This is a genomic window from Amycolatopsis sp. NPDC059235 (assembly GCF_042754125.1).
GTDB lineage: Bacteria > Actinomycetota > Actinomycetes > Mycobacteriales > Pseudonocardiaceae > Amycolatopsis > Amycolatopsis albidoflava.
The window spans coordinates 1-56,678 of the sequence record NZ_JBHZAG010000049.1; the positions used below are offsets into that span (position 1 = coordinate 1).

At 69.7% G+C, this 56,678-nt stretch carries 52 protein-coding genes (1 of these 52 running past the window's edge); 28 read left to right on the plus strand and 24 right to left on the minus strand.

What is annotated here, in order from left to right; genetic code table 11:
- Positions 1-1,425: 1,425 nt before the first annotated feature.
- Positions 1,426-2,913, plus strand: a complete 1,488-nt coding sequence (locus tag ACFXI3_RS27685; protein ID WP_378403334.1) for a hypothetical protein — start codon at positions 1,426-1,428, stop codon at positions 2,911-2,913.
- Positions 2,847-4,208, plus strand: a complete 1,362-nt coding sequence (locus ACFXI3_RS27690; RefSeq protein ID WP_378403336.1) for a hypothetical protein — start codon at positions 2,847-2,849, stop codon at positions 4,206-4,208. Before ACFXI3_RS27685 ends, ACFXI3_RS27690 begins: the two co-directional genes overlap by 67 nt.
- A gap of 49 nt (positions 4,209-4,257) precedes the next feature.
- Here ACFXI3_RS27690 and ACFXI3_RS27695 read toward each other — a convergent pair whose 3' ends face one another.
- Both ACFXI3_RS27695 and ACFXI3_RS27700 read right to left on the minus strand, forming a co-directional pair.
- Complete coding sequence (locus ACFXI3_RS27695) at positions 4,258-5,337, minus strand: YeiH family protein (RefSeq protein ID WP_378403338.1); 1,080 nt, start codon at positions 5,335-5,337, stop codon at positions 4,258-4,260.
- On the minus strand, positions 5,334-5,465 hold the full coding sequence (locus tag ACFXI3_RS27700; RefSeq protein WP_378403341.1) for a hypothetical protein: 132 nt from the start codon (positions 5,463-5,465) through the stop codon (positions 5,334-5,336). Before ACFXI3_RS27700 ends, ACFXI3_RS27695 begins: the two co-directional genes overlap by 4 nt.
- 179 nt (positions 5,466-5,644) lie before the next feature.
- On the opposite strand from ACFXI3_RS27700, the gene ACFXI3_RS27705 reads away from it, so the two are divergent.
- Genes ACFXI3_RS27705 through ACFXI3_RS27715 form a run of 3 tightly spaced genes read left to right on the plus strand, consistent with a single transcriptional unit; the run spans position 5,645 to position 8,903 of the window.
- On the plus strand, positions 5,645-6,598 hold the full coding sequence (locus ACFXI3_RS27705; protein WP_378403343.1) for an LLM class flavin-dependent oxidoreductase: 954 nt from the start codon (positions 5,645-5,647) through the stop codon (positions 6,596-6,598).
- Positions 6,595-7,860: an LLM class flavin-dependent oxidoreductase gene (locus ACFXI3_RS27710; protein ID WP_378403345.1), complete on the plus strand. Its 1,266-nt coding sequence runs from the start codon at positions 6,595-6,597 to the stop codon at positions 7,858-7,860. Before ACFXI3_RS27705 ends, ACFXI3_RS27710 begins: the two co-directional genes overlap by 4 nt.
- Positions 7,857-8,903, plus strand: a complete 1,047-nt coding sequence (locus ACFXI3_RS27715; protein WP_378403347.1) for an LLM class flavin-dependent oxidoreductase — start codon at positions 7,857-7,859, stop codon at positions 8,901-8,903. The genes ACFXI3_RS27710 and ACFXI3_RS27715 overlap by 4 nt, the downstream gene beginning before the upstream one ends.
- Here ACFXI3_RS27715 and ACFXI3_RS27720 read toward each other — a convergent pair.
- On the minus strand, positions 8,900-9,685 hold the full coding sequence (locus ACFXI3_RS27720; RefSeq protein WP_378403349.1) for an IclR family transcriptional regulator: 786 nt from the start codon (positions 9,683-9,685) through the stop codon (positions 8,900-8,902). The genes ACFXI3_RS27715 and ACFXI3_RS27720 overlap by 4 nt on opposite strands.
- 139 nt (positions 9,686-9,824) lie before the next feature.
- Between ACFXI3_RS27720 and ACFXI3_RS27725 the strand changes: the two genes are divergently transcribed.
- Genes ACFXI3_RS27725 through ACFXI3_RS27760 form a run of 8 tightly spaced genes read left to right on the plus strand, consistent with a single transcriptional unit; the run spans position 9,825 to position 17,037 of the window.
- A complete protein-coding gene (locus ACFXI3_RS27725; RefSeq protein WP_378403351.1) occupies positions 9,825-10,847 on the plus strand; it encodes an ABC transporter substrate-binding protein in 1,023 nt (340 codons plus the stop codon).
- Positions 10,844-11,839: an NrtA/SsuA/CpmA family ABC transporter substrate-binding protein gene (locus tag ACFXI3_RS27730; RefSeq protein WP_378403353.1), complete on the plus strand. Its 996-nt coding sequence runs from the start codon at positions 10,844-10,846 to the stop codon at positions 11,837-11,839. The genes ACFXI3_RS27725 and ACFXI3_RS27730 overlap by 4 nt, the downstream gene beginning before the upstream one ends.
- The gene (locus ACFXI3_RS27735; RefSeq protein ID WP_378403355.1) at positions 11,836-12,681 is read left to right on the plus strand and encodes an ABC transporter permease; all 846 of its coding nucleotides are present in this window, start codon (positions 11,836-11,838) and stop codon (positions 12,679-12,681) included. Before ACFXI3_RS27730 ends, ACFXI3_RS27735 begins: the two co-directional genes overlap by 4 nt.
- Positions 12,678-13,397 carry an ABC transporter ATP-binding protein gene (locus ACFXI3_RS27740; protein ID WP_370936115.1) on the plus strand — a complete coding sequence of 240 codons (720 nt, stop codon included), beginning with the start codon at positions 12,678-12,680 and terminating at the stop codon, positions 13,395-13,397. The genes ACFXI3_RS27735 and ACFXI3_RS27740 overlap by 4 nt, the downstream gene beginning before the upstream one ends.
- On the plus strand, positions 13,394-14,281 hold the full coding sequence (locus tag ACFXI3_RS27745; protein WP_378403357.1) for an ABC transporter substrate-binding protein: 888 nt from the start codon (positions 13,394-13,396) through the stop codon (positions 14,279-14,281). Before ACFXI3_RS27740 ends, ACFXI3_RS27745 begins: the two co-directional genes overlap by 4 nt.
- A gap of 4 nt (positions 14,282-14,285) precedes the next feature.
- Positions 14,286-15,353, plus strand: a complete 1,068-nt coding sequence (locus ACFXI3_RS27750) for an LLM class flavin-dependent oxidoreductase (RefSeq protein WP_344286327.1) — start codon at positions 14,286-14,288, stop codon at positions 15,351-15,353.
- On the plus strand, positions 15,350-16,543 hold the full coding sequence (locus ACFXI3_RS27755) for a M20 family metallopeptidase (RefSeq protein WP_378403359.1): 1,194 nt from the start codon (positions 15,350-15,352) through the stop codon (positions 16,541-16,543). The genes ACFXI3_RS27750 and ACFXI3_RS27755 overlap by 4 nt, the downstream gene beginning before the upstream one ends.
- Positions 16,540-17,037: a GNAT family N-acetyltransferase gene (locus ACFXI3_RS27760; RefSeq protein WP_378403361.1), complete on the plus strand. Its 498-nt coding sequence runs from the start codon at positions 16,540-16,542 to the stop codon at positions 17,035-17,037. Before ACFXI3_RS27755 ends, ACFXI3_RS27760 begins: the two co-directional genes overlap by 4 nt.
- Before the next feature lie 257 nt (positions 17,038-17,294).
- Here the strand turns inward: ACFXI3_RS27760 and ACFXI3_RS27765 are convergent, their stop codons facing one another.
- Positions 17,295-18,467: an MFS transporter gene (locus ACFXI3_RS27765; protein WP_378403363.1), complete on the minus strand. Its 1,173-nt coding sequence runs from the start codon at positions 18,465-18,467 to the stop codon at positions 17,295-17,297.
- A gap of 61 nt (positions 18,468-18,528) precedes the next feature.
- Between ACFXI3_RS27765 and ACFXI3_RS27770 the strand changes: the two genes are divergently transcribed.
- Positions 18,529-21,528 carry an ATP-binding protein gene (locus tag ACFXI3_RS27770; RefSeq protein ID WP_378403365.1) on the plus strand — a complete coding sequence of 1,000 codons (3,000 nt, stop codon included), beginning with the start codon at positions 18,529-18,531 and terminating at the stop codon, positions 21,526-21,528.
- A gap of 66 nt (positions 21,529-21,594) precedes the next feature.
- Here ACFXI3_RS27770 and ACFXI3_RS27775 read toward each other — a convergent pair whose 3' ends face one another.
- From ACFXI3_RS27775 to ACFXI3_RS27805, 7 genes are all read right to left on the minus strand, one after another.
- Positions 21,595-22,569: an NADPH:quinone oxidoreductase family protein gene (locus tag ACFXI3_RS27775; protein ID WP_378403366.1), complete on the minus strand. Its 975-nt coding sequence runs from the start codon at positions 22,567-22,569 to the stop codon at positions 21,595-21,597.
- A 48-nt stretch (positions 22,570-22,617) separates the two neighbouring features.
- Positions 22,618-23,523, minus strand: coding sequence for a LysR family transcriptional regulator (locus ACFXI3_RS27780; RefSeq protein WP_344286321.1), 906 nt, complete (start codon positions 23,521-23,523; stop codon positions 22,618-22,620).
- An 82-nt stretch (positions 23,524-23,605) separates the two neighbouring features.
- Entirely contained in the window at positions 23,606-24,418 is an 813-nt protein-coding gene (locus tag ACFXI3_RS27785; protein WP_378403368.1) for an SDR family NAD(P)-dependent oxidoreductase, read from the minus strand.
- Between the two features lie 4 nt (positions 24,419-24,422).
- Complete coding sequence (locus ACFXI3_RS27790) at positions 24,423-25,250, minus strand: alpha/beta fold hydrolase (protein WP_378403370.1); 828 nt, start codon at positions 25,248-25,250, stop codon at positions 24,423-24,425.
- Between the two features lie 35 nt (positions 25,251-25,285).
- Positions 25,286-27,193, minus strand: coding sequence for an NAD(P)-binding protein (locus ACFXI3_RS27795; protein ID WP_378403372.1), 1,908 nt, complete (start codon positions 27,191-27,193; stop codon positions 25,286-25,288).
- Positions 27,177-27,947, minus strand: coding sequence for an alpha/beta fold hydrolase (locus ACFXI3_RS27800; RefSeq protein WP_378403374.1), 771 nt, complete (start codon positions 27,945-27,947; stop codon positions 27,177-27,179). Before ACFXI3_RS27800 ends, ACFXI3_RS27795 begins: the two co-directional genes overlap by 17 nt.
- A complete protein-coding gene (locus tag ACFXI3_RS27805) occupies positions 27,944-28,819 on the minus strand; it encodes an ABC transporter ATP-binding protein (protein ID WP_344286316.1) in 876 nt (291 codons plus the stop codon). Before ACFXI3_RS27805 ends, ACFXI3_RS27800 begins: the two co-directional genes overlap by 4 nt.
- Positions 28,820-28,985: 166 nt before the next feature.
- Here ACFXI3_RS27805 and ACFXI3_RS27810 point away from each other — a divergent pair, with 166 nt between their 5' ends.
- From ACFXI3_RS27810 to ACFXI3_RS27820, 3 genes are read left to right on the plus strand one after another with little or no spacing between them, the layout of a single operon-like run.
- A complete protein-coding gene (locus ACFXI3_RS27810) occupies positions 28,986-29,828 on the plus strand; it encodes an SDR family NAD(P)-dependent oxidoreductase (RefSeq protein WP_378403376.1) in 843 nt (280 codons plus the stop codon).
- Positions 29,825-30,652: an ABC transporter permease gene (locus ACFXI3_RS27815; protein ID WP_344286314.1), complete on the plus strand. Its 828-nt coding sequence runs from the start codon at positions 29,825-29,827 to the stop codon at positions 30,650-30,652. The genes ACFXI3_RS27810 and ACFXI3_RS27815 overlap by 4 nt, the downstream gene beginning before the upstream one ends.
- Positions 30,649-31,323, plus strand: a complete 675-nt coding sequence (locus ACFXI3_RS27820) for an SDR family NAD(P)-dependent oxidoreductase (RefSeq protein WP_378403379.1) — start codon at positions 30,649-30,651, stop codon at positions 31,321-31,323. Before ACFXI3_RS27815 ends, ACFXI3_RS27820 begins: the two co-directional genes overlap by 4 nt.
- Positions 31,324-31,377: 54 nt before the next feature.
- On the opposite strand, the gene ACFXI3_RS27825 is transcribed toward ACFXI3_RS27820, so the two are convergent.
- Complete coding sequence (locus ACFXI3_RS27825; protein ID WP_378403381.1) at positions 31,378-32,622, minus strand: cytochrome P450; 1,245 nt, start codon at positions 32,620-32,622, stop codon at positions 31,378-31,380.
- 251 nt (positions 32,623-32,873) lie between these two features.
- Here ACFXI3_RS27825 and ACFXI3_RS27830 point away from each other — a divergent pair, with 251 nt between their 5' ends.
- The 7 genes from ACFXI3_RS27830 to ACFXI3_RS27860 all read left to right on the plus strand — a co-directional run bounded on the left by ACFXI3_RS27830 (position 32,874) and on the right by ACFXI3_RS27860 (position 40,713).
- A complete protein-coding gene (locus ACFXI3_RS27830; RefSeq protein WP_378403383.1) occupies positions 32,874-35,036 on the plus strand; it encodes an acetate--CoA ligase family protein in 2,163 nt (720 codons plus the stop codon).
- On the plus strand, positions 35,033-36,562 hold the full coding sequence (locus ACFXI3_RS27835; RefSeq protein WP_378403385.1) for an acyl-CoA carboxylase subunit beta: 1,530 nt from the start codon (positions 35,033-35,035) through the stop codon (positions 36,560-36,562). Before ACFXI3_RS27830 ends, ACFXI3_RS27835 begins: the two co-directional genes overlap by 4 nt.
- Before the next feature lie 9 nt (positions 36,563-36,571).
- Entirely contained in the window at positions 36,572-37,945 is a 1,374-nt protein-coding gene (locus ACFXI3_RS27840; RefSeq protein WP_378403386.1) for an acetyl/propionyl/methylcrotonyl-CoA carboxylase subunit alpha, read from the plus strand.
- Between the two features lie 4 nt (positions 37,946-37,949).
- Complete coding sequence (locus ACFXI3_RS27845; RefSeq protein WP_370936095.1) at positions 37,950-38,171, plus strand: biotin/lipoyl-binding carrier protein; 222 nt, start codon at positions 37,950-37,952, stop codon at positions 38,169-38,171.
- Positions 38,172-38,205: 34 nt separating this feature from the next.
- A complete protein-coding gene (locus ACFXI3_RS27850; protein WP_344286307.1) occupies positions 38,206-38,400 on the plus strand; it encodes a ferredoxin in 195 nt (64 codons plus the stop codon).
- A 4-nt stretch (positions 38,401-38,404) separates the two neighbouring features.
- The gene (locus ACFXI3_RS27855) at positions 38,405-39,562 is read left to right on the plus strand and encodes an NAD(P)/FAD-dependent oxidoreductase (RefSeq protein ID WP_378403389.1); all 1,158 of its coding nucleotides are present in this window, start codon (positions 38,405-38,407) and stop codon (positions 39,560-39,562) included.
- Positions 39,563-39,657: 95 nt separating this feature from the next.
- Positions 39,658-40,713, plus strand: coding sequence for an ABC transporter substrate-binding protein (locus tag ACFXI3_RS27860; RefSeq protein WP_378403391.1), 1,056 nt, complete (start codon positions 39,658-39,660; stop codon positions 40,711-40,713).
- A 54-nt stretch (positions 40,714-40,767) separates the two neighbouring features.
- Here the strand turns inward: ACFXI3_RS27860 and pntB are convergent, their stop codons facing one another.
- The 4 genes from pntB to ACFXI3_RS27880 all read right to left on the minus strand — a co-directional run bounded on the left by pntB (position 40,768) and on the right by ACFXI3_RS27880 (position 46,806).
- The gene (gene pntB / locus ACFXI3_RS27865) at positions 40,768-42,186 is read right to left on the minus strand and encodes a Re/Si-specific NAD(P)(+) transhydrogenase subunit beta (protein WP_344286304.1); all 1,419 of its coding nucleotides are present in this window, start codon (positions 42,184-42,186) and stop codon (positions 40,768-40,770) included.
- Positions 42,187-42,205: 19 nt separating this feature from the next.
- Entirely contained in the window at positions 42,206-43,732 is a 1,527-nt protein-coding gene (locus ACFXI3_RS27870) for a Re/Si-specific NAD(P)(+) transhydrogenase subunit alpha (RefSeq protein ID WP_378403393.1), read from the minus strand.
- Between the two features lie 431 nt (positions 43,733-44,163).
- Positions 44,164-44,802, minus strand: coding sequence for a TetR/AcrR family transcriptional regulator (locus tag ACFXI3_RS27875; protein ID WP_378403395.1), 639 nt, complete (start codon positions 44,800-44,802; stop codon positions 44,164-44,166).
- A gap of 420 nt (positions 44,803-45,222) precedes the next feature.
- Complete coding sequence (locus ACFXI3_RS27880; protein ID WP_378403440.1) at positions 45,223-46,806, minus strand: alkaline phosphatase family protein; 1,584 nt, start codon at positions 46,804-46,806, stop codon at positions 45,223-45,225.
- 323 nt (positions 46,807-47,129) lie between these two features.
- Between ACFXI3_RS27880 and ACFXI3_RS27885 the strand changes: the two genes are divergently transcribed.
- Both ACFXI3_RS27885 and ACFXI3_RS27890 read left to right on the plus strand, forming a co-directional pair.
- Complete coding sequence (locus ACFXI3_RS27885) at positions 47,130-47,462, plus strand: VOC family protein (protein ID WP_378403397.1); 333 nt, start codon at positions 47,130-47,132, stop codon at positions 47,460-47,462.
- A gap of 458 nt (positions 47,463-47,920) precedes the next feature.
- The gene (locus ACFXI3_RS27890; protein WP_378403399.1) at positions 47,921-48,781 is read left to right on the plus strand and encodes an alpha/beta fold hydrolase; all 861 of its coding nucleotides are present in this window, start codon (positions 47,921-47,923) and stop codon (positions 48,779-48,781) included.
- A 178-nt stretch (positions 48,782-48,959) separates the two neighbouring features.
- Here ACFXI3_RS27890 and ACFXI3_RS27895 read toward each other — a convergent pair whose 3' ends face one another.
- A complete protein-coding gene (locus ACFXI3_RS27895) occupies positions 48,960-49,835 on the minus strand; it encodes an oxidoreductase (protein ID WP_378403400.1) in 876 nt (291 codons plus the stop codon).
- Positions 49,836-49,896: 61 nt separating this feature from the next.
- Here ACFXI3_RS27895 and ACFXI3_RS27900 point away from each other — a divergent pair, with 61 nt between their 5' ends.
- Both ACFXI3_RS27900 and ACFXI3_RS27905 read left to right on the plus strand, forming a co-directional pair.
- Positions 49,897-50,493 carry a TetR/AcrR family transcriptional regulator gene (locus ACFXI3_RS27900; RefSeq protein ID WP_378403402.1) on the plus strand — a complete coding sequence of 199 codons (597 nt, stop codon included), beginning with the start codon at positions 49,897-49,899 and terminating at the stop codon, positions 50,491-50,493.
- 52 nt (positions 50,494-50,545) lie between these two features.
- Entirely contained in the window at positions 50,546-51,151 is a 606-nt protein-coding gene (locus ACFXI3_RS27905; RefSeq protein WP_378403404.1) for a TetR/AcrR family transcriptional regulator, read from the plus strand.
- On the opposite strand, the gene ACFXI3_RS27910 is transcribed toward ACFXI3_RS27905, so the two are convergent.
- From ACFXI3_RS27910 to ACFXI3_RS27940, 7 genes are all read right to left on the minus strand, one after another.
- Positions 51,152-52,822, minus strand: coding sequence for an AMP-binding protein (locus ACFXI3_RS27910; RefSeq protein ID WP_378403406.1), 1,671 nt, complete (start codon positions 52,820-52,822; stop codon positions 51,152-51,154).
- A complete protein-coding gene (locus tag ACFXI3_RS27915; protein WP_378403408.1) occupies positions 52,822-53,997 on the minus strand; it encodes a lipid-transfer protein in 1,176 nt (391 codons plus the stop codon). Before ACFXI3_RS27915 ends, ACFXI3_RS27910 begins: the two co-directional genes overlap by 1 nt.
- The gene (locus ACFXI3_RS27920; protein WP_378403410.1) at positions 53,994-54,377 is read right to left on the minus strand and encodes a MaoC/PaaZ C-terminal domain-containing protein; all 384 of its coding nucleotides are present in this window, start codon (positions 54,375-54,377) and stop codon (positions 53,994-53,996) included. Before ACFXI3_RS27920 ends, ACFXI3_RS27915 begins: the two co-directional genes overlap by 4 nt.
- Entirely contained in the window at positions 54,374-54,799 is a 426-nt protein-coding gene (locus ACFXI3_RS27925) for a Zn-ribbon domain-containing OB-fold protein (protein ID WP_378403412.1), read from the minus strand. Before ACFXI3_RS27925 ends, ACFXI3_RS27920 begins: the two co-directional genes overlap by 4 nt.
- Positions 54,799-55,347 carry a MaoC family dehydratase N-terminal domain-containing protein gene (locus ACFXI3_RS27930; protein WP_378403413.1) on the minus strand — a complete coding sequence of 183 codons (549 nt, stop codon included), beginning with the start codon at positions 55,345-55,347 and terminating at the stop codon, positions 54,799-54,801. The genes ACFXI3_RS27925 and ACFXI3_RS27930 overlap by 1 nt, the downstream gene beginning before the upstream one ends.
- 149 nt (positions 55,348-55,496) lie before the next feature.
- On the minus strand, positions 55,497-56,231 hold the full coding sequence (locus tag ACFXI3_RS27935; RefSeq protein ID WP_378403415.1) for a hypothetical protein: 735 nt from the start codon (positions 56,229-56,231) through the stop codon (positions 55,497-55,499).
- Between the two features lie 124 nt (positions 56,232-56,355).
- Positions 56,356-56,678, minus strand: partial view of an acyl-CoA carboxylase subunit beta gene (locus ACFXI3_RS27940; protein ID WP_378403417.1) — the final stretch only. It continues 1,108 nt past the right edge of the window; only the last 323 of its 1,431 coding nucleotides appear in the window; the start codon falls outside the window, past its right edge — the gene reads right to left on this strand; its stop codon occupies positions 56,356-56,358.

The following is a 56,678-nucleotide window of genomic DNA, read 5'->3' on the forward strand; positions in this document are numbered from 1 at the left end:
CCGCCGCTAACCGCCCCGCGTCTAGTAGTGCCCCCCGCCCCCGGGAGCTTGGTGGCCGGTCTCCACACCCGGACCCGGGGGTCGCGATAACCCGCGGGCCGCCCCCCCCCCGTGGTGCGGGGGGGGGCGCGGCCGCCGTCAGTTCTACTGTTAGTACGGGTTTCCGGCGAGCGCCGGCCAAAGACGTCTTCTGAGTAGGTTTTCGATCACCGGACCGCCTGAGCCGCCCGGAATTCCCTTCGGCCGGACGCTCGCCAATACTACGGAAAGTAGCTCCGCAATTCGCACTGCGCGGGACGGGAAATGCGACTTCTTCCGCAGTGTGCGCAGAGTAACCTCCCCCAGCAAGGGGAGCCGGTGATCTTGCCGTTCCCGCCCGGAGAATGCGGTGCCCACCAGCGCACCGGCACCCGGGTCGAGCGGCGAAGATCACCGGCTGTCATTCACTCGAACGGGGCGTAGGGAAATCATGATCTAGTGCTCCTTGTCACCTTTTGCCAGACTGGGAACAACGCACCGTTTCGCCGGTGATTAATCGCCGATCGCGAACGTACGCACCGTTTCCAGGAGGCCTCGTCATGAGGTGTGACGGCACGACCCGAAAACACGCGAGCCGGACGGCTTGCTGGGTCGTGCGTGTCCTGTTCCTGGCGGGGACGGTCGCGGGCGGACTCCTTCTGACGTGGCTGATCTCGACCTCCTCCGCCGCGGCGGAGCCGATGCCGCCGACGCCGGACGTGCCTTCCCTGCTCTCGGACACCGGCGTCCAGCACATCGCGGACGGTGTCCCGCGTCCTGACGTAGCGGCGGTCGGCAAGAAAATCGTTGGCACGGTGGAGAAAACCGTCTCCCGTCTAGTTCGGACCGCGACCCCGCAGCCCACACCGGTCACTGCCCAGCCACCCCGATCCGTCGTGCAGCCGACGAAATCCGCCATCGCCGAACGACCAGCGAAATCAGCGGCGCGCCCGGCGGAAAAGGCCAAAGCACCGACGACCGCCGTCCAACGGCAGGTTCCCGTAACGAACGCCGCCCCGTCAGTCGCTCCGCCGGCCGCTCCGGTCAAATCGTCGGTTCGACACACGATCCACCGGGCATCCGTACCCGAACACCGCACCCCCGCGCCGAAAACAAAGCACGCACACACCCCGACGATTCCGGCGTCGCCTGGCGTATTTGTCTGGCAAAGCGGTTCGGCACCGGGCGGAGTGCAGCAGCCGACGCGGTTGTCCGAGCCGGCACCGGTGGCAATTCCGGCTCGTCCTGGCGACACGTCCTGCCCGGCGAATACGAACGCCCGTCCCGGATACGACCCGGACTAGCCCGGCCCGCTCCCCTGTTTCCGGTAACAAGCCCCTTCTTCTTCACGGGCTCTGAAGTCGTGCCCGAAATCTCCGTCCATCACAGAGAACAAAGGAATTCGTCATGCACATTTGGGTCAAGCGCGGCATGCAGACGGCACTCGTCTCGGGCGGCCTGTTCGTCCTCGGCACCGGGGTCGCCTCCGCCGCCGAAAGTCCGGACGCTCCGGCCAATCCGATCGACGCCGGCGTCACCGTGCCGATCGACATCGGCGACAACGTCCTCGGCACCCCGGCCGGGCAAACGAAACTGCCCGGATACCAGGGCGAAGTCTCCACGAAAACGCTCACCAACCCGCTCCAGCAGGCCTTGAAGCCGAAGACGAGCAGCGCGGCGAAACCAGCGACCTCAGCAGCCCCGGCCACCGCGAAGCCAACGCAAAAGACGGCGGCCAAGGCCGCGCCGAGCAAGGCCGCTCCCCCGAGCGATCCCTTGCGCGGCAGCCGCGCGAACGCGGAACTGGCGGTCCCGGTCCAAATCGCGGGCAACGCCTTCGCGGCGGGCGGACCCGCCGAGGTCGACGGCTCGAATCATCACCAGACCTACCGCAACGACCACGACATCACCACCAGCGGCGCGGGCACCCCGCTGGGCGGAAACGTCGTCGACGCACGCTGGGCGGTCCCGGTGCAATTCGCGAACAACGCGATCTCCTGGGCCGGCGCCGCGCGCACGAAGGGCGGCCGCGCCGAGCAAACCACCTCGACGACCGGGAGCGACACCACCGACGGCCGCGGCGGCACCGGGTCCGGCAACGTCCTGGCCGGGCAGTGGGCGACGCCGCTGCAGGTCACCGGCAACGCGGCGTCCTGGGGAGGTTCGGCCCAGACCACCGACTCGCAGGCGCACAACACCACCAGCTCCGGCGGTCCGATCTCCAGCGCCGGGAAGGACGGCACGCTCGCGGGCAACGTCGGCGCGGCACCGCTGGCGTTCCCCTGGGAATTCAACGGAAACGCCCCGACCTGGGGCGGTGTATCCACAGTGGATTCCTCGAACACGACCGACACGGTGACCGCGGGCGGCACCAAGGAAGGGATCAACCACATCCCGTCCTACGTGCAGACCAACGGCGACCGCGGGACCGGCTCCGGCAACATCGTGCAACCGCAAGGCGCGGGCATCGCGAACGTAGCCAGCGTCGCGGCCGCCTGGGCGGGGAAATCCAGCACCGGCGGCGTGCACGGCAGCCCGCTGGCGGACCCGGTTCCGCTGCCCGGTTACCCGTTCCCGACCGGCAACCCGCTCACCGGCGGAATCAACCCCGCCGCGCCGGCGCCGACCGGCCAGCCGACCCGTCCGGACGGCTCGCCGCTCTGGCCGGTCCCGATCCCGAGCCCGCAGCCGGTTCGCCGGCGCACGCGCCGAAGTCGGCGTCCAGCTCGAAATCGACCGTCACGTCCGGCGGGTTCTCCTCCACCTCCGCGAAGGACGGCACGGGTTCGGGCAACATCGCCGACGCGCCGCTGGCGGTCCCGGCCGAGGTGTTCGGCGTCGCCGGGAACTGGGGCCTGGAGTCGTACGCCGGGCACGACAACACGTCCGACGTGAAGTCCGGCAGCGGCACCTACTCGAACGGCAACGGCGGGAAGCTGTCCGGCAACCTCGTCTCGGAGCCGGTCGCGGCCAGCCCGGACGTCTTCGGGTCGGGCGCCTCGTGGATCGGCAACAGCTACGGCCAGGCCACCAACACCAAGAACGTCCAGGCCGGCGGCTACGACGGCACCCAGGGCAACAACTCCGAGGGCTCCGGCAACATCGTCACCGCCCCGGCCGCGCTGCCCGCCGAGGTGTTCGGCGTCGGCGGGTTCTGGATCGGCCAGGGCGTCGGAGTCGCCGACGAGCACAAGAAGGTCACCGCCGGCGGCGACGGAAATACCAATGACGACAACGGAAAACTGTCCTCGAACGTCATCGCCGCCCCGCTTTCCGCGCCGACGCAGGTCTTCGGCGTCGGGGCCGCGTGGATCGGCCGAGGCATCGGCGAAGCGAGCAACCACACCGATTCCAAGGCGGGCGGCGACTACCACGGAACCGGCGCGCTCGGCACCGTGGCCGGAAACATCGCGCAGACCCCGATTTCGCAGGTCACCCAGGTCGACGGAGACGGAGCGGCGTGGGGCGGCTACGGACAGGGCGTGTCCGACAACACCACCAACTCCCGTGCGGGCGGCAAGAACCTCGCCGACGGCCGCGGCGGTACCCTGGCTGGCAACGTCGTCAACGCACCGTCCGCCGGAACCGCGGGCGTCTTCGGCGTGGCCCCGGCCTGGATCGGCCGAGTGACCGGCGACGCGACGAACAACACCACCTCCACCGCGGGCGGCGACACCCACACCGCGGGCGGCCGCGGCCAGCTCGCCGGTGACGTCGTGTCGGCCGAGGCTCTCCCGATCGCCCAGGTCTTCGGCGATTCGGCGGCCTGGGCCGGGATGGTCGACGGCAGCGCGGTGAACCACACCCGCAACACCTCCGGCGGCGACATCACCAGCTCCGGCACCGGCACGTCCGGCGTCGTGCAGGACGTGCCGACCTCCGAGGTGGCGCAGGTGTTCGGCGACTCGGCGGTGTGGGGCGGAGTCGCGAACGCCTACGGCGACAACGTCACGCACGGCAATTCTGGCGGCCACGTCGTCACGACGGGCCGGCACAACCAGACGCCGGTCGGCGCGGTCGGGCAGATCTACGGCGTCCACCCGGCGCTGCTCGGGCAGGCGACGTCGATCGTCCCGGAGAACGTCACGCAGGTGGTGGACGGGGACACTCCGGCGCAGCTGGACCTGCCGCTGAACCCGTCGGCATTGCCTGCCAACGGGATTCCGACCTTCCCGGGTCTGCCTGGCTGAGCCAAGCGGGGTGCCCGGGTCGCGCCGCCCGGGCACCCCGCCTACCCGGTCAGAAACTGAACCATTGCGAGGACACCAGCACCAGTCCCAGCGAGCACACGGCGACCACCACTAGTCCGAGCGCGGCCACGACCAGCGGCCGCAGCCCGCTGCGAGCCATCTGCCGCAGGTCGAAGTTCAGCCCGACCCCGGCGAAGCACAACAGGAACGCCCACTTGGACAGATTCCCCAGGTTCGCGACCTCCGCCTTGGTGAACACGTGCGCGGTCGCCAGCGCGGAAACCGCGATGAACCCCAGCACGAACTTCGGGAAGGTGCGCCACACAAAGCCCGCACGGCCCTTCACCCCACCAGCGACCGCCTTGCCACCGCGAGTCGACCAGTACGCCGCGTACCCGAGCACCACAAGACCGATCAACGCGTTCCGGGTGCTCTTCACCGCCACCGCGACGTCCTGCGCATGCGGCGAGTAAGCCGCCCCAGTCGCGGTCGTCTCCGCGGTGTTGTCCACCGCGAGTCCGGCCCACAGGCCGAATTCGGTGTCAGTCAGGTTCAGCGCGTGCCCGATCGCCGGGAAGGTGAACAGCGCGACCGCACCCAGCGCGAGGATCGCCGCGATGGCGTAGCCGGAATCCTCGTCGTCGGCGTCGATCGACCCGCGCCCGGCGATGATGGCTGACACACCACAGATCGACGTGCCGATCGCCAGCAGTGAAGACAGCTTCCCGCCGAGGCCGAAAGCCTTGCCCACCAACAGGATCACCGTCGTCGCAACGGCCATGTCGACCAGGATGAGCCCCAGGCTGAACCCGCCGAGCTTGGCCAGGTCGCCCAGCACGAAGCGGGCGCCGAGCAGGACGATGCCGGTCTTCAGCCAGAACTCGTAGGTCCCGACGCCGGGCCGGAACAGCGCGGGGATGCCGATCGTGTTGCGGATGACCAGTCCGAGGACGATCGCCCACAGCACGTATTCGATGTCCGGCAGCGCGGTCCCGGTCGCGTGGCCGAGGCTGCGCACGCCGTTCTGCGCCAGTGTTCCGACCACGCCGACCGCTGCCAGCAACAGCAGCCCCGGCACATACCTCACGACCGCGGGCACCGTGCGGCGGCCTTCCAGCGCGGCCGTCATTTGACGAGGAACGGGATCGTCGGCAGCACGCCGAACGCGGCCAGCGCCACCAGGACGGCCGCGACCAGCACCGCCGCCCAGTCGGCGCTGATCCGCGCGGTGCCTCGCGGCTTCGAATCGGAACTCATGACCGCAGGACTGTAGGCGGGCCGGCCGCGCCAGTCCGCCCCGTCCACCAGCTGAGAAACCTCCTTTGTGGACACCGGCGGAACAACACCGGCCGGCCGCCCACATCCTGAGCAGCAGTGCGGCGCACCCCGGATTCCGGCTACCTCTGGCACAAACGAATCGAGGGGGCCGTGCCCGCATGAGTTCACCGAAAACCTTGCACCTCGCCGTCGAACTCGACAGCGCTGGAGCACCTCCAGGAGCCGATCCGCACGCGCTGGCGGACGTCGTCGCCGACGCCGAGCGGGCCGGGTTCACGTTCGCCACCTTCGACGACGCGCCCGCCGGCGGCTTCCGGGTCGAGGCCACAGTCCGCGCGGCCTACTCCGCCACCTCGACGTCCCGGATCGGACTGGCTCCGACGTCGCACGTGCTGACCGCCGAACCGTTCCACCTGGCCGCTCAGCTGGCGAGCCTCGACCACGCCACGCACGGCCGCGCCGCCTGGATCGTCGGCACCGCCGCCACGCCCGAAGCGCTCGCGACGATCGGCCGCGCGCACCCGGACGACCTCCGGCAAGAGGTGGCCGACGTCGTCGAAACGATCCGGCGACTGTGGGACTCGTGGGAGGACGACGCGGTCATCAAAGACCTCGCCACCGGCCGCTATCTGGACCCGGACAAGGTCCACCACGTGGACTTCGAAGGGGAAACGTTCTCCGTCAAAGGCCCGCTGATCACGCCGCGACCGCCGCAGGGCAGCCTCGTCGTGCTGGCCGCCGAGGAGTTCGCCGACGTCGTCCGGCCGGACATCGTGCTCACCGACGATCTCCGCCACCGCGACCGAACCGCGCCCCTGGTGTTCGGCGAGCTAGAAGTCCGTTTCGACTCGACCGAGCCGTCGCCGAATGGCCGCACCCGCTACACCGGTTCCCCCACCGGGCTGGTCACGTTGCTGGAGCAGCTCGATCTCGACGGCGTGCGCCTGCACCCCGGCCCGAACGACCTGCCAGTCCTGAGCCAAGAGGTACTCCCGGAACTGCGCCGGCGAGGCCTGCTCGCCCCGCAGGAACCGGGCACGACCCTCCGCACGACGCTGGGCCTCCCGCGTCCCGAGAACCGATTCGCCGTGTCGTCGAAGGGAATCGCATGACCGCGCAGCTGCACCTCGGGGTCTTCTACACCGGCGTCGGACCGCAGTTCCTGTGGGACGACCCGTCGAACGCCGATCACACCGCGATCGAGACGTACGTGTCGGTGGCCCGGACCCTGGAACGCGGGCTGTTCGATGCGTTCTTCCTCGGCGAAGGCTTGCGGGTCCGGGAGAATCGCGGCCAGGTGCACGCCTTGGACGTCGCGGGTCGCCCCGACGCGATCACCCAGCTCAGCGCGCTGGCCGGGGCGACGGCGAAGATCGGGCTGGTCGCCACGCAGAACACCACCTACAACTACCCCGCCGACCTCGCCCGTCGCCTCGCCTCGCTCGATTACGTCTCGGGCGGGCGGGCCGGGTGGAACATCGTCACCACCGACAATGCCTGGACTGGAGCCAACTTCCGCCACGGCGGCTGGCTTGCGCACGAGCGCCGCTACGAACGCGCGACCCAGTTCGTCGAAGCGGCGAAAGCCTTGTGGACCGGACCGGTCGAGGCGGACACCGATCTGGTGCGGCTGCGCGCCGAACCGACAGTGCCGCCGAGCCCGCAGGGTCGTCCGGTTGTGTTCCAGGCCGGCGACTCCCCCGGCGGCCGGGAATTGGCCGCGCGGCACGCCGACGTCGTCTTCTCCGCGAACACCGCCTACGACAAAGCGGCGGCTTACGCGGCAGACCTGCGGGACCGATTGGCCCGCCACGGCAGGCCCGCTGACGCGGTACGCATTCTGCCTGGTGCGTCGGTCGTCCTCGGTGACACGCCGACCGACGCCGCTGAACGCGCGGAGGAAATCCGCCGCCGCCAGATCAACCCGCAGCGCGCCATCGCGTTCCTCGAACAGTATTGGGGCCAGGACCTGTCGGCGTTCGATCCGCACGGGCCGCTGCCCGACATCGAACCGGCCGAGGGCGAACTCGACCCGTCGCGCGGCACGATCTCGATCGAGCACCGCACCGGAAAGCTCGAACGCATCCAGCAGTGGCGCGAACTCGCCGAGGCGAAGAACCTGTCGATCCACCAGCTGGTGCAGGAGGTCGAACCGCGGCACCACTCGTTCGTCGGGACGCCCGCGCAGGTCGCCGACGAATGGGCCCGGTACGCGGCCGACCGCGTGGTCGACGGGTTCAACCTCACCCCGCACCTCGTCCCCGGGACGATCGACGAGGTGGTCGACCGGCTCGTGCCGGAGCTGCAGGACCGCGGCGTCTACCGCACCGAGTACACCGGCACGACCCTGCGCGAACACCTGGAGCTGCCGTGAGGTTCCTGCTGATCACCCTGATCACGCACACCCCCGACCCGGTCACCGGGGAACTGGCCGCGCCGGACGCCCGGCTGCGCGAGGTCGTCGAAAACGCCGAACTCGCCGAGGAACTGGGCTTCGACGGCGACGGCGTCGGCGAACGGCACGAGCGGCCGTTCCTGTCGTCGTCCCCGCCGGTGGTGCTCAGCCACATCGCCGCCCGGACCCGCCGGATCCGGCTGTTCACCGCGGTCACGACGCTCAGCCTGCTCGACCCGGTGCGCGCGTTCGAGGACTATTCGATGCTGGACAACCTGTCCGGCGGCCGGCTCGAACTCATCATCGGCAAGGGCAACGGCTCGGCCCAGCGCGAACTATTCGACGTCACGCCCGAGGACCAGTGGGACCGCAACGCCGAGGGCTACGAGCTGTTCCGCAAGCTGTGGCAGGCGGACCGGGTCACGTGGTCCGGGCGGTTCCGGCCGCCGCTCACCGCCGCGGAAGTGTGGCCGCGGCCGCTGCAGCAGCCGATCCGGATCTGGCACGGGAGCGCGACCAGCCGCGAATCCGTCGAGCTGGCGGCGAAACACGGGGATCCGCTGTTCTCGGCGAACGTCACCAACCCGATCGGCCCGTACGCCGAGCTGATCCGGCATTACCGGGAACGCTGGGCCTTCCACGGCCGCGACCCGGTTCAGGCGGTGGTCGGCGCGGGCACGGCCGGATTCCATCTGGCGAGCCGATCGCAGGACGCGCTGGAGGCGTACCGGCCCATCTTCGAGGCGCGGCTGGCGCTCCAGCGCAAGCTCGGCCAGGAGGTGGTTTTCCCGACGCTGGAAGACTTCGCCGAGCGCAGCTCCGCGCTGATCGGCAGCCCTGCCCAGGTCACCGAGAAGGTGTTGCGGTACCACGAGCAGTTCGGGCACGGCGTGACCCATCTGTCCGCCGACCGCGACGGCCGGACACCGCAAGCGCATCGTGCGGCGCTGGAGCTTTTCCAGGCAGAGGTGGCGCCGGCGTTGCGGCGGGCGATAGCTGGACCGGCTTGGCCGTCGAGCTAGTACCGCTGGCCCGGCTCCAGCAATAACACCGCCAATGCGTCCGCACATCGTTGCGCTCGAAAGAGGAACCACGGCAACCGGTCATCCGTCAGCGTGTCCGAAGTGGACCGAAGCGCCAACGCCGCGTGCACGTGCCCGGAAGCACGCAGCACCGGCACCGCGATCGTCCGGACGCCGAACGCCGACTCCCCGTCGTTCAGCGCGTAACCCGCCTCCCTCACGCGGTCCAGTTCCGCGCGCAGGTCGGCTTTGTGCGTGATGGTGCGCGCGGTGTAGGCCGTCAGCGGCGGCAGTGCGTCCAGGTCGTCCTCGCCCGGCGGGGCCCACGCGAGCAGGACCTTGCCCAGCGCCGTCGAGTGCAGCGGGCGGCGCAAGCCGAGCCCGGCGGTGAGGGCGACGCTCGTGCCGGCCAGGATCACCGCGTCGGTGCCGCTGCGGATGGCCAGGTCGGCGGCGGTGCCGGTGGCCTTGGCGACCTCGGCGAGTTCGTCCGCGGCAAGGTGGATTCCGCGCTGGTACAGCGAAAGCTGGCCGAGTTCGGCGACCGCGGGCCCGAGCCGGTAGCGCAGGCTGCCCTCCGCCAGCGCGAGGAATCCCGTCGCCGCCAGGGTGCGGGCGATCCGGTGCGCGGTCGAGACCGAAAGGTTCATCCGCCGCGCCAGTTCGGAGACGCCGAGATCGCCGGGGTTGTCCCGGAAGCACTGCAGCATGCCCAAGGCCCGGGTGACCGCCTGCGATCCGGCGGGCACGGCTTCGGCGGCGTTACCGGCTTTGCTCACCATGTGGCAAGTGTCGCACAGGTTCTCCGCACTAGTACCAGTAGTCGTCCGCGGATCTCTCATGATGTGGAAATAATTGTCGGCCCGGCACGGCTCGTGCGACGGTTCCGGCCGTCTCCCCTCCTCACCCGCTGGAGCAACTGTGCCCGCCCTGCCGGAAATCTGGTTCACCCGCTGTCCCGTGCCCACCGCGACCGGGATCGCCGCCGACCGCGGCGAACTGGCCCGCGAATTCGCACCGGACGGCATCCGCGTGCGCGCGCTGCAAGATCTGCCCGCCGACCAGCGGGACGCGCATTTCACCCACGAGCTGCCCGGCCTGTTCCGCGAGGGCGGCAACGTACCGGCGCTGTGGGCCCGTTCGCGCGGCGTCGAAACCCGGCTGATCGCGTTGACGTGGATCGAAGAACGCCAGAACATCCTGGTGCGCGCGGACAGCCCGGTCGCCGAACCCGCGCAGCTGCGCGGACTCCGGCTCGCCGTGCCCCGCCACGAAATCGCGATCGACTTCTGGCGGGCGATGGCGTTGCACGGACACGCCGGGGCGCTGTCGCTCGCCGGGCTCACCCTCGCCGACGCCGACCTGGTCGACGTGCCCGGGTCCCCGATCGGCCAGTGGGAAGGCGAGCTGGCGGCGTTGCGGGACGGCCTCGTGGACGCCGTTTACGTCAAGGGCGCGGTCGCCGTCGAAACCGCGCGCCGGTTCGGGGCCAAGGTCGCGATCGACCTCGACGCCGCGCCCGATCGCCGCGCGCGGGTCAACAACGGCACGCCGCGGCCGGTGACCGTCCACCAGCGGCTGCTCGACGAGCACCCGGACGTGGTGACTCGATTCCTGGCGCTGCTGCTGGAATCCGCCGCGTGGGCCGCTGACCGGCCAGAGGACGTCGCTCGGATACTGCGCGCCGAAACCGGCGCGGGCGTCGAAGGCGTCACCGGCGCCTACCGTCCCGAAACCGCCGCGAACCTCGGGCTTTCGCTGTCCGACGAGCGGCTGTCCTTGCTCGAACGCCAAGAGCTTTTCCTGAGGCAGCAAGGGTTTCTCGAAAGCCCGGTGGACGTGTCCGACTGGGCCGCTCCCGAACCGCTGCTCGCCGCCCGCGCGCTCGTCGACCAGCGCGCGACCCCGCTCGTATCCCCGATCTCCCCCGGAGCCCGACCATGAGAATCCGTTCCCTCGCCCTGGCCGCCGCCGCGGTACTCGCCTTCGCCGGAGTCGCAGCCTGCTCGTCCAGCTCGGCCGACGCGGGCACCGTGAAGGTCCGCATCCCCGACGACAGCAATTCCGGACTGCTCGCCGTGGGCCGCAAAGACGGCTCGCTCGCCGCCGCGCTCGCGAAAGTGCACGCCTCGGTCGAATGGACCGGCACCGCCGGAGCGTTCGCTCCCGCCGCACAGCAGCTCGACGCGAACGCACTCGACTTCGCGTCCGGTTCGATCACTTCGGCGACCGCGGCGCTCGCGCAGAATCCCGGCTTCAAACTGTTTTCCGCCACCCAGCCGGACAAACTCGGCGAAGGCATTCTCGTCAAGAACAGCTCGCCGATCACGAATGTGCGAGACCTCGTCGGCAAGAAGGTCGCGGTCTGGCACGGTGGGACGAGCGAATACCTGTTGCTGCAGGCGTTGCGGCAGGCCAATGTGCCGATCGATTCGGTTCAGCGGGTGTATCTGCAGCCCGGACAGGTCGCGCCGCTGTTCGCGTCCGGCCAGGTCGACGCGTGGTCGACGTGGGCCCAGTTCTCGGTTCCGCGCCTGGCCGACGGGGGTTCCCGCTTCCTCGTGCCCGGCGGCCAAGTCGGTTCGGAGAATTACGCGGTCTGGGCAGTGCGCACCGGATTCGCCGATCAGCACCCCGAAGTCGTGCGCGCACTGTACGACTATCTGCGCGCCGCCGGACAGCGTCAGCAGCAGGATCCGGGCGCGTTCCTGAACGTCAAAACCACTTCGGGACCGGAAGCGCTTTCCCCGGCGCAGAAAACCGTCGCGGAGTCGATCAACAAAGCGCTTTCGCCGACCGCCCCGATCGGCGCGGCCGAACTCGACCGCTTCCACAACGTCGCCCGATTCTTCGCCGATCAGCACATCACCAACGGTTTCTTCGACGTCAAGCCGTACGTCATCGACGTGACCTCCTTGCCCGGGAGCCCGAAGTGAGCACGGCGACCGAATTCTCCGTCGCGTCGACGGCCGGGCTCGTCGTACCGGACGCCCCCGCGCCGCGCACCCGGCGGCGCGGACTCCGGCTCGCCCTGCGCGTCGTCGGCCCGCTGGTGCTGCTGCTCGCCTGGATCACCGGCTCAGCCACCGGCGTGCTCAGCCCGACACTGCTCGCCTCCCCCGGCCAAGTAGTGGCCGCGGTGGGCGAACTGTGGACCAGCGGGCAACTCGGCGACGCGCTGGAAGTCTCGCTCGCCCGCGCCGGAGCCGGGCTGGCCATCGGCGTGCTGGTCGGCCTCTCGCTCGGCGTCCTGACCGGATTTTCCCGGCTGGGCGAGGAATTGCTCGACTCGTCCGTACAACTGCTGCGGACTGTCCCGTTCCTTTCGCTGGTCCCGTTGTTCATGGTGTGGTTCGGGATCGGCGAAACCGCGCGGGTCGTGCTGATCGCGGTGGCAACGAGCTTCCCTATGTATGTCTCCACTTCCGGCGGAGTCCGCAACGCCGACCGCGGCCTTCTCGAAGCGATGCGGACGTTCGGGATGGGTCGGCTGGCTCTCGTGCGGGAAGTCGTGCTGCCGGGCGCATTGCCGTCGCTGCTGTCCGGGCTGCGGTTGTCGATGACGCTCAGCGTGATCGCGCTCATCGCCGCCGAGGAGTTCAACTCGACGGCGGGCATCGGGTACCTGATGTCGACCGCGCAGGAGTATTCGCGCACCGACGTGCTCACCGTGTGCATCCTGATCTACGCCGTGATCGGCCTGCTCGCCGACGGCGCGGTCCGGCTGCTGGAACGGCTGGTCATGCCGTGGCGGACCGTCGGACGGGGCGCCCGGTGAACGCGGCGGCCGTGCACCTGCGCGGGCTCGAGCGGCGGTTCGGCGACCGCGCAGTGCTGGACAGCCTCGACCTCGACATCCGCCGCGGCGAGTTCTTCGCGCTGCTGGGTGCCAGCGGCAGCGGGAAAACGACCCTGCTCCGGTTGCTGGCCGGTCTAGACCGCCCCGACAGCGGCACAGTCCTAGTACCCCAGGTCCGCACGGTGGTATTTCAAGAGCCCCGGTTGGTGCCGTCGAAGCGCGTGCTGGCGAACGTCACCGTCGGAATGCCGCGTGGCAGCGCCACCCGGCGGACCGGGCTGGACGCGCTCACCGAAGTCGGCCTCGCCGACCACGCCGACGCCTGGCCCGCCACCCTGTCCGGCGGCGAGGCCCAGCGAGTCGCACTGGCGCGCGCCCTCGTCCGCGAACCCGAACTGCTGCTGCTCGACGAGCCGTTCGCCGCCCTCGACGCCCTGACCCGGCTGCGGATGCAAGACCTCGTCGAACGCCTGTGCCGCGTCCACCGGCCAGCCGTCCTGCTGGTCACCCACGACGTCGACGAGGCCATCCGGCTCGCCGACCGCATCGGCGTCCTGCGCGAAGGACGGCTGATCACTGACGAACGTGTCGGCCTGGACCGGCCTCGCGATCCGGCCGATCCCGCCTTCGCCGCGCTTCGTTCCCGCTTGCTCGCCGATCTCGGCGTGCACACCCTTGAGGAGACCTCCCCATGACCGTCCACATCGGAGTCCACCCGCACAACCCGTCCCTCTACCACCTCTCCCGCCTCGGCTTCCTCGAACAACTGCTGCGGCCGCTCGGCGAAGACGTGGAATGGCACCGAATCGGCGGCCTCGACACCGCGGCCGCGCTCGCCGACGGGCGGATCGATTTCGGCGGCACCGGGTCGACCCCGCCGCTGTCCGCGCAGGCCGACGGCCACGACCTCGTCTACGCCGCCGTCTCCGCGCCACGGCCGGGCCACGGCGCACTCCTGGTGCGCGACGACATTCAGGTGGCGGACTTGAAGGGCCAGACCGTCGACCTCGCGATCGGCTCATGGCAGACTCACTTCGTCAGCAAGCTCCTGAGCAGCCACGGACTCGATTACGGACGGGACATCACCGCGCGCCGAGCCGGACCGTCCTCCGCCGAAGACCTTCGCGAAGGGCGTGTCAAAGCATGGGTCGCCCAAGGCGCGGAGCTGTTCGCCGCCCGTCGCGCCGGCAAGGTACGCACGCTCGTCGAAGCCGGGGACGTGATCGCCGACCGCTCGGTGTTCTTCACCCGCCGCGACGTCGCCGACACTCGACCCGAACTCGTCGGCGCCATCGTGGAAGCCCTGCAGCAGGCCGACGACTGGGCTGCCGCGAACCTGATCGAAGCAGCGGACTTCACCGCCGCCGAGCAAGGCGGCGACGCCGAGGATTGGCATGCCGCGCTGGCGGTGCTGCCCTGGCGACTCGAGCCGGTGAGCGACGTCTTCCTCGCCGAGCAGCAGGAAGCCGCCGACATCCTGGCGGACGCCGGATTCCTGGCGCGGCCGATCAAGGTCGCCCAGATCCGGCACGCGGGCCTGGACCAGGCTGTCGCGGCGGCACTCGGTGTGAAGGGCTGAAATCGTGACCGAAATCCTCTGGTACCTCATCCCCCGCGAAGGCGCCTATCCCTGGGAGCCGGAAGGACGCCGCCAAGTCGACCTGGCCTACCTCCAGCAGCTCGGTACCGCGGTCGACCGCATCGGCTTCGACGGCGCCCTGTTCGCCACCGATCTTTATGACGTGTGGCCGCTCGCCAGCGCACTCGCCGCGGTCACCCGGCCGTCTTTCAAGCCGTTGCTCGCCGTGCACCCCGGCCTGATTTCCCCGACCCAGCTGGCGAAAATGGCGTTGACCTTCGAGCAGCTCTTCGGCCGGGACCGCCTGCGTTTCAACGTGGTCAACGGCTCCACGCCCGCGCTGCGGCAAGCCGGTCTGCAGCTCGAACACGACGAGCGGTACGCCCTCAGCGCCGAATACTGGTCGCTGGTCAAACGCCTCACCGCCGGGGAAACGTTCGACCACAAAGGACAGTTCTACGAGCTGACCGGCGCCGGACAGGGACTGAGCGAACTGGTCCCGGACGGCGGCGCGCACGTCCCGCTGTGGTTCGGCGGCTCCTCCCCGGCGGGTATCGAAATGGCCGCCGAGCACGTCGACGTGTACTTGACCTGGGGCGAACCTCCGCACCTGCTCAAGGAAAAGCTGGAACGAGTCCGCGAACGAGCCGCCGCGCACGGCCGCGAACTCCGGCTCGGCCTGCGGTTGCACCTGATCGTCCGGGACACCGAGGAAGAAGCGTGGGCCGCCGCCGACCGGCTCCTCGACGTGACGAGCAACAGCACGTACGAACGCATGCTCGGCGACGCGGCGGCCAATGACGGCGAGGGCTGGCGACGGCAATTCCGTCAGCACGGCGGCGTCGTCCCGGCCCGCGCGCGAGAGCTCGAAGAGCACCCGAACCTGTGGCCTGGCATGGGTTTGTTCCGTCCGGGGCCGGGCACCGCCGTGGTCGGCAGCACGGAACAGGTGCTGGAGCGGCTGGCGGAATTCCGGGATCTCGGCGTCGACGTGTTCATCCTGTCCGGCAATCCGTTGCTGGAAGAGGCTTACCGGGTGGGGGAAACGATTCTTCCGGCGTTGCGCGGATGAACGCTCTCCTCGCCGCCGCCCGCGAACTCGACCTGCCCCGCCTGCGAGCCCGCCTGCACGCGACGCCCGAGGTAGGGCTCCACCTGCCCCGGACCCAAGAAACCGTCCTCGCCGCCCTCGACGGCCTGCCGGTCGAAATACACACCGGCCGCGCGCTGAGTTCAGTCGTGGGCGTCGTGCGCGGAGCGACCCCCGGGCCCACCGTCGTGCTTCGCGCCGACCTCGACGCGTTGCCGTTCCCCGATGGACCCCGGCATGCCTGCGGCCACGACCAGCACGCGGCGATGCTGGTCGGCGCGGCACGGCTGCTGTCCGCCCGCCGGGACCGGCTGGCCGGCGACGTCCTGCTCATGTTCCAGCCCGGCGAGGAGGGCCACGACGGAGCGCGCCACATGCTCGAAGAAGGCCTCCTCGACGCGACCGGCTCCACCCCGATCGCTGCCTACGCCCTGCACTCGGCCGCGTCGTCGCCGCTCGGTGCCTTCGGCAACACCGCCGGTCCAGCGCTGGCCGCGTCCGGCAGCGTGACGATCACCTTGCGCGGCCGGGGCGGGCACGGGGCCTGGCCGCACCGCGCCGCCGATCCGGTGCCGGCGGCCGGTGCGCTGATCACCGCGCTGTATGCGGTGGTCAACCGGGAGTTCGACGTCCAGGAGCCCGTGGTCCTGACCGTCGGCAGCGTCCATGCCGGGACGCAGGCGACGATCATCCCTGCTGAGGCCCGGCTGGACGCGACGCTCCGGGCGATGTCCGACGCAACACTCGACCGGCTCGCCGCCGCGGTGGAACGCGCGGTGCAAGGTGTTGCGCACGCACACGGAATCCGCGCCGAAACCACCTATCAGCCTGGCTATCCGGCGACAGTGAACCACGTCGGTGAAGCGGATTTCGTGCGCGACACCGTGCACGACGTCTTCGGCCCGGACCGGTTCGTCCGCACCGCTAAACCCGCTCTGGTGTCGGATGACATCGGCCGGATCCTGGCCGCCGTCCCCGGCGTGATGACCAGCGTCGGAGCGTGCCCGCCCGGCCGGGATCCCGCGACCGCACCGGGAAATCACGCGCCGGACGCCGAGTTCGACGACGCCGTCCTCCCCGACGGCGCGGCGCTCCTGGCCGAACTCGCGCAACGGCGGCTCGGATATTCGCTGGACAGGGCTCGCGGCGGCGCGCAAGATCAAGAGACGTGACCGATTTCGCCGCTTTGCCGCTCGCCGATGCCCAGCTGTCCGAAGCCCAAGCCGCCGACGCCGCCGAACTCCTTGTGCTGCAACGGTGTTGCTGGGTCCCGCAGGCGATCGTCAACGACACCTTAGACGTGCCCGCGCTGCACGAGGACCTGGACACCGTGCGCGGCTGGATCGCGTCCACTCGCGTGTGGACGGTCCGGATCGGCGGACGGCTCGTCGCCGCCGTTCGCGCGCATCTCGAGGAGGACCGCTGGGAGATCGGCCGCCTGATGGTCGCGCCCGATCTCGCCGGACAGGGCGTCGGCCGCTGGCTGCTGAGCTACGCCGAGCGGCAGGCCCCGCCGCAGGCGACCAGCCTGGTGCTCTACACCGGGTCGGGCAGCGAACGGAACCTGACGATGTACCGGCGCGCCGGGTACCGGGTCGCCGAACCGCCCGCGGACACGCTCGGGAAGCACATTCGCGGGGCGGTTTACCTGACGAAGAGCGCCTAGCGTCGCGCGGCGACCTCCTCCCGCCGGAGCCCGTCGGCCAGGCCGATCTCGGCGGGTCGGGGTCGCTTTCGGCGGGTCGGGGCCGGTCTCGGCGGGTTGGGGTCCCTTTCGGCGGGTCGGGGTCGCTCGCGGCAGGTTGGGGTCGCTCGCGGCAGGTTGGGGTCGCTCGCGGCAGGTTGGGGTCGCTCGCGGCAGGTTGGGGTCGCTCGCGCGGCGTCGCGGGCAGCTGCGGAGCGTTCACCGCCCGAGCGGCGTGGTCAAGCGGCCGGGAAACCGCGCCGTCGCGCCAGCACGACGACCGCCAGCACCGGCGCCATCAACACCAGCACGGTCCACGGGAACGAACCGCTGCCAGCGACGTCGAGCAGCACCCCGCCGACGACGCCGCCGGCCGCCATCGCCGCGTTCCACAGCGTCACGAGCATCGCCTGGACCGGGTCCGCGGACTCGCCGCCCGCCTCCCCGGCCGCGGTCTGCAGCAACGTCGGCACCCCGCCCCAACCGAGCCCCCACAGCGCGGCGGCGAGATACACCAGCGCCGGTTCGGTCGCGAGCAGCGCGGCGGCGACCGCGACCAGCAGTGCGCTGACGACCATCAGCAACCGCAGCCGCCGGTGGATCTGCGCGCCGACGATCCAGATGCTCGCGATCGAGGCGAGGCCGAAGGTCAGCAGGACCAGGTCGGTGTCGCCGCCCATGCCGAGGCCGGTGAGGAAGGTGGCGAGGTAGGCGTACAGGACGGTGTGCGCCAGCACGAACACCAGCGTGACGAACAGGACCGCCGCGACTCCGGGAATGCGCAGCGCAGGCAGCATCTTCGGGCGCGCTCCCCCAGCCTGGCCGGGGAAGTCGGGCACCGCCGCGCCGATCCAGGCGAGCAGCAGGACGGTGAGCACGGTCATGGCGAGGAACGCGGTACGCCAGCCGGTGAGCTGGCCGACGAACGTCCCGGCAGGCACGCCGAGGCACAGCGCGACGGGGATGCCAGCCATGGCTATCGCGATGGCGCGACCTTGCAGAGCGGGCTCGACCAGGCGTCGGGCATATCCGGCCAGCAACGCCCACGCGAGACCAGCCGCGACGCCTGCGACGAACCGCGCGACCATCGTCAGGCTGTACTCCGACGACACCGCGGTGACGGTGTTGGCCACGGCGAATCCGGCCATCGCGGTCAGGAGCAACCGTTTGCGCCGCCAGCCGGTAGTGACGGTGGACAGCGGGATCGCGGTCAGGACGGTGCCCAGCGCGTAAACGGTGACGGTCTGGCCGGTCGCCGATTCGCTGACGCCGAGCGAGCCGCTCATCGCGGGCAGCAACCCTGCGGGCAGGGTTTCGGTGAGGCTGGTGATGAACACCGCGGTGGCGAGGGACAACAGCGCGAAAAGCGGAAGCCGCTGCGTCGGCGCGACGGAGACTGAGGTGGGGCTCATGCGCCCACTGTCCGGACCGGGCCTTCGGGAATGCTTACGATCAACTGACGGTGACCTGACGATGCGACGGGGGACGGCGATGCGGTTCGGGGTGCTCGGCCCGCTCGCGGTGTGGGACGGGACAGGCTCGCTGATCACCGTCCCGGAGGCGAAGGTGCGCGCGCTGCTCGCCGCGCTGCTGGCGCACGACGGCGGACCAGTCACCGCGGACCGGCTCGTCCAGGACCTGTGGGGCGATCACCCGCCAGGCAAACCCGCGGGTGCGTTGCAGGCCAAGGTGTCGCAACTGCGGCGCATCGTCGGCCGAGACGGCGTCGAACGACACCCCGCGGGTTACCGGCTGCGGATCGAGCACTCGGACGCCGCGCAGTTCCGGGACCTCGTCGCCCAAGCTCGCGCAACACCGGATCCAGCAGCCCGGGCAGCACGGTTCGCCGAAGCCCTGGACCTGTGGCGAGGCGAGGCGTTCGCCGACTTCGCCGACGAGGAGTTCGCGCGCCCGGCCGCACACCGGTTGGCCGAACTGCGGCTGACCGCAGTGGAAGAGCAGGCTGCCGCGCAGGTCGAGGCAGGCGACTACGCCGCAGCCGACGATTTGGCGGATGCCATCGCGCAGAACCCGCTCCGGGAAGGCCTGCGGGCAGCACAGATGCGCGCGCTCTACCTGCGCGGTCGGCAAAGCGAAGCCCTTGCCTCATACACAGATCTCCGCACCCAGCTCGCCGAGGAACTAGGCGTCGACCCGAGCCCGGAGCTGCGCGCGCTGTACGAATCGCTGCTCCGGCAAGACCCCGGATTGGCCGCCGAACCACGCGGCAATCTCCCCCGCCCGCTGACGCCGTTGATCGGCCGGGAGGAGGCGCTCACGCGGCTGGCCGGGTTGCCGGCCCGGCTGGTGACGTTGACCGGGCCGGGCGGGGTCGGCAAGTCGCGGCTGGCCTTGGCCGCGGCGGGAGCCGGTTCTCCGCGAAACGAACCAGACGGCGGGTGGCTGGTCGAGTTGGCGGGCGTCCGCGGCTCCGCGGCCGACCTGGCCGAAGCAGTCGCCGCCGAACTCGGAATCCGCGACTCGGCCGACTCCGCCTCCCCTGCGCGACGACTCGTGAGAGCCCTGCGCGACCGGCGGATGCTGCTCGTCCTGGACAATTGCGAGCACGTCGTCGAAGCCGCCGCCGAACTCGTCCAAACGCTCCTCCGCGGCACCCGTGACCTGCGCATTCTGGCCACCAGCCAGGAACCGCTCGGACTGCCCGGCGAGGCCGTGTTCGCCGTGGAGCCGTTGCCGCCCGAGGATGCCGTGCGGCTGTTCACCGAACGGGCCACCGCGTCCGCCCCGGGTTTCGCGGCCGATCTCGACGCGATCACCGAAATCTGCCGTCGGCTGGACGGTCTTCCGCTCGCGCTGGAGCTCGCGGCGACTCGCGTGCGCGGCTTGGGCGTGCGAGAACTGGCCGCCCGGCTCAACGACCGGTTCGCCGTCCTGACCCGAGGGTCGCGCGGCGCTCCGGCGCGGCAGCAGACCTTGCGCGCAGTGCTCGACTGGAGCTGGGAACTGCTCAGCGAACCGGAGCGGACTGTTCTCAGCAGACTGGCCGTCCACCGCGACAGTTTCGATCTCGCCGCCGCCGAAGCCGTCTGCGCGGGAGACGCGGTCGATCTCGTGCTCCGGCTAGTCGACCGGTCGCTGGTCGCCGTCACGAACGGATCGGCCGGGGTCCGGTACCGGCTACTGGAATCCGTTGCCGCCTATGCCGTCGAACGCCTGGCGGATCCAGTCGCCACGCGCGGCCGGCACCTGCGCCATTACCTGGAAATCGCCGAGAACGCCCGCTTGCACGGCTCCGAGCAACGGACCTGGCTCGCCCGGCTGGACGTCGAAGCGGGCAACCTGCGCGCGGCACTGGACGAGGCGATCTGCCGGGCATCCGCCGAAGCGGTGCGGCTCGCGAAAGCGCTGTCCTGGTGGTGGCTGTTACGAGGCAGGCTCACCGAAGGCCGACGCATGCTGTCGGCCGTTTTAGGTGTCGCCGCAAAGGATCCGGAACTCACTGTCCTCAATGGATCGTTCGCCCTGCTGACCGGTGAACAAGCCCCGCCCGATTCCCCGGACAACGCGCGTGCACTGTGGCTGCGTGCCTACAGTTTGTTCAGCGTCGGCGACGTCGACGCCAGCTACGAGGTGAACGAGCACGCCCTCGCGGCCGCCCGGGACGACGAGTGGGGCGTCGCCGCGGCGCTCGGCCTGCGCGCCATGCTGAGCCTGGTCCGCGGGGATCTCGCCGCGCTCGGCCGGGACGGCCTGCGCAGCGCCGAACTCTTCCGCCGCCTCGGCGACCGGTGGGGCGAAATGCAGACCATCCCGCCGCTGGCCGCGCTCGCCGAAATCAAGGGCGACTACGCCGAAGCCGCCCGCCGCCAGCACGAAGGACTCGCGATCGCGCGCGAACTGGACTTGCGAGCGGAAGTCTCGGCGAGACTGTCCGGCCTAGGCCGCCTGGCCTTGCTCGAACGAGACTGGCCACGCGCCCGCGACCTGCACGAACAAGCCCTTCGCATCGCGTCCGACCACGGCTACACCTACGGCCGGATCCACGCCGAAATGGGCCTCGCCCTGGGTGCCCGCCGCTCCGGCGACCTCGACGCCGCCGAACACCGCCTGACCCGCGTCCGCGACGAATACCGCGGCCTGTCCTCGGTGGCGGGCGACCATCTGCTGTACGCGGAACTCGGTTTCGTCGCCGAACTGCGGGGAGATTCGGCGCAGGCGAAGAAGTATCACCTGCAGGGTCTGGAGTATGCGCGAATGCTTGACGAGCCGCGTGCGTTTGCGCTGTCGCTGGAAGGCTTGGCAGGCACGGTGGCTCCGCAGACGGCGGCGTTGCTGCTCGGGGCTGCCGATGCGGCGCGACGGAGTGTCGACGCTCCCCTGCCTGCCGCCGAGCGAGGTGATGTGGTCCGGATTACCGAAGCGGCACAAGCGGTTCTCGGTTCCGGCTTCGCCAGCGCGTTCGAGAGTGGTGCGCGGTTGTCCGTCGAGGACGCGGTGCGGATGGTCTCGTGAGCGAGATGATGGCACCCCGCTGAAACGGGAGGCCCCGGCACCCGGGACCTCCCGCCCGTCAGTCCACTATGGACGCACAGTGAGGATGAGCTTGCCCATCGCCTTCCGGTTCTCGATGGCCTCCAGCGCCTCCCGCACCTCCGCCAGCGGATAACTCCCGCCCAGCGGCGGCACGATCGCCCCGGCCGCCAGTTTCGGCAGGAGTTCCGTCCACTGACCCTGCAGGTACCCGGGACGCCCGAGCGCATACGCTCCCCACCCGACGCCCACGACGTCCAGGTTGTTGAGCAGCAACCGGTTCACCTTGACCTCGGGAATCGACCCGCCGGTGAATCCGATGACCAGCATCCGCCCGTCCGCGGCCAGGCAGCGCAGCGAATCAGTGAACCGGTCGCCGCCGACGACGTCCGCGATCACGTCGACCCCGCGGCCGCCGGTCGACGCCTTCACCGCGTCCTTGAAGCCGTCCGCCAGCACGTACTCGTCCGCCCCGGCCGCGACCGCCGCTTCGCCCTTCTCCGGCGTCGACACCACTCCGATCACCTTGCCCGCGCCGAACGCCTTCGCGACCTGGATCACCGCCGTCCCGACCCCGCCTGCCGCGCCGTGCACCAGCACGGTCTCCCCGGCCGCCATCCGGCCGCGCCGGCACAGCGCGAAGTGCGCGGTCAGGTAGTTGAACGGGATCGCCGCCGCCTGCTCGAAGCCCAGTTCGTCCGGAATCGGGAACACCGCGTCCGCCGCGCACGCGACCTGCCCGGCGAACCCGCCCAGGAACGGCAACGCCGCGACCCGGTCGCCGGCCTTGACCGCCGCACCGTCCGGGGCCTCCGCCACGACCCCGGCGACCTCCGCGCCCGGGATGAACGGCAGCTCCGGTTTCACCTGGTACAGCCCGCGCGTCTGCAGCACGTCCGGGAACGACACGCCGGCCGCGTGCACGTCGATCAGCACCTGGTCGGCAGCGCGCGAGGGCGAATCGACCTCGACGACGGAGACGGTCGACGGGCCTTCGAGATCCTTGATGTGTACGGCGTCCATGGTTCCGGACTCTAAAGTCCGAAGCCGCTCAAGTGAAGCAGCCCCCGGCTATCGCCCCGTCACGGTCTTGGAAGACCGGATCTGCCGCAGCAGGGTCTCGACGATCCGGCCGCGCAGTTCCCCGGTCCGCACGATCGCCGACAGCGTCGTCTGCGCCCACGGCTTGTTGATGGGGATCAGCGTGACCCCGTTCCCGCTGGTCGTCGACGGCGCGAGGGTGTTCGCGATGGCGATCCCCACCCCGGCCCGCACCATCCGCTGCGCGGTCTCGGCGCCGTCGGTCGTGTACACGATCCGCGCGTCGATGCTGCTGGTCAGCTCCTCGAACGCGCGGCGCAGGATGCTGCCCTCGCGGAAGAAGATCAGCGGCTCGCCGGACAGGTCGTCGAGGTCGAACGTCTCCGCGCGGGCCAGCGGGTGGCTGTCGGGCACGCACAGCACGAGCCGCCCGGTCATCAGGTCGACGTAGTGCAGCCGCTCGTCGTCCGGCGGCTCGCCGGGCAGCGGGACGCGCGTGATCAGGCCGAGGTCGAACGTCCCGTCCAGCACGCCGTCGCGCACGATGTAGGTGCCGCCCTCGGTCACCTCGAAGCGGATGTTCGGGTGCCCTTCGTGCATTTCGCGCACCAGGTGCGGCAGCACGCGCATGCTGCCGATCGCGACGGTGCCCATGCTCACCGTGCCGATCTTGAGGCCGTCGATGGCGCTGGCCTCCTGCCGCAGCAGGTCCTCGGCCCGGATCGCGGACTTCACGTGCGGCAGGATCCGCTCCGCCGCGTCCGTCGGCCGCACGCCGTGCGCGCCGCGCATGACCAGCACGACGCCGAGGTCCTCTTCGAGCCGCTGCACCTGGTTGGTGATCGTCGGCTGGGACACGCCCAGTTCGTGCGCCGCCTGCCGGAAGGATCCGGTGCGCAATGCCGCCTCGAGGTAGCGCAACTGCTCGAATCTCACGCTCGGCCCCTAGTCACGCCGGGCAGGCGGCGCCGCTGCCGCCTGTCTCCCGGCCATCGTATGGTCGAGCACCGCCGAACGCTCAGCGCGCGAGGGCGTCGAGGCCGGTCGCGTCGACCGCGCGCGCCCCGCCGTCGACCGCGAGCGTCGCACCCGTGACGTAGCCCGCGGCGGGGGTCAGCAGGAACGCGATGGCCGCGGCGACCTCGTAGGGCTGGCCGAGCCGCCGCAGCATCGTCTTGCCGCTGAACTGCTCGATCATCGTGCGGGCGTGCGCGCCGGCGAGGAACCGGGGCGACAGGAACAATCCGGGCGCGACCGCGTTGACGCGGATGCCTTCCGGCCCGTATTCGTCGGCCAGCTGCCGCACCCAGCCTTCGAGCGCGGCCTTCGCCGGACCGTATCCCGCCGCGTAGCTCCCGGCGCGGCTGCCGTTGATGCTGGAGACGTACACGATCGCGGAATCCGGCCTCGCCAGCAGCGGAACGAGGTGCTGGGCGGCGAGGAACGCGTGCGTCAGGTTGACCCGGAAGTCCTTTTCCCACTCGGCGAGAGTGAAGTCCGGCAACGGTTTTCGCGTCATCTGGCCGATGACGTCCACGAACCCGTGCAACGGTGTTCCCGAGGCGTATCCGGCCAGCGCTCGCGCACCGTCCTCAGTGGACACATCGGCGGCGAACCGGTCCGCGCCGAGTTCCGCGGCCAGTTTCTCCAGCGCGGCCTCGTCCACGTCGACCAGCAGCAGGTCCGCGCCGAGCGAGCCGAGCGTGCGGGCGACGTGCTCGCCGATGCCGGCCGCGCCGCCAAGGACGGCGAAACGCTTGCCGTCGAGGCGGAACAGCCGGTCGTGCGGGACGTCCGGGGCGGCGACGGCGTCGTGAGGATCGTCGAACACGGTTTCAGGCTCCGTTCACGAAATCGGCGATGATCCGCCAAGTCTGCTCGGGGTGGCTGATGTTCGGGGCGTGCCGGTGCGGCACCGGTGCCACGGTCACCGCCGGGGTGAGATCGGCCAGGTGCTTCACCCAGCCCCGTTCGACCAGCGGATCGCCCGCGCAGTCGAACAGCAGGACCGGCGTCGTGACGTCCGCGAACGGCGCCGGGTACGGATCGGCGGGCCGGGCGAATCGCAACGGTTCCGGCGGCGTGGCGTGCGGGGCGAGCATCCCGGCGTAGTGCCCGGGCGCGGCTGCCCACCGCATGCGGGCGTCGATTTGGTCTTCGATGCCCGGGTAGTCGTCGCACAACAGCCGCACCAGCCGGGTCATGTCCTCGCGGGTGCCGTCGTATCCGGCCAGTTCGGCGCTCGTCGCGCTGCGCCACGGTCCGCCGGTGCCGCTGATCGAGGTGACCGACGCGATCCGACCGCGCAGAGCCGGGTCCAGCAGGGCGCGCAACGCGATCGAACCGCCGAAGGAGTTGCCGACGAGGTGAATCGGACCGTCGATGCCGAGCTGGTCGAGCAGCGCGTAGACGTGGCGCAACCGGAATCCGAACGGCGACTGGTCCAGCCGGACGGCCTTGGCCGAACCGCCGAAGCCGAGCAGATCCGGCGCGACGACGCGGTGCGTGCGGGCCGCGAGCGCGGCCACCGCGCCCCAGGTGACGTCCGCGGACGCGCCCCAGGCGCCGTCGTGGAGGAAGACCACAGTGGACTCGTGGTCTTCTCCCCCGGCGAGATAGCGGGTTTCGAGGTCGTTGACGACCGTCGTGTTTTCGGTGCTCACAGCGGGAACTGCCTCCTTAGGACGGACGGGGCCGGTCACCGGAACTCGTACTGCTCGGGATCGACGGCCTGGGTGGCGCTGATGTACCGGTGCGCGGACAGCGGCCACATGATGGTCGAGCGGCCTTCCGCGTTCTGGTACCAGCTGTGGGTCTTGGACCAGCCCCACACGCGCAACGCGCTCGCCTCGCCGACCTCGTCGCGGTACTTGGCGAAAACGTCGCGGCGCAGCGAAAGCGAGGACTTTCCGGTGGACAGCAACTGCTCCACCGCGCTCAGCAAATACACCGACTGGCATTCGATGAACAGCACCAGATTGCCGTGCAGCAACAGGTTCGTGTTGGGACCGTACATGCAGAACAGATTCGGGAAGTCCGGGACAGTCAGCCCGAGATACGCGCAGGCATCGACGCCCCACGACTCGTGCAGATCCGTCCCGCCGGCGCCGGTGACCTTCATCGGCATCAGGAAATCCGACGCGTTGAAGCCGGTGCCGAAGACGATGACGTCCACCGGAACGTAATGGCCGTCCTCAGTGTGGATCCCGCTGCCGTCCACGCGGGCGATGCGTTCGGTGACGAGCTCGACGTGCTCCTGCTTGAGCGTGGCGATCCACGTCCCGTCGTCGCGGACGATCCGTTTCGCGCCCGGAGGATAGTCCGGCACGATCTTCGCGGCGAGGTCCGGCCGGTCCCGCACCTGGTTCAGCAGATAGTCGGTGAGCAGCTGCCGCAATTGTTCATTGGCCGCCGATACCGCCTGCTCGGTGGGCGGATAAGCCGGGTCGACCGTCGCCGCGGCAAGCCGTCCGATCGCTCGGGGCAGGAAGATCGAGAACCGGTAATAGGCGCGGTACAACGGAAGGTCGCGCAGCAGCGCCCGTTCCGCCGCCGAGATCTCCTGACGCAGTTCCGGGGTCGGCTGCAGATACGGCGCACTGCGCTGGAAAACCGTCAGCGACTCCGCTTCCCGGGCAATAGCCGGGGCCACCTGGACTCCGGTCGCGCCGGTCCCGATGATCGCCACGCGTTTCCCGGCGAGATCGACGCTGTGATCCCACTGTGCGGTGTGGAAGACCGGCCCGTCGAAGGTGTCGAGGCCGTCGATGCGCGGGATCATTGGCCGGTTCAGCTGACCGACCGCGGACACGAGGACGGAGAACTCCTCGGTCCTCTCGGGTTCCTCCGGCCCGGTCGAAGCGACCGCCCAATGCTGCCGTTCGTCGTCCCAGGCCGCCGAAACGACCTCGGCGCCGAAGCGAATGTGGTCCAGCAGCCCGTTTTCCTCGGCGAACCCGCGCAGATAGGAATGGATGACGTCCTGGCGGCAGAAGTACGACGGCCAGTCGTGCGGGAAGAACGAGTAGGTGTAAATGTGGCTGTGCACATCGATCCGGCAGTCCGGATAACTGTTCTCGTACCAGGTCCCGCCGACGTCGGCGTTCTTCTCGAAGATCGTGAAGTCCACCCCGGCCTGCTTCATCCGCAGCCCGGCCATCAGCCCGGACAACCCGGCCCCGACGATCGCCACCCGCATCGGCCGTGCCGGGTCGAGCTCGTCCTTCGTCCACTTCGGAGCGCGCGGATCGGTGCCCGGCGGGACAAATGCGACGCGCAGCAAATCGGCGTCCTCCCCGGCAGAACGGTCGAGTGCCCAAGCCGCGATCGCTTCAAGAACCGTCTCGGACGGCGAACTCGGCCAGTCGGCGACGCCAGCCAGATACGGTTCCAGCGTCGCGAAGCAGAACTCCCGAGCTTCGGCGTCCGTCGAGGCGTCGAGGCCGGTGGCGGGCAGCAGGTCCGGGTTCGGCCGCCACTGCGGGCGCAGCACGGCCGGATCGTCGGTCAGATGCGCGACGAGCATCAGCAACGCGGGAGTCTCCGCGGCCCGCAACCGGTCGCGCACCTCCTCCGGGGACAGCTGAACTTCAGACAACTCGGACACCCTTCGGAGTCTCGGCGAGGAATTCGGTCAGCAGGGCGGCCACCGGCCCGGGATGGGTGAACGCGGCGAGATGCCCGCCCGGCGCGAAACGCAGCTGAGAGTGCGGGATCGACGCGTGCAGGTTCTCCAGCACCGGACGCGGCGTGCTGACGTCGTCCTCGCCGCCGATGACCAGCGTCGGCACCGACGGCGGCACCGAAAAGTCGCCGACCGCGGTCATCGCTTCGAGGTAGGCGGCATGAATCGCCGGATCGCCGCTCAGGAACTGCTCGCGGGCCCGCTCGCGCAGCGGGTCCGGGCGGTCGCCGAACCAGCGGGTCATCGTCGCGTCGGCGAGCGCGGCCAGCCCGCCCGGCGCGCGGGCCGCCTCCGCCCGGCTGTGCGCACCAGCTCGGGCCGCGTCGTCGTAACCGCCGGTGGTCGCGATGAGGACGGCGGCGTCGAGAAGGTCCGGATGCCGGTGCGCCAAAGCCTGCACGACCATCCCGCCGAGAGAAATCCCGACGGCGGCGAACCGGTCGATCCGCAGCTGCCGGGCGAGGAACGCGAGGTCGTCGGCCAGCGCGGCCAAGGAAATCGCGCCCCCGTCGCTGTCCCCGTGCCCGCGAAGATCCGGGAGCACGCAACGAAAACTCTCGCCGAGTTCGGCGGCGAGCGGCTCGAACCACGAACCGTCGAGCGCGAGCGAATGCACCAGCACCACCGGCCGCGAGCCGTGGCCGGTGACCCGATAGGACAGACCCGCGCCGGTCATGCCCGTTCCTCCTCCGCCTGCCGGCGTTCCTCGGCGGCCACGACTTCCTCGCGCAGCCGGCCGGACAGGGTTTCCAGGTATTTCGCGAACTCCGGCGAGGACGTGCGCATCTCCTGGGTGCGCGGGCGCGGCAGGTCGATCCGCAGGTCGGCGACGATCCGGCCGGGCCGGGCGGCCATCAGCACGACGCGGTCGCTCAGCAGGATCGCCTCCTCCAGGTCGTGCGTCACGAACACGACGGTCGGCCGTTCGGCTTCCCAAAGCCGGACGAACTCCTGCTGCTGGTTCGCCCGGGTCTGCGCGTCGAGCGCGGCGAAGGGTTCGTCCATCAGCACCACGCGCGGGCTCTGCACGAGGGTGCGCGCGATCGCGACGCGCTGCCGCATGCCCTGCGACAGGTGCAGCACGTCCGAATCGGCGAATTCCTCGAGCCGCACGCGGCGCAGCCATTCGTCGGCCCGCCGCCTGCGTTCCGCGGCCGGGACGTGCCGGACTTCCATGCCCAGTTCGACGTTGCGCCGCACCCGCCGCCACGGCAGCAGCGCGTCGCGGGCGAACATGAACGCGACGTCGTCCGACGTGCCGTCGACCGGTTCGCCGTCGAGCAGGACGCTCCCGGCGCGCGGCCGTTCCAGCCCGCCCGCCATGGACAGCGCCGTGGTCTTGCCGCAGCCGGACGGGCCGACGATGCTCACGAACTCCGACGCCGCGATGTCCAGGTCGAAATCCTCCAGGACGAGCACCGCGCGGTCGCCGTGGATGAAGTTGTGGCTGACGTGGCCGAAACTGATCGGCGCGCCTGCCTGGCCCGGGCGCTCGTCCTTGCGCTGCGCGGATTCCGGCCCCGGACGCACCATGCTGGTCTGCCTCATTGCAACTCCGCTTGGTCGAGAGAACCGTGATGCTCCGCGACCCCGGCTGTGACTGTCAATACAAACGCGCGCTGCCGCGGGCTATCGCGCCGATAGCCCGCGAACCGTTGCCACAGCGGCGCCCCGTGGCGAGCCTGAGTCCGAACCGAACCTTCGGAGGAGCGCGATGACACCGGCCCAGCAAGACGTTTCCCCATTCGGCGACGTCCAATACGACTTCCACAGCCGAGTCGCCGTCGTCACCGGAGCAACCGGCGGAATCGGCGGCGCCATCGCCGACCGATTCGCCCAAGCGGGCGCGAACCTGGTGGTACACGGGCGGCGCGCCGACGTGCTCGACGACGTCGTGGCGCGAATCCGCGAGCAGGGCCGCGACGCGGTCGCCGTCACCGGCAACATCCGCGACCCGCAGACCGCCGCCGAAATCGCCGCCGCGGCCGAGGAGCGCTTCGGCCGGGTGGACATTCTGGTCAACAACGCGGGCGGCAACTTCGGCGCCCGGCTCGAAGAACTGTCGGTCAACGCCTGGAACGCGATGCTGGAAGCAAATCTCAGCGGAGCGTTCCACCTCGCGAAGGCTTGTCTCCCCGCGTTCCGGCGCCAGGGCGGCGGCGCGGTGGTCAACGTCGGTTCGGCGTCGGCCGGGCACGCGCATCCGCTGCGCGGCCCGTACGCAGCGGCGAAAGCCGGTCTCGCGTCGCTCACCCGCACGATGGCGTGGGAATGGGCCGACGCGAACGTCCGGGTCAACTGCCTCGAACCCGGCGCGGTGGTCACCGCCGCGTCCCGGTTCGCCGACGGGGACGTCGAGGCGCGGGTCGCCCGGTTCGTCGCGATGAACCGGCTCGGCTGCCCCGAGGACATCGCGTCGGTGTGCCTGTTCCTGTGCTCGGCGGGCGCGGCGTACCTGACCGGCCAGACCGTGACCGTGAACGGCGGCCCGCACACCGCCACCCCCGCCGACATCGACCTCGTACGCGCCCCGCTCGACTTCCGGGAGGAACAATGAGCCCATCGATCGTCGCGGACTACTCGGCGATGGAACACGCCGTCTTCGCCGAACGACGGAAGCGCCGCTCGCGGGTCCGGCTGCGGGTGTGGACGATCCGGATCGCCGTCGCGGTCGTGATCGTAGGCGGCTGGTACTTCGCCGCGCGCCAGGGCCTGGTCAACCCGCTGTTCGTGTCCTCGCCCGACGAGGTCGCGAAAGGACTCGTGACCCAGCTCGGCGAAGGCGCGTTCTGGACAGACGTGTCCGCGACCTTCAGCGGCGCGCTCGTCGGCCTGGCGGCAGGCGGGCTGCTCGGCATCGTGACCGGGGTGGTGTTCTCGCGCTCGGAGGTCCTCGAACGCGCGGCGACGCCGTTCCTGACGCTCGCCAACAGCCTGCCCCGGCCAGCGCTCGCGCCGATCTTCATCCTGTGGTTCGGCCTCGGCTTCGCGCCGAAAGCGCTCGTCGCGGGCAGCGTCGTGTACTTCGTCCTGCTCACCTCGACGCTCGCCGCCCTGCGCGGAATCGACCACGACGTGCTGCAGCTGACCCGGTCGCTGTCGATGTCGCCGGTCCAGCGGTTCCTGAAGATCGAACTGCCGTCCGCGCTGCCGAGCATCGTGGGAGCGCTGCGCCTGGGCGCGGTGTACGCGGTGCTCGGCGCGGTGCTGTCGGAGATGGTCGGCGCGTATTACGGCCTCGGCCAGCGGCTCGTGGTGCTCACCGGCAACTTCAAGGTCGCCGAATCGTTCGCGGTGCTGCTGTTCATGGGAGTCATGTCGATGGTGCTCGACTACGCGATCAAGGGGCTGGAGCACCTGGTCGCGAGCCGGTCGCGGTGAGTGCGCCGCTGCTGGTCACCGGGGGTTCGGCCGGGATCGGCGCCCGGCTGGTCTCGTCGCTCGCGGCGGACCGGCCGGTCGTCGTCCTCGACCAGGCCGCGCCCGCCGCACCGGTGCCCGGCGTGCGCTACCTCGCCGCCGACATCACCGACCCCGACAGCCTGACCGACCTCCCCGCGCCACTGTCCGGATTAGTCCATTGTGCCGGAATCTGCCGCACCGGACCGTTCCTGGACATGCCCGCCCGCGACTGGACCCGGGTCCTCGAGGTGAACCTGCACGGCACGCTCGCCGTCGTGCAAGCCTGCGCTCCGTCGATCACCGACGGCGGGCGGATCGTGCTCTTTTCCTCGGGCACCGCATTCAAGGGCCCGGCCGGATTGGCGGCCTACGCGGCGGCCAAAGCCGGAGTGATCGGTTTCGCCAAGTCAATGGCCGCCGAACTCGGCGAGCGCGGCATCACCGTGAACGTCGTCGCCCCCGGGCTGGTCGCCACCGCGTTGTCCGAAGACCTGCTGCCCGCCGAACCGGCCACCATCGCCGCCAGGGCAATCCAGCGTCCGTCCACTGTGGACGATTACGTCGAACCAGTGCGATTCCTGTTGTCGGACGGAGCTGCCTTCGTAACCGGCCAAACCCTCGTCGTCGACGGCGGCGCGTACAAACACTGACCCCACAAGAAAGCCCGCTCCCCGGCCGAAACCGAGGGAGCGGGCTTTACGCGCTCACAACGTCACATTCAATTCCTTCAAGCTGAAAAACGCCCGATCGTCCCGATAGGACAGATGCGTCACCTCCGGGTCCACCAGCTTCATCTCCGGGAACCGCGCGAAGATCCGCGGCAGCACGACCCGCAGTTCCATCCTCGCCAGGTTCTGCCCGACGCACTGGTGCGGCCCGAAACTGAACGCCAGATGCTGCGGCCGCTCGACCGGGATCTCGAAATCCTCCCACGTCGTGCGCGCGTACTTGCTCTCGTCGTGGTTCGCCGACCAGATCGATGCGACCACGCCCTCGCCCTTGCGGAAGGTGTGGCCGCCGATCGTGATGTCCTCGGTCGCCGCGCGGCGCGGGCCCATCCGGGCCACCGAGTGCACGCGCAGCAGTTCCTCGATCGCGACGTCCCACGTGCGTTCCCCGGACAACAGCAGCGCGAGCTGGTCCGGTCGGCGGAGCAGGGTGTAGATCGACAATCCGATCATCCCGGCCGTCGTGTCGTGGCCGCCGATGATCAGGATCGTGATCAGCGCGGCGAGCTGGTCGCGGGTGATCCCGCCTGCTTCGTACTGCTCGCGGATGATGTGGCTGAGCAGGTCGTCGGCCGGGTTGGCCTCCTTCAGCGCGGCGTATTCGAGCCCGAGCGCGCGGAATTCCTCGACCGTCCGGTACATCTCCTCCTGCGACAGCGACAGCGTCGTCTGCCGTTCGGTCAGGTCGAAGAACCGCGGCGCGTCCTCGATCGGGATGCCCAGCATCCGCGTGATCACCGTGGTCGGGATGGCCAGCGCGAACTGCGACACCAGATCCGCCTGGCCGGAGCCCGCGGCGAGCGCGTCGAGGTGCCGGTCCACGATCTCCTCGACCTGCGGGCGGTAGCTCTCGACCGCACGCGGCGTGAAGTACTTGACCACGCACCGGCGCAGCGTCGTGTGCAGCGGCGGGTCCTGCCGGATCATGCTGTCGGCCACCAGCGGATGGTCCGAGCCGGGCAGGCCGCGCACCGGGAAGCCCGGCGTGTGCGGGTTCGCGCTGAACCGGGTGTCGGACAGAATCGCCTTCACGTCGTCGAACTTGGTCGCGAGCCACGACGTCTTCCCGCCGCCGAGGTCGACCTCGCTGATCGGGCAGCCCGACCGCAGGTCGCCGAAGTACGGCGGATCGTCCAGCGGCCGCTCCGGGGCCGGGTCCAGCGACAGCTCCCGCAGGTGCGGGCAGCCCTCCTGCGATGCGGCGGTGGTGCGCTCTTCCACGGGGTCTCCTTGCTGCTGAGCGATGGGCGCGCGTTCCGGCCATCATCGCCTCGCCGCCCCGCCCGCGGAAGGCGTCGCGCGCTGGCGCACCGATCGGGACCGGCTATCGCACCCGGGCAGGCGCGATAGCGATCCGCCATCACCGGTCCACGGTTCGCGGCATTCCCGGGACCCGCCGCGACCGGCCACACTCGCCGCACCACGAGCCGTGCTTCCGACCCGGCCGCCGGGCACGAACGAAGGGAAGACGCTTGACCGAGAACGCGACCCGGACCGCGATCGCCGGGCTGGCCGCCGCCGGCGCCCCGGTCGTCCCCGAGCCCGAAGCCAAGGACCTGCTGCGCGACGCCGGAATCACCGTGCCGCGCGGCAGCGCCCACGCTGATCCGCTGATCGCCGCGCGGGGGCTGGACGGCGATCTGGTCCTCAAGGCGGTGTCGCCGACGCTGGTGCACAAGTCCGACGCGGGCGGTGTCCGAATCGGGCTCTCCCGCGACGACCTGCCCGCCGAAGCCGCCGCGATGACCGCCGCGCTCGCCGCGCACGGTCACCGGATCGACCGGTTCCTGGTCGAGGAAAAGGCCGGCGCGGGCCACGAGGTGATCGTCGGTGCGGTGCGGACGCCCGGCGTCGGCTGGGTGGTGATGCTCGGCCTCGGCGGCATCTTTGTCGAGGTGTTCGCCGACGTCGCCTTCGGCATCGCCCCGCTGACCGCCGCGGACGTCCACGCGATGCTGTCCGAATTGAAGGGCGCGGCGCTGCTTCGCGGTGCGCGTGGCGGAACCGCTGCCGACCTCGACGCGCTGGTGGACCTGGTCCTGCGGGTCAACGGCTTGCTCGCCTCGCTGCCGCCGGAGGTCGTCGAGGTCGACCTGAACCCGGTCATCGTGACCGCCGACCAGGCCGTCGCCGTCGACGCCCGGCTGGTCCTGTCCGAAATAGACGAAACACCCCTCGGCGAGACCCGCACCGCGCGCACCGACTTCGAACGCCTGTTCCGCCCGCGCGCGATCGCCGTACTGGGAGCGAGCGCGACCGGCACGAACCTCGCCAACCGGTATCTGACCGGCCTGCGGCGTTCCGGCTTCGACGGCACCGTCCTGCCGATCCACCCCTCCGCCACCGAGATCGAGGGACTGCCCGCCTTCCCGTCGCTGCGAGAAACCGGCCAGCCCGTCGACTACGCCTTCGTCGCCCTCCCCGCGAAAATCGTCCCCGACGCGCTGGCCGCCGAACCCGGGGCGCTCGCGTTCGCCCAGGTCGTCAGCAGCGGTTTCGGCGAGGTCCCCGAAGGCGTCGAACTCGAAAACGACCTCGTCGCCCGGATGTCCGCCCAAGGCACCCGGCTGCTCGGCCCGAACTGCCTCGGCCTGCACAGTTCCGCCGCTCGGATCAGCTTCATCCCGGAACCGCCGCTGTCCCCCGGCGGGATCGCGGTGGTGTCGCAAAGCGGCGGCCTGAGCGTCGACATCCTCCGTCTCGGCGCGGCGCGCGACCTCGCGTTCCACAGCGTCACCAGCATCGGCAATTCGTCCGATGTGGACGCCGCGGAACTGGTCGAGCACCTACTGGGCGAACCGGACGTCGAGGTCGTCGGCCTGTACCTGGAATCGCTCGCGGCCGGCCGGGAAATCCTGGACCTGCTGGCGCGGCGGGGAATCAGCAAGCCGATCGTGCTGCTCGCCGGCGGACGCACCGCGGCCGGTTCGCGCGCGGCGACCAGCCACACTGGCGCGCTCACCGGAAACCACCAGCTGTGGCCCGCATTGTGCCGTCAGGCCGGAATCGCGCTGACCGAATCCTTGGAAGAATTCCTCGACGTACTGCTGGCTTTCGACACCGTCCGGCTGGACGGACCGCCGCCCGCCACGCGCGACGCGGTCCTGTTCGGCAACGGCGGCGGCGCGAGCGTGCTGGCGACGGATGCGTTGGCCCGCTACGGATTCTCCGTCCCGCCGCTGCCGGCCCACGTCGTCGCGCAGATCGAAGCTCTCGGGCTCCCGCCCGGCAACGGGCTGGCCAACCCGATCGACACCCCGGCGGGCACGCTCGCGGTGGACGGCGGCGCGATCGCCGGACGGCTGCTGTCCCTCGTCCTCGACGAGGCACCGCCCGCGGTCCTCATCACGCACCTCAACGTCGGCATCATCCAGCGAAATCTCGCCGATACTCACGGCGACGTCACCGGCACGATCATCCGCGGCATCGCCGGACTGCCCGCCGGCACGCAGCAGTTCCTCGTGCTCAAGGGCGACGGCCGCGCGGACATGGCCGACGCGATCGCCGGTTACACCCGCCAGGCGCACCGGCTCGGCCTGCCGGTGTTCGGCACCGTCGAGGAAGCCGGACGGGTCGCCCGTTCGCTGCTCGACTTCCAGGAACGCCGCCTGAACGACCGGAAAGGCCAGCCATGACCATCGACTACGAACTCCGCCACAAAGAACGCCGCGCGCACGCCCTCGGCATGGGCGGAGAACGCAAACTCGCCGCCCGGGCCGAACGCGGCGAACTGAACGCCCGCGAACGCGTCGCCCGCCTCTTCGACGAGGATTCCTTCCGCGAGACGGGACTCTTCGCCACCTCGAACGTCGACGCGGATCAGCACGTGACTCCCGCCGACGGCAAGGTCACCGGCACCGGTCGCGTCGAAGGCCGCCGCGCCGGAGTGATCGCCTACGACTTCACTGTGAAGGGCGCGTCGTCCGGCGCGGTCAGCAACAAGAAAATGGGCCACCTCAAGGAGCTCACCGCCCGCACCGGAATCCCGCTGGTCTACCTCGCCGAATCCACCGGCGTGCGGATGCCCGACGTCATGGGCGGCACCGGGCTCGGCAACGCCAACGATCGCACCCGGTTTCTCCGCCGCCGCACCAATCCGTGGGTCTCGGCCGCCTTCGGCTACTCGTTCGGCTCAGCCGCGTGGCACACCGTCAGTTCGGATTTCGCGGTGCTGCGCAAGGGCGCGGTCATGGCGGTGTCGAGCCCGCAGCTCGTGAGCCGAGCGACCGGGCAGCAGGTCGACGGCCAGGATCTCGGCGGCTGGAAACTGCATTCCGAGATCACCGGGTTCGCCGACGCGGTCGCCGGCACCGACGAGGAAGCGATCGACCTGCTGCGCCGGTTCCTGAGCTACCTGCCCGCGCACAACGGCGAAGCGCCGCCGGTCGCGCCGGTGCCCGCGGGCTCGGCCGGACGCGGCGCGCAACTGCACTCGATCGTCCCTCCGGAGCGCACGAAGGTCTACGACGTGCGCAAGGTCATCGAGGTGGTCGCGGACCTCGGCAGCGTGTTCCCGATCAAGGAACGCTACGGGAAGTCGCTGGTCACCTCGCTGTGCCGGATCAACGGCCAGTCGGTCGGGATCATCGCGAACAACCCGATGTTCAAGGGCGGCGCGATCGACGCGGCGGCGTGCGCCAAGGCGACGAGCTTCATCGTGCTGTGCGATTCCTACAACATCCCGCTGGTGTTCCTGGTCGATCAGCCGGGCTTCCTCATCGGGCTGGACGGGGAGCGCGGCGGCATCGTCGGCAAGGTCATCAACTGGATGAACGCCCTGTCCCTGGCGACCGTGCCGAAGGTGACGGTGATGCTGCGCAAGAACTACGGCCAGGGCTACGTGAACATGGGCGGCGCGTGGACGACCGACGCGATGGCCGCGTGGTGGACCGCCGAAGTCAGCTTCATGGACCCGCGCTCGGCGGTCGGCGTGGTGCACGGGATCGACCAGGCGACCGACCCGGAACTCTACGAACGCCGGCTGGCCGAAATGGCCAAGGACTCGACCGGGTACGACGTCGCCCGCGTGTACGGCGTGCAGGACGTCATCGATCCGGCCGACACCCGCGAGTTCATCCTCGGCGCACTCGAAGACAACGCGCTGAGCCGCACCGGCGGCGTCGGCGAGCACCTTCTCAGCACCTGGCCCACGAGCTACTAGGCGGATCGGATGAACCAGCCCTTCCCCCGGCGGCTTCTCGTCGCCAACCGCGGCGAAATCGCCCGCCGGATCATCGCCACCGCGCGGCGGCTCGGCGTCGAAACAGTCGCCGTCCACCACCAGGTCGACGCCGGGCTCCCCGGGGTCGCCGAAGCCGATCTCGCCCGGGAGATCACCGGCGAACCGCCTGTCGCGGCTTACCTCGACATCGAGCAGATCGTCCGCGTGGCAACGGAAACCGGTGCCGACGCGGTCCACCCCGGCTACGGTTTCCTCGCTGAGAACGCCGACTTCGCCCGCGCTGTCGAAGCGGCCGGACTGACCTGGGTCGGCCCGTCCCCCGACGCGATCACCGCGATGGGCGACAAAGTCGAAGCACGCAATCGGGTCGCTGCCGCCGGGGTTCCGGTCAGCGGCGGGGCCGGGGCGGCGTTGTCCGATGTGGACGAAGCGGTCCGCGAGGCCGAGCGGATCGGCTACCCGGTCATGGTCAAGGCTTCCGGCGGCGGAGGCGGCATCGGCATGACCATCGCCCGCGACGCCGACGCCGTGCGCAAGGAATTCGCGCGCACGCAAGCGATCGCGGCCCGCAGCTTCGGCTCCGACCGGGTGTTCCTCGAACGGTTCGTTGAATCGGCCCGGCACATCGAGGTCCAGGTGCTGGGCCTCGCCGACGGCACGATCCTGACACTCGGCGAGCGCGACTGTTCGGTGCAGCGCCGCAACCAGAAACTAGTGGAGGAAGCACCCGCGCTCGGTCTCGACCCCGTTGTGCGGCAACGATTGCACGACGCGGCGGTCAATGCGGCCAGCGCGGTCGGCTATCGCAACGCGGGCACAGTCGAGTTCTTGGTGGACGCCCGGACGCAGGAGTTCGTCTTCCTGGAGATGAACACCCGGATCCAGGTCGAGCACCCGGTGACCGAGCTGATCCACGGCGTCGACCTGGTCGAGCAGCAGCTGAGCATCGCCGCGATCGGCACTGTCACGCCCGGCTTCGCACCGCGGCAGCACGGGCACGCGATCGAATTCCGGCTCTGCGCCGAGGATCCGGTCCGGTTCTTCCCGAGCCCCGGCCCGATCGAGGAATGGGAAGAACCTTGCGGCGACGGCATCCGCATCGATTCCGGCTACCGGGCCGGTCTCGCGGTCACCCCGCATTTCGACTCGCTGATCGCCAAGATCTGTGTCTTCGGCGAGAACCGGGAAGCAGCGCTCGAACGCGCGAGAGAAGCACTCGACGGATTCGCGGTCGGACCGCTTCGCACCAATCTGCCGTTCTTGCGCGACCTGGTGGACCGGCCGGAATTCACCGGCGGCGGATACGACACCGGCATCGTCGCGGCCGTCACCAGCCGCCCCGCGGCGTCGACACGGAGGTAGCACTGTGCCCGAAACCATCAACGCCGACATGGGCGCCAGCGTCTGGAAAGTCCTGGTCGCCGCGGGCGACGCGGTCGAGCCCGACACCACCGTGGTGGTGCTCGAATCGATGAAAATGGAAATCCCGGTACTGGCCGAATACGCCGGGTCGGTGACCGCCGTGCACGTCGCGGAAGGGGCGACGGTGCAGGCGGGCGATCCGCTCGTGGACATCGAAGAGCCGTAAGGAAAACCCCACCATCGCAGGGAAAGGGCGGGCAATGAAGCTCACCGTGGACGCGGGCAAATGCTGTGGCTCCGGGCAGTGTGTCCTGGCCGCGCCGGAATTCTTCGACCAGGACGACGACGGCATCGTGGTCCTGCTGGCCGACGAGGCAGGCGACGACGCGGCCGGGGACGTCGAGGAGGCCGTGTTCTCCTGCCCCACCGCGGCCATCGAGATCGTCGGGCGCTGAGACCGTGCCCCCGATCCGCCGCGTCGTGATCGCCGGCGCCGGGCAGGGCGGCGTGCACACCGCCGCCTCCCTGCGCCGGCTCGGCTACGACGGCGACCTCACCCTCGTCAGCGCCGAGCCCTCGCTGCCGTATCAACGGCCGCCGCTGTCGAAAACGTTCCTCCGCGACCCGGATCCGGCGCACATCGACTTCCACGACGCGGCGCACTATTCCACTCTGGACACCCGGCTCGTCCTCGGCGATCCGGTGACCACTGTGGACCGTCCGAACCAGACACTCAGCCTGCGCTCCGGCGAAACCGTGCGCTACGACCATCTCGTGCTGGCCACCGGCTCCCGGCCGCGCCGGATCACCGATCTGGCGCACCTGCGCAACGTCTTCCACCTGCACGACCGGGACTCCTCGGCGGCACTGGGCGAACAGCTGCGCGAAGGCCGGTCGATGCTGCTGGCGGGTGGCGGTTTCATCGGCTTGGAGATCGCGAGCGCCGCCGCCGATCTGGGGTGCGCGGTCACTGTCGTGGAGCAACTGCCGTCGATCCTCGCGCACGCGGTCCCGGCGCAGGTCAGCGATTTTCTGCTGGACCGGCACCGCGCCCGCGGCGTCCAGTTCCGGCTCGGCCGCTCCGTGGTCGCGTTCACGACCGACGGCGACCGGCTCGCCTCCGTGACCACCGATGACGGGTCCGAGATCGCCGCAGACGTCGTGGTCGTCGGCATCGGCTCGGTCCCGTGCACCGAACTGGCCGCGCATGCCGGCCTGAAAGTGGACGACGGCGTCGTCGCCGACACCCGGCAGCGCACCTCGGACCCGCACATCAGCGCCATCGGCGATTGCGTCCGGTTCCCCTTGGCCGGCCGCCCGGTCCGGCTCACGTCCGTCCAGCACGCCATGGACTCGGCGCTGCACGTCGCCAAGCAGATCACCGGCCGCGACGCCCCGTACCGCCCGGTGCCCTGGTTCTGGACCGACCAGGCCGGGGTGAAGGTGCAGATGGCCGGCGCGCCGCGCGCCGACCACGACCGCACCGAATTCGTCGCGGGCCCGTCCGACGCGGCCTTCGCCGTGCGGTCCTTCCTCGGCGACCGGTTCGTCGGCGGCGTGACGGTCGGGATGCCCCGCGAACACCTGGCCATGCGGCGCGAACTAGCCGCCTCCTGACCTCCTCCGTCGCAGCCCCGCGTTGCCAGAGAAAGGAAAACCCCGCCATGCGTTTCCCAGAATCGGCTCCCGCCAGCCGTCGCACCGTGCTCCGAATGGCCGGGGCTTCCCTGCTCGCCGCCGGCGCCGGCGGTCTGCTCACCGCCTGCGGCGACGGCCCCTCGTCGGCCACCACCGGCGACGCCAAGGGCGCGGCCGCGCGGCCGACCCCGTTCCGCGTCGCCACCGCTCCCGGCGACAACTACTTCATCGACGCGGTCAACCTCGACCAGAAGCAGTTCGGCAAGTACAACCTCCAGGTCCCGAAGTTCCTGCACCCGTCCAGCGGCGTGCAGGGCATGCAGTTGCAGACGGCGGGCCAGATCGACGGGCAGATGCAGGACACGCTGCTCACGATGGCGACGTTCGCCAACTCGCGGCCCGGCGAGCGGCCGGTGATCATCGGCATGCGGATCCCTGAGACGACGTACTCGATCGTCGTCGGCAAGGGCTCGTGGCCGTCCGCCTCGGCGAGTTTCGCGGACAAAATGGCCGCGCTGAAGGGAAAAACGATCGGCGTCACCGCGATCGGCGCGGGCGCGGACAAGCAGCTGCGGCTCGCGCTGCGCCAGGCCGGCCTCTCCGACGGCGACGTCACCCCGCTCGCGGTCGGCCAGACGACGCCCGCGATCGCGCAGATGAACGCGGGCAAGATCGACGCGTACGTCGGCATCACCTTCGCCACCGCGCGGCTGATGGCCGAGCAGACCGGCGGCCGGGTCCTGATCGATTTCGCCGCCGCCGGGGTGCCGGACCTGCTGAGCAAACAGCAGGTCGACGTGCTGATCGCCCGCGAGGACTACGCGAAGTCCCACGCGGACGCGTGCCAAGCCTGGCTGGCGGCGCAATGGGCGGCCAAGGACTGGATCCTGGCCAACCGGGACCAGGCCGCGGACCTGCTCAACACCGACAGCTTCGACGGGAAAGGCCTGGCCGTCTCGAAGCAGTACATCCAGCACTTCGCCGAAGTCGTCGTGCCGAAGCTGCAGCCGCAGTGGAAGGTGACCAAGGAGGCGATCGACCTGATGATCAAGGTCGCGGTCCAGACCGGCGCGGTGTCCGCCGGGCAGGTCGCGTACGAAACGTTGGTCGCGGACTTCGCCCGGGCCTGACTCCGCGGTCTGCGAAAGGGCGCCTTGAGGAATTCCCTCAAGGCGCCCTTTTCGTCACAGTGCGGAGAGGATGTCGTTGACCCGGTCCTTGGCGTCGCCGAAGAGCATCGCCGAGTTCTCCCGGAAGAACAGCGGGTTCTGCACGCCCGCGTAGCCGGAGGCCATGGACCGCTTGAACACGATCACATTCTCCGCTTCCCACACCGTCAGCACCGGCATGCCCGCGATCGGGCTGCCCGGGTCCTCGGCCGCAGCCGGGTTGACCGTGTCGTTCGCGCCGATCACCAGCACCACGTCGGTGTCGGCGAAATCGTCGTTGATCTCGTCCAGCTCCAGCACGATGTCGTACGGAACCTTCGCCTCGGCGAGCAGCACGTTCATGTGGCCCGGGAGGCGTCCGGCGACGGGGTGGATGCCGAAGCGCACCTCGATGCCCTTGTCCCGCAGTTTCCGGGTCAGTTCCGCCACGCCGTACTGAGCCTGCGCGACCGCCATCCCGTACCCGGGCGTGATGATCACCCGAGACGCACCGGTGAGGAGCTCAGCCGCGCCTTCCGCGGTGATTTCCCGGTGCTCGCCGTAATCCTTGTCGCCACTAGGCCCGGCCTCGATGCCGAAACCGCCCGCGATCACGGAGATGAACGAGCGGTTCATCGCCTTGCACATGATGTAGGACAGGTACGCACCGGAAGAGCCCACCAACGCGCCGGTGATGATCAGCAGGTCGTTCTCCAGCAGGAAGCCCGACGCCGCCGCGGCCCAACCGCTGTAGCTGTTCAGCATGGACACGACCACCGGCATGTCGCCGCCGCCGATCGAGGCCACCAGATGCCACCCCAGCGCCAGCGCCAGCACGGTGACCACGACCAGCAGCCACAGGTGCGGACTGACCACGAACCACGCGGTGAACGCCACGAACAGCACCAGCGCGCCGAGGTTGAGGAAGTTCTTGCCCGGCAGCATCAACGGCGCGGACTTCATCTTCGCCGACAGCTTCAGGTTCGCCACGATCGACCCGGTGAACGTCACCGCACCGATGAACACGCCGATGAACACCTCGGCGTGGTGAATCCCCAACGTCCCCAGCGCTTCCAGATGCCGCGCCTCGGCGCCGGAGGGGTCGCATTCCACCTGGAGATACCCGTTCCAGCCCACCAGAACGGCGGCGAGACCGACGAACGAATGCAGCAGGGCGATCAGCTCGGGCATGCCGGTCATCTCGACCACCGCCGCGCGGCGCAGCCCGATCCCGGCGCCGATCACCATCGCGATGATCATCAACGCGATCGAGGTGCCAGTGATCTCCCCGGACACCGCTTGGGCGATGGTCGCGATCAGCGCGACGATCATCCCGGCGATGCCGAAATAGTTACCGACTCGCGCGGTTTCGTGCCGGGACAGCCCGGCCAGCGCGAGAATGAACAACAGCCCGGCCACGATGTAAGCGGCCTGGCTCGCAGTGTGCACAGTCATCTGAAGAAGGCCTCTCGGGTCAGCTGCGGGAGAACATGGCGAGCATCCGGCGCGTCACCGCGAACCCGCCGAAAATGTTGATCGTCGCCAGCAAGGTCGCCACCGCCGCCAGCACCACGACCACCGTGTTGCCGCTGACCAGATTCAGCAGAGCGCCCACGACGATGATCCCGGAAATCGCGTTCGTCACCGACATCAACGGCGTGTGCAAAGCGTGATGCACATGCCCGATCACGTAATAGCCGATCACGATCGCCAGCGCGAACACCGTCAAATGCGGCAGCAACGCCGCCGGAGCCAACGCCGCCAGCAGCAGGAACACCGCCGCGATCCCCAGCACCACACCCAGCCGACGCCCCGAGGACATCGGCTCCTTCTTCGCCTCTTCCTTCTTCTCCGGCGCCGCCGCGGGTTTCTGTGGGGCTGCGGAGACTTGCACCGGAGGCGGCGGCCACGTCAGCTCGCCGTTCTTCACCACCGTGATCGACCGGACCACCACGTCCTCGAAGTCCACGACCAGCTGGCCGTCCTTCTCCGGCGTCATCAGCTTCATCAAGTTCACCAAGTTGGTGCCGTAGAGCTGCGATGCCTGCGCCGGAAGCCGACCCGCGAGGTCGGTGTACCCGAGAATCGTGACGCCGTTGTCGGTGACGACCTTCTCGCCCGCCACCGAACCCTCGACGTTGCCGCCGTTCGCCGCGGCCATGTCCACAATGACCGAACCGGCCTTCATCGACGCGACCATCTCGCCGGTGATGATCCGCGGCGCCGGACGGCCCGGGATCAACGCCGTCGTGACGATGATGTCTGCCTCGCGACACTGCGTCGCGTACAGCTCAGCCTCGCGCGCCTTGTAGTCGTCGCCCATTTCCTTGGCGTAGCCCGTGGCGGAGACTTCGGCGTTCGGGTCCTCGATGGACAGATACTCCCCGCCCAGGCTCTTCACCTGATCGGCGACCTCCGGGCGCGGGTCCGTCGCCCGCACGATCGCCCCGAGGCTTCCGGCCGCGCCGATCGCCGCCAACCCCGCGACACCCGCGCCGACGACGAGGACCTTCGCCGGGTTGACCTTGCCCGCCGCAGTCACCTGCCCGGTGAAGAACCGCCCGAACGTGTGCGCCGCCTCCACCACCGCGCGATATCCGGCGATGTTCGCCATCGAGGACAGCACGTCCAGCGACTGCGCCCGCGAGATCCGCGGCACCGCGTCCATCGCCAACGCCGTGATCGGCCGCTTCGCCAAATCCTCCACCAGCTCCGGCTTCAACGCCGGAGCCAGCAGACTCACCACCGCCGCGCCCGGCTTCACCGCGTCCAACTGCTCGGAAGAGGGAGCGTTCACCCCGAACACGACGTCCGCGTCCGCGATCGACCCGGACGTCGCGCCCGCGTCCGCATAGGCCTCGTCGAAGAACCCCGACGCCAGCCCCGCCCCCGGCTCCACAGTGACCTCATAGCCCAGCCCGCGCAGCTTGCCCACCGTCTCCGGAGTCGCCGCGACGCGCGTCTCCCCCGGTTGTGCCTCCTTGAGCACCCCGATCAGCATGCTGTCTCCTTCCCGCTCGTTCGCGGAAGATCCGCCGGCCGGGCCTGACGGCGTTTTGGGTCGCCACCTGGTCCGACTTCGCCCGCTTCAGGTACAGATGCGCTGGATACTCCCATGCCGCCGGGCCTCCGGCAGCCAACCGGAGGCCCTTTTTCGACGGCGAGTACGACGAGATCACGGTCATAGCCGTGGGCTATCGCGGCCCCCGCCGGAAGAGCGTCGCCTCCGCGCCGCACGGGCCGCCACGCACGTCCCGAGCCGGGAAACCGCCGACTACCCGCCTGAACCGCCTCCGCCCCTCTCCTGGCGGTTCCCTCCCGCGTCGCCCGCCGCTCCGCCCTGGCTGTGACCGCGGAATCGATCGCCTGATCGATCACGACGTCCACAGTGATGTCCGCCACTTGACAAACGGCTTCCGCACGTCAGCCGACTCAATGGCGCAACCCGCTGCTCCGCTCGGAGCCAGCCGTCACGTAACGGGTCAGCATGGCCACCAGCTCGTCCTCGAACGCGGCCAGGTCGAGCGGTTCCGGCCCGGCGATCATCTTGTGCACGAGCAGTTCCACGGTGTTCACCACGATCCGCGCCGCCATGTCCACATTGGACACGTCCGCTCCCGGCTCGAGGAGGCCGCGCACGTACGCGACCCGCTCCTCCTCGTACCGCGCGACCTGCTCCAGCAACTCCGCCGAACGCGGGGCTTGTTCGGCCATCACGCGCAACAACTGCGGATCGTCGAGGTGGTTCTGGATCGCGACGTGCACGAGTTCGCGAAGCGCAACGTCCAGCGAGTCCGGCGGCCCAGCCGTTTCCCGGTGGCGGCGCAGGGTTTCCGCCCCGGCGTCGAGATGCCGCGAGGCCAGCGCGACGAGGATGGCGTCTTTGTTCGGGTAGTACTGATACAGCGACCCAATCGACACTCTCGCCCGCTCCGCGATCCGATTCGTAGTGCCCGCCGCGTACCCCATCTCAGCGAACACCCCCGCGGCGGCCGCGAGGATGCGCTGCCGGGTCAACTCGCCCCGGATCTGGCGGGGCTCCTTGCGCGGCTGCAGTCGCTTTCCGGGCATCGGGCCTCCTGCGGGGGTGAGCTTTTGCTCATAATAGGCCGGTGAGCAGGGTTGATGTCGGGCTTGCGGTGGTTTCCCGAGGGATGGGACTGGGGATTGCTGCTGTCTCGCGTTGGTGCCGCGTCTGACTGAGTTACGGGTTCTCTGTGTCGACGAGGGCCTGTTCCGTCGCGCGGACCGGATCCGCCTGGTGGCCCGCTGCGCACGCGAATCTCCCACCTCGCCGAGCAGACCTTCCGGCGCATCCGGCCGCTCCACCCACCTCGCCGAATCGCTACTCACCAGCAATCTCGGCCCGACTCTCGGCGCGAGGTCGAATCGCCGCTCCCGCCAACCTCGCCCCGCCCCTCCGCGTGACGTCGAATCGCCGCTCCCGCCAACCCCGGCCCGGCTCAGAACGCGAACCGGGCCGAGGTTCGGTCAGCGGCCGAGGCCGGGCAGCGGAGCCGTTCCCTCCTCCCGCACCGCCTGCAGCGCACGCGGGTCCAGGTTCAGCAGCCGCAGGATCGTCGGCGCGATCTGGGTCGTCTCGACCGCCGCCGGGATCCGCGCCCCGTGCCCGCCGCTGACGACCAGCGGGACCGCGCGGTCGTCCGCCGCCGCGCCGCCGTGTTCGGCGATTTTCGAGTGGCCGCCGGTGTACACGACGCCGTGCTGCGCGATGCCGACCAGGTCCGGCACCCGCGGGTCGCCCGGGCGCACCTGGAAGTAGCGGGCGGCGTCGGCTCCGGCGTAGACCGTCGTCAGTCCTGCGTGCGTGAACGGTTTCGGCGCGCCGGTGCTGCCGTTTCCGGTACCGGACTGCGCCAGCAGGTACTGCCGCGCGAACTCGGCTGCCGCCGGCGAGTGGTCGGTGAACCACAGCAGCATCGCGTCGTCGTCGGTCGATTGGGCGACCAGATCGGGCGCACCGGGATGCGCGGCCCGCCAGGCGGCGTTCAGCCCGGAGAGCAGCGGGGCGTCGTCGATGCGGGTCAGCGCGGACGGGTCGATCGGCGACTGGCCGTGTTTCGCGGAGAGGATCACGGTCGTCGAACGGTCGAGGTGCCGGTTTCGCAGTTCGGCGGTGAACGCGCCCACCTGCCGGTCGACAAAGTCCAAAGCGGACTGCAGCACCGGACCTGGCGTGCCGTCCGGACGGTATCCGCCCGGCTGGCCGCCGGAGAGCGGAAGCTTCTGCGCGGTCGAAACGGACTGGAAGTTCATGCCGAACACCCCGGGCGTACCAGCGCGAGTCTGTCCACTGTGGTCGAAGCCGTCGATCTCGTTCAGCACGGCTTTGGCTTTGTAGCCGTCATAACGCTGGGTCGCGGAGTTGTCCTTCGTCCAGTCGCTGGAGCTGGGAGCCTTGCTGTTGATCTCCGGAGTGAAGAGGTCGTCGATGCCGCTCCCGGACGGGCCGCTGAGCATTTCGTACGCCGGGTGCTTGTCCGACCACGCGGTGCGCAACCCGGCCTGCCGTGCGACCTCGAACACGGTGTTCACTCGAAGATATTGGTGCGGGTAAACAGGTTTGCACGTCTTCGGGTCAACAGGCAACGCGCCCGGGTTGATCAGCGAACGCGGGTTTCCGGTCATCGCGAGCACGCCGTCGGGCAGGTTCGGCAGCCCCTGCCCGGCGTCGATGGCGCTCATGTTGCGGTCAAGATCCTCGGTGTAGTCCACTGTGGACCCCGGCTTGGCGCCGGCGCAGGACGTCGTGCCCGCCGGGAGCAAAGCCCGGTTGTAGGTGGCGTCGTAGTAGATCCCGGTGCTCGCGGGGTTGCCGCCGGTCACCTGCGCGACCATGCCGGGGAACGAATCCGACGGCACCGGCGTGTTCGCGTGCGCGTACTCGGTGCCGTGCGCCGCGAGCGCGGCCAGCGCGGACCCGGGATGGGTGCGCGTGTACCAGTCCAGGTCCGACTGGTGGAGGCCGTCAACCGAAAGCAACAACACGTGCTCGGTGCGCACCGGCGCGGCCAGCGCGGGCACAGCCGCCGCGACAGTACCGGCCGCGGCCATCGCTGCCACGGCACGCCAACGAATTCTCGACACAGGAGTCCTCCTCGTCCCTGCCGCCCGACACGGCGACCGGCGTATTCCAGGCCGCGCACAAAGACAAGGGAAAACCGCCGGAGAAACAGCAGATGAACGCTATCTCCGGACTGCCGCACAGATTTCCGTACCGGGAAGGAAACCGTTCTTCGGCACACCGGACGCAATTCGCCTGATTCGTCCACCAGAGCGGATACCCGGCGGCCGGCTGCCGAAGTGCTTGCATCTTGCTAGCACTTGTGGTCTCCTGGAAGTGCTTGCAGATCAAAACCACTACGAAGGGACCGGCCATGATCCGCCGAGTGCTCGCCCAGTGCACCGTCTCCGACCTCGCCCGAGCCGAGGCGTGGTACGCGGCCCTGTTCGACCGCGACCCGGACGCCCGCCCGATGCCCGGCCTGCTCGAATGGCATCTCGGCGACACGTTCGGACTGCAGGTGTGGTCCGAACCCGCCCGAGCCGGACAATCGACGGTCGTCCTGGAGGAAACGGACCTCGACGCGGCCGCCGCCCACGCCACGAAGGCCGGCGCCACCCACGACGGCCCACAACCCGGAGGCGGCGCGCGCATCCTGCCGCTCACCGACCCGGACGGAAACCGCGTGGTCTTCATCGGGAAGTGATTCCTGCTGGGGGGGCAATTTCGGCAAGCTTCGCGGAATACGGTCATTCCGGACCGGATGGCGAAAGTCTCCGGCAGCACATCTGCCGAAGGCCCCGCGCAACACCGCGCGCCTCAGGTTCGCTCGTCGCAGCATTCGCAACGACCGCCCAGCCGAAGACCGCGTTCCCGCACCACACCGAGTCGCCAGGCCCGCACGACAGAGACTCGCCCGACGACCGGTCGCCACACACGACCGCGCCCCGTTCCGGACCGCCGAGGCCCGCAGCGCCGGAAGACGGAAGACCCGCACCGAGCCGCATTGTCCAACCGCCAGGTGGCGCGGCCTCGCTCACCAAGCAGTCACCACAGCCGCCCACAGAAGACCCCATCTCCAGGCCGGGTTGACCGCCCAGCCCGGAGCGGCCTAGTCTCGCGGCTAGAGCGATCACTCTAGTCGCGAGACCCGAGGGAGGGCCGATGCCGCGCGTGGAACTGTCCGCCGGGCCGATCGACTACGCAGATACCGGCGGCACCGGCCCGGCGCTCGTGTTCGGGCACGGGTTTCCCATGTCCGGCACGCAATGGCGCAAGGTCGTCCCGCTGCTGACCGGCTACCGGAGCATCCTGCCCACCCTTCCGCTCGGCGCCCACCTCGCACCGATGCGGGCCGACGCTGATCTCACGCAGTTCGGGGTCGCCCGGCTGCTCGGCGAATTCCTCGACGCGCTCGACCTCCACGACGCGACAATCGTGCTCAACGACTGGGGCGGCGGCCAATTCCTCGTCGCCGACGGCATGGCGCCCGCCGAGCACGTCGCCCGGGTCGGACGGCTCGCGTTGGTCGCCTGCGAGGCCTTCGACAACTTCCCGCCCAAACCCGCGCGCCCGGCGGTCAAACTGCTCCGGCTCCCGGGCGGGCCGTGGCTGCACGCGCAAGTCACCCGGACGTCCTTCTACCGGCACGCCAAAGCGGCCTACGGCGGAATGTGCGAAAGCCGCATCCCGGACGACATTCTCGACGGCTGGTTCACCCCGGCGTTGCGGGACAAGGAAATCCGCCGGGACCTGGTCAAATTCGCCACCGGCAGCCCGCCGCGGCGGGAACTGCTCGCCTGGACCGAGCGGCTGCGGGCATTCGATCGGCCCGTCCTCGTCGTCTGGGCGGGCCAGGACCGGATGATGCCCGCCGACCACGGGCGGCGGCTCGCCGAACTCTTCCCAGACGGCCGACTGGTCGAAATCCCGGACAGCGGCACGCTGATCCCGGAGGATCAACCCGACCGGCTGGCCAAGGAGCTGACCGCGTTCCTCACCGAAACCGGAGCCGCGCCAGCGTAAACGCGGTGAGAACGGGCAACGGCTCCCGGGAACATACGAATGCGGATCCCGGAAAGCCTGCCAACGAATCGACCACGGAGCGGCCCGAAACCGGAGCCAAGCCCGGCGAGATCACGCACCAGCGCACCGCTCCACCGCCGCGATCCCGGGCAGCTGAACGCGGTCCCGAGCACCGCACTCAAGCCGAAACAGTCAACGGAAACCGCACTCCGGTCAGCTCCTCAGACACTGTCCACAAGCGACGCGCAACCTCCTCGTCCCGCGCTTTCGCTGACCGCCCAACGAGTTTCGGCGCACCGCGGTTCTGCAGGAAACCACGAGGCCCGGCATAGCTGTTCCCGGGAACCTCCGCCAACGCGGCATAAAGCGTCGGCCGCGCCCCCTCTTCCGAATTCTGCGCCACCAGTCGAATACCGGCCTTGGCCAACGAGGACAACACCGGCGTCTCGACCTTCAACAGATTCGTCGCCGCCGTGCCAGGATGCGCCGCCGTCGCCAGCACCGGCGAGCCGACTTCAGTCAGCCGCCGCTGAAGCTCAGCGGTGAACAGCAGGTTCGCGAGCTTCGACTGCCCGTAAGCCGCTACCGCCCGATACGGCCTGCGCTCCCAATTCAGATCGGCGAAATCGATGGCGCCCACCCGGTGCCCGTTCGACGAAACCGTCACCACCCGGCCCCGGATCCGCGGCAAAAGCAGGTTCGTGAGCGCGAAATGGCCGAGATGATTGGTCCCGAACTGCGATTCGAACCCGTCCGCCGTGCGCGACAGCGGCGGGATCATGATGCCGGCGTTGTTGATCAGCAGGTCGATCGGCTCGGCGAACTCCGCGGCGAACGCGCGGACCGACGCCAGATCGGCGAGGTCGAGCTGCCGGACTTCGACGTCGCCGGGCAGTTCCGCAGCAGCTTCGCGACCGCTGCGCAGGTTGCGCACCGCGAGCACCACCCGTGCGCCCTTGGCTGCCAGCGCCACGGCTGTCGCGCGGCCTAATCCGCTGTTCGCACCGGTGATCACGGCGGTGCGGCCGGTCTGGTTTTCCGCGATAGCGTCCATGCCTCCAAAGTAGGCACCGGCAACAATGTTGTCAACGGAAACATTCTGCTAGACTGACCGGGTGCCCGACCAGTCCGACGACCGCCCCTACCACCACGGCAGCCTCCGCATCGCCCTGCTCGACGCGGCCGAACGCGGCCTGCGCGCGCACGGAGCCGATCAGCTGTCGTTGCGCGACCTCGCCAGGGAGATCGGCGTCAGCCACGCCGCGCCGCGCCGGCATTTCCCGGATCGGCAGGCGTTGCTCGACGCCCTCGCCGAAGCCGGGTTCGCCCGCTTGGACAGCGCGTTGCGCACGGCGTTGAAGACCGCGGACGACTTTCCGGGTCGCGTCCACGCGGCAGCCACGGCGTACACCCGCTTCGCCACCGAGAACTCGGCGCTGCTCGAATTGATGTACACCAGCAAGCATCGCCCTGGCGCGTCCCGGATCGTGCAGGCCGCCGAAGCGCCGTTCGGGCTGATGAACGACCTGATCGTCGAGGGCCAGGAGCAGGGCGCGCTGCAGGACGGGCCGACGCAGCGGATCGGGGTCGTGTTGTTCGCGACACTGCAAGGAATCGCGACCCTCGGCAACGGCGACCTCGTTCCGCCGGAATTGCTCGACGGGCTCGTCGAGACCGCCGTCGAACAGTTCCTGCGCGGCGCTCGTCCATAACAAAACCGGTCGGCCCCGCGAATGCGGCGCCCGATTGGATACCGTGGGCGGCATGGCTGACCAACGACCGCTCGGCTTGCGAGAACGCAAGAAACTCGACACGCGCAAAGCGCTGAGCGACGCCGCCGTGGCGCTGATGTACGAGAGAGGTCCAGACAACGTTGTCCGCGAGGACATCGCGGAGCGGGCCGGGGTGTCGCTGCGGACTTTCAGCAACTACTTCGCCACGAAATACGACGCGGTCGCCTACCGGCAGGAGCACCGGATCCGGCGCAGCGCGGAGCTGCTGCGGGAGCGTCCGGCGCACGAGCCGCTGTGGACCGCGCTCGCCGAAGCGCTCATCGAACCGTTGCGCGCCGACGGGGTGCCGTACGGCCAGCCGGCATCCGACCAGCTCAGCGCGGTGCAAGCGTGGAGTGCGACACCGGAGATGCGCACCGCGCTGGCCCGGGTGGAAACCGGCGAGCTGGTCAAGGCGATCGCCGAACGCACCGGGACGCGGGTCGGCGAGCTGTATCCGCAACTGGTGTCCGACATCGCGATCGCGGCGATGACCACCGTGCTGAACCGGTTTCTGGACGAGAGTCTGGAGAAGACGGTGCCGACGACGCTGCGAGAGGCGTTCGCCTCGATCTCCCTGGGGCTCCCGCCGCGCTGATCAGCGCCGCGACGCCGCGGGCAGCGAGTTTTCCCGGCCGTGCGCGCGGAATTCGGCCCGCAGCTCGCGGCGGTCCTCCGCGGTGAGCGGCCGGTACGGGCTGGTCCGGCTCGGCGCGTACCAGACCCGGTCGTCCTCCCAGCCCTGCGCGCGCAACGGCGCTTTGTCGACCTTGCCGCTGCCGGTGACCGGAGCCTCGTCGATGATCCGCACGAACGCCGGTCGCCATTTCGTACCGAGATCCGGTTGTGCGGCAAGGAATTCGTCAAAGTCTTCCGGATCGAACGCGGCATCCTCAGCGAGAATGACGGACACCATCAGCAGATCTCCGGTCCTCGGGTCGGGCACTCCGTAGCAGTGCGCCGCCGCGAACGCCGGGTAGCGGCCCAGAATCCGCTCGACCGGGGCGGTGCCGAAGTTCTCGCCGTCGACGCGGAGCCAGTCCGCGGCCCGGCCGGCGAAGTACAGGTAGCCGTCGCGGTCGCGGTAGCCGAGGTCGCCGGTCCAGAAGTCCTCGCCGCCGAATTTCAGCCGTTCGGCCATCGCGGCGGGGTGCCGGTAGTAGCCCTCGAACGTTTTCCCGCGCCCCACCGCGACGATCTCGCCGGTCGCTTCCTCCGCGTTGAGCAGCAAGCCGTTCTCGTCGAATTCCGCGAGCGGGCATTCCCGGTTGTCCTGGTCGCGGATTTCCGCGCGCATTCCGGGCGCGGGGCGGCCCAGCGCGTTCGGCGGCGCGTCCGGTTCCGGCACGATGCGGAGTCCGCCCTCGCTGGAACCGTAGCCTTCCCGTACCTCGCAACCGAATCGACGGCGGAATTCGGCGGATTCGCCCGGCGCGGCTTCCGAACCGAACGCGACCTCCAGCCGGTTGTCGGCGTCGGTCGGCTGTTCCGGCTGCGCGACGACGTAGCTGAGCACCCGGCCGACGTAGTTGAAGTAGGTGACGCCGTGCGCGCGGAGGTCCGGGACGAACTGCGACGCCGAGAACTTCCGGACCAGGACAACCGTCGCGCCGACCTTCGCCGCCGCGGCGAGGTTCATCATGATCGCGTGGCCGTGGAACATCGGCAGGCACAGGTAGGTGACCGAATCGCGGTGCAGCGAGACGCGTTCGGCCAGCGCGTCGGTCAACCGGCCGAGGCGGCCGTTGCTGCAGATGACCGCCTTCGGCGTGCCGGTGGAGCCGGAGCTGAACAGCAGCAGGAAGATCGCCGCCGGGTCCGGGAGGGACGCGGGCATCTCCGCGTCGGCGTGCGCGGCCAGCAGGTCTTGGTACTCCGCCGATTCCACGTCGAGGACGCGGCGGACAGCCGGCAGGTCAAGGCTCGCGATTTCCGTGCCGTACAACGGTTCGGTGAGCAGCACGTCGACGTCCGTGTGGCTGATGTCCGCCGCCAGCTCCGCGCCGCGCCGGGTGGAGTTGATGCCGACCAGGACGTCACCGGTCACCGCGGCGGCGAGGATCCAGAACACGAAATCCGGCAGGTTCTGCAGCAGCACCCCGACGTGCCGCTGAGTCCGGCCAGGCCCCGGCTCGAACGTGCGCAGCAGCGAAGCCCGCACGGCTGCCTCGCGGACGACCTCGTCCCACGCCCAGCTTCGGCCTTCGAACCGCAGCCCCTCGTGCGTGTCCCCGCGCCGGGACCGGACTACTTCCGCGAACGTCTCCATCAGCGGTCCGCCGCGAGCACGATCGCGGAGTGCGGCACCGGAGATCCGCCGGTGACGAGCACGTGTTCCAGGGATTTCGCGGGCTGGTTCACCGAACTGCCGCGAATCAGCCGGACGCCCTCGGCGATCCCGTTGACCCCGTGGATGTACCCCTCCCCCAACTGGCCGCCATGCGTGTTGACCGGCAGCCGTCCGTCGAGTTCGAGCGCTCCGCTCGCGATGAAGTCCTTCGCTTCGCCGCGGCCGCAGAATCCGTATTCCTCCAGCTGCAGCAACACCATCGGCGTGAAAGCGTCGTACAGAATCGCGGCGTCGATTCCTTCCGGCCCCACGCCGGATTGCGCCCGCAACTGCTCGGCGACCAGCTGCACCTCGGGCATTTCGTCGATGTCGTCCCGATAGTAGCTGCTCATCGAAATCTGCTGCGGCCCCACGCCTTGCGCCGCTCCAGCGATCACCGCGGGCGGATGCGGCAGGTCGCGCGCCCGCTCCGCGCCCACGATCACCAGCGCTTGCCCGCCGTCGCTTTCCTGACAGCAGTCAAGCAACCGCAACGGATCGGCGATCATCCGCGACGACTGGTGATCTTCGAGGCTGATCGGCCGCCCGTGAAACCACGCTTGCGGATTCACTGCCGCGTGTTTGCGGGAGAGCACCGAAACGCGGCCGAAGTCCTCGCTCGTCGCCCCGTATTTGTGCATGTACCGCCGCGCCAGAAAGGCTTCCTGCTGTGCGGGAGTGAGCAAGCCGTACGGATTGATCCAGTTCCGGTATTCCTGATCGGTATTCGCGGTGTAGGCGAACGGCGGCGGCCCAGCCCCGAAACGGTGGCCGGAACGCTCGTTGAACGCCCGGTACACCACGACGACGTCGGCGACCCCGGAACTGACCGCGAGCGCCGCCTGCTGCACCGGCGCGCACGCCCCGCCGCCGCCGTGCGGGATGCGGCTGAAGAACTTCAGCTGCGGGATCCCCAACGCCCGCGCGACCGCGATCTCCGGGTTGGTTTCCATCGTGAACAGCGCGAATCCGTCGACTTCTTCGACCGGGATCTGCGCGTCGGCGAGCGCGGCGAGGACGCATTCGCAAGCGAGTTGCCATTCGCTGCGGCCGGAATTCTTGCTGAACTCAGTCGCGCCGATCCCGGCGATCGCCGCCTGCCTCGCGAAGCTCATGCCGACACCGTCACTCGAGCCGACACATGCACGCCGCGGTCGTGGCTTCCGGTGACCTTGATCGTCGCCGATCCGTCCCCGACTTCGATGACCTCGCTGGAGAAAGTGAGCGTGTCACCGGGAAACAACGGCAACCCGAGCCGCAGCGAGACCTTGCGGATCCGGGTCGCCGGGCCGCAGACGTCGGTGACGTAGCGGTCGATGAACCCGTTGGTGGCGTTGATGCTGATGAAGACGTCCGGCATCCCGCGTTCGGCCGCCTTGCCCGGATCGTGGTGCACGTCCTCGAAATCCTGCGACGCGATCGCCGTCGCGACGATCGTGGTGCGGTCGAACGGGATCGCCAGCTCCGGCAGCCGGTCTCCGAGAGCCAGGGTCATCGGGTGTGCTCCTTCGGGTCTCGCGGCCGCAGCTGCGGGAGGATTTCGCCGTGCGCGTGCTCGCTGAAGCCCACCTGCAGCGGCAGGCCCACTTCCAGCTGGTCGTGGTCGACTCCGGCGATATCCGCGACCAGCCGGATGCCCTCGTCCAGATCGGCAAGGCCGACGGCGAGCGGGTAGTCGAACGCGGGGTCCTTCGGGTGGTACAGCACCGTCCAGCTGTGCAATACCGCGCGACCGCTGGCGACGACCGTGTCCCACGCGAAGCTCCGGCAAACCGGACACGCCGGGCCGGGCGGATGCCGGAGAGTCTGGCAGTCGGTGCAGCGCTGGATCTCCAGCCGTCCCTCGCGGGCGGCGTCGAAGAAGAACTGGTTGTCCTGGGTGATCGTGAGCCGCGGGACCGCGGTGTGCTCCCCCATCACGCGCTCCGCTCCGCCGGGCGGAACCGCAGGATGCGGAAGCGTTCGTCGACCAGCAGCTCGCCCGCTTCGTCCAGGTAGTGCTTGCGCAGCGTGACGAAATGCCCGTAGCCGAGCGCGGTCTGTTTGCATTCCGAGACCGCCTCGATGGTGAAGTGGCAGGTCACGTGCGTGCCCGGGGTGATCTCGCGGACGTACTCCTGCTCGACGTCGGTGGCCACCACCGAGGTGTAGCCTGCCGCGTCGAGCACGCTCATCAGCCGCGAGTACGCGAAGTCCTCCACCGCGCCCTCGCGGCGCAGCGCCTGGATCTCGCGGTAGCGCCGGTATCCGGCCATGATCCAGGTCGAGCACATCGCGGGCGGCGCGATCACGCCGGGACGGCCGGTCGCCTTGGCCGCGGCGTCGTCGACGTACACCGGATTGCGGTCGTCGACCGCCTCGACCCAGTTGCGGATCATCGCCTCGTTCACCGCGTACCGGGCCACCCGCGGCGGCTCGGCCCGCTGGCCGGTGAACTCGGCGAAGTCCGTCCGGAGACCGGTCATCACCCCTCCTTGAGCAAGCGTTTGGCAGGACGCTAGGTCGCGGAGGGACGGGCGGCAAGCGCCACTCCCGCTGGGCGGACAGCCGGACCCGCCCGCACGCGGAAAACTCCCGGCGAGCGGCGCTCACCGGGAGTTTCTCCGGGAAATTGTCAGGGGGTGCCCAGGTCCAGGGACTGGACCGACGAATTCACGCTGTCCAGTCTCCAGCCGCCTCCCGCGGGACCGCACCGCACCGTGGTGTCCCGGGTGTCCGAGACGTTGGTCGCGGTGTTGAACGGGGTGTTCGGGGTGGTGGCGAGGACATTGGTGTAGAGGAATTTGCCGTTGGTGTACACGCACTGGTGCAGATTCAGGAACCGGCGGGCGGCCAGATCCAGGGATTGCACCGCCGTGTTCGCCGCGTCGACCGTCCATCCGCTGACCGCCGGACCGCAGCCCACCGAGGAATCCGGCGTGTAGGAAAGATTCGTTCCGGTGGTGAACGGCGAATTGGGCGTGGTCGCCAGCAAGTTGGTGTACAGGAAATTGCCGTTGCTGTACACGCATTGATGCAGATTCAGGAACCGGCCGCGGACGCGGTCGAGGGGTTGCACCGCGGTGTTCGCCGCGTCGACCACCCAGCCGCTGGCCGCCGCACCGCAACGCGCCGCGTTGTCGCGCGGGTCCGCGATGTTCGTCCCGGTATTGAACGAAGTGTTGGGAGTGGTGGAAAGTTCATTCGTGTAAAGGAAACTGCCGTTGGTGTAGACGCATTGATGGAGGTTGACGTAACGGTCCGCCGCCGCCAGAGCGGGGGCGGCCGCGACCGCGAGCGGGCTCAGGCACACCACCGCCACGACCGCGGATCTCCATGACTTCAGGGCTTTTGTCACGTGCATGCTCATTCCTCCTGCTGCTTTGGCCGAGCCGCACCGTTCACCAGCGAAGACATCTCACGGTGGCGCAGAAAACGGCGGCCGTACAGCAGCCAGAGGGACGAATCGGCTCGTCCTTTTCGCGAAGAACGGTTCAGCGCGCGGGAATCGCCAGCCGCAGTCCGGCCAGCAGCCGATTCCGCAATTCCGCGGGATGCACGACGTCGTCGTAAGTCACGGTGCCCGCGAGCCGCCACGGCCCCGCTGCCTCGCCCTCGGCGAGCGCTTGGCTGGTCCCGGCGTCGGCTTTGGACGTCTCGGCGCCGACGCGCGCCGGCATGGCGCCGAGCGTCGCCCCGGGCAGCGCGAGGCTGAGGGTCTGCCGGTCGAAGGCGTTCTGGCCCATCACCGAACTGCCGAAACCGAACGCCTTGCGCATCGTCACGTGGAATTTCGGCACTTCCGCGCGGTGCTGGG

Excerpts from the sequence above, each read along its gene's own strand:
- ACFXI3_RS27925 (WP_378403412.1), bottom strand. The coding sequence starts at position 54,799 with ATGGGGGAGCACACCGCGGTCCCGCGGCTCACGATCACCCAGGACAAC.
- ACFXI3_RS27755 (WP_378403359.1), top strand. The coding sequence starts at position 15,350 with ATGAACGCTCTCCTCGCCGCCGCCCGCGAACTCGACCTGCCCCGCCTG.
- ACFXI3_RS27765 (WP_378403363.1), bottom strand. The coding sequence starts at position 18,467 with ATGAGCCCCACCTCAGTCTCCGTCGCGCCGACGCAGCGGCTTCCGCTT.
- ACFXI3_RS27840 (WP_378403386.1), top strand. The coding sequence starts at position 36,572 with ATGAACCAGCCCTTCCCCCGGCGGCTTCTCGTCGCCAACCGCGGCGAA.
- ACFXI3_RS27705 (WP_378403343.1), top strand. The coding sequence starts at position 5,645 with ATGAGTTCACCGAAAACCTTGCACCTCGCCGTCGAACTCGACAGCGCT.
- ACFXI3_RS27870 (WP_378403393.1), bottom strand. The coding sequence starts at position 43,732 with ATGCTGATCGGGGTGCTCAAGGAGGCACAACCGGGGGAGACGCGCGTC.
- ACFXI3_RS27875 (WP_378403395.1), bottom strand. The coding sequence starts at position 44,802 with ATGCCCGGAAAGCGACTGCAGCCGCGCAAGGAGCCCCGCCAGATCCGG.
- ACFXI3_RS27710 (WP_378403345.1), top strand. The coding sequence starts at position 6,595 with ATGACCGCGCAGCTGCACCTCGGGGTCTTCTACACCGGCGTCGGACCG.
- ACFXI3_RS27935 (WP_378403415.1), bottom strand. The coding sequence starts at position 56,231 with ATGAGCATGCACGTGACAAAAGCCCTGAAGTCATGGAGATCCGCGGTC.
- ACFXI3_RS27890 (WP_378403399.1), top strand. The coding sequence starts at position 47,921 with ATGCCGCGCGTGGAACTGTCCGCCGGGCCGATCGACTACGCAGATACC.
- ACFXI3_RS27815 (WP_344286314.1), top strand. The coding sequence starts at position 29,825 with ATGAGCCCATCGATCGTCGCGGACTACTCGGCGATGGAACACGCCGTC.
- ACFXI3_RS27695 (WP_378403338.1), bottom strand. The coding sequence starts at position 5,337 with ATGACGGCCGCGCTGGAAGGCCGCCGCACGGTGCCCGCGGTCGTGAGG.
- ACFXI3_RS27860 (WP_378403391.1), top strand. The coding sequence starts at position 39,658 with ATGGCCGGGGCTTCCCTGCTCGCCGCCGGCGCCGGCGGTCTGCTCACC.
- ACFXI3_RS27920 (WP_378403410.1), bottom strand. The coding sequence starts at position 54,377 with ATGACCCTGGCTCTCGGAGACCGGCTGCCGGAGCTGGCGATCCCGTTC.
- ACFXI3_RS27880 (WP_378403440.1), bottom strand. The coding sequence starts at position 46,806 with ATGGCCGCGGCCGGTACTGTCGCGGCGGCTGTGCCCGCGCTGGCCGCG.
- pntB (WP_344286304.1), bottom strand. The coding sequence starts at position 42,186 with ATGACTGTGCACACTGCGAGCCAGGCCGCTTACATCGTGGCCGGGCTG.
- ACFXI3_RS27885 (WP_378403397.1), top strand. The coding sequence starts at position 47,130 with ATGATCCGCCGAGTGCTCGCCCAGTGCACCGTCTCCGACCTCGCCCGA.
- ACFXI3_RS27720 (WP_378403349.1), bottom strand. The coding sequence starts at position 9,685 with ATGGTGAGCAAAGCCGGTAACGCCGCCGAAGCCGTGCCCGCCGGATCG.
- ACFXI3_RS27700 (WP_378403341.1), bottom strand. The coding sequence starts at position 5,465 with ATGAGTTCCGATTCGAAGCCGCGAGGCACCGCGCGGATCAGCGCCGAC.
- ACFXI3_RS27805 (WP_344286316.1), bottom strand. The coding sequence starts at position 28,819 with ATGAGGCAGACCAGCATGGTGCGTCCGGGGCCGGAATCCGCGCAGCGC.
- ACFXI3_RS27685 (WP_378403334.1), top strand. The coding sequence starts at position 1,426 with ATGCACATTTGGGTCAAGCGCGGCATGCAGACGGCACTCGTCTCGGGC.
- ACFXI3_RS27800 (WP_378403374.1), bottom strand. The coding sequence starts at position 27,947 with ATGACCGGCGCGGGTCTGTCCTATCGGGTCACCGGCCACGGCTCGCGG.
- ACFXI3_RS27910 (WP_378403406.1), bottom strand. The coding sequence starts at position 52,822 with ATGGAGACGTTCGCGGAAGTAGTCCGGTCCCGGCGCGGGGACACGCAC.
- ACFXI3_RS27930 (WP_378403413.1), bottom strand. The coding sequence starts at position 55,347 with ATGACCGGTCTCCGGACGGACTTCGCCGAGTTCACCGGCCAGCGGGCC.
- ACFXI3_RS27770 (WP_378403365.1), top strand. The coding sequence starts at position 18,529 with ATGCGACGGGGGACGGCGATGCGGTTCGGGGTGCTCGGCCCGCTCGCG.
- ACFXI3_RS27850 (WP_344286307.1), top strand. The coding sequence starts at position 38,206 with ATGAAGCTCACCGTGGACGCGGGCAAATGCTGTGGCTCCGGGCAGTGT.
- ACFXI3_RS27730 (WP_378403353.1), top strand. The coding sequence starts at position 10,844 with ATGAGAATCCGTTCCCTCGCCCTGGCCGCCGCCGCGGTACTCGCCTTC.
- ACFXI3_RS27895 (WP_378403400.1), bottom strand. The coding sequence starts at position 49,835 with ATGGACGCTATCGCGGAAAACCAGACCGGCCGCACCGCCGTGATCACC.
- ACFXI3_RS27835 (WP_378403385.1), top strand. The coding sequence starts at position 35,033 with ATGACCATCGACTACGAACTCCGCCACAAAGAACGCCGCGCGCACGCC.
- ACFXI3_RS27775 (WP_378403366.1), bottom strand. The coding sequence starts at position 22,569 with ATGGACGCCGTACACATCAAGGATCTCGAAGGCCCGTCGACCGTCTCC.
- ACFXI3_RS27915 (WP_378403408.1), bottom strand. The coding sequence starts at position 53,997 with ATGAGCTTCGCGAGGCAGGCGGCGATCGCCGGGATCGGCGCGACTGAG.
- ACFXI3_RS27905 (WP_378403404.1), top strand. The coding sequence starts at position 50,546 with ATGGCTGACCAACGACCGCTCGGCTTGCGAGAACGCAAGAAACTCGAC.
- ACFXI3_RS27745 (WP_378403357.1), top strand. The coding sequence starts at position 13,394 with ATGACCGTCCACATCGGAGTCCACCCGCACAACCCGTCCCTCTACCAC.
- ACFXI3_RS27810 (WP_378403376.1), top strand. The coding sequence starts at position 28,986 with ATGACACCGGCCCAGCAAGACGTTTCCCCATTCGGCGACGTCCAATAC.